The 56,941-nt window shown below is 47.1% G+C and carries 60 protein-coding genes, 1 tRNA gene and 1 pseudogene (2 of these 62 running past the window's edge); 13 read left to right on the top strand and 49 right to left on the bottom strand.

Going from position 1 to position 56,941, the window contains the following annotated elements:
• Both nusA and TPET_RS05415 read left to right on the top strand, forming a co-directional pair.
• On the top strand, nt 1-137 hold the final stretch of the coding sequence (gene nusA, locus TPET_RS05420; RefSeq protein ID WP_011943610.1) for a transcription termination factor NusA. Its footprint begins 898 nt before the window's first position; the window shows 137 of its 1,035 coding nt (coding positions 899-1,035); the start codon falls outside the window, past its left edge; it ends in the stop codon at nt 135-137.
• A 19-nt stretch (nt 138-156) separates the two neighbouring features.
• Nucleotides 157-615, top strand: a complete 459-nt coding sequence (locus tag TPET_RS05415; protein ID WP_011943609.1) for a Fur family transcriptional regulator — start codon at nt 157-159, stop codon at nt 613-615.
• Here TPET_RS05415 and TPET_RS05410 read toward each other — a convergent pair.
• From TPET_RS05410 to TPET_RS05345, 14 genes are all read right to left on the bottom strand, one after another.
• A complete protein-coding gene (locus TPET_RS05410) occupies nt 530-1,705 on the bottom strand; it encodes a ComEC/Rec2 family competence protein (RefSeq protein ID WP_011943608.1) in 1,176 nt (391 codons plus the stop codon). The two genes, TPET_RS05415 and TPET_RS05410, sit on opposite strands and share 86 nt — an antisense overlap.
• On the bottom strand, nt 1,702-2,907 hold the full coding sequence (locus TPET_RS05405; RefSeq protein WP_011943607.1) for a 2,3-bisphosphoglycerate-independent phosphoglycerate mutase: 1,206 nt from the start codon (nt 2,905-2,907) through the stop codon (nt 1,702-1,704). The genes TPET_RS05410 and TPET_RS05405 overlap by 4 nt, the downstream gene beginning before the upstream one ends.
• 2 nt (nt 2,908-2,909) lie before the next feature.
• Nucleotides 2,910-4,526, bottom strand: a complete 1,617-nt coding sequence (locus TPET_RS05400) for a tetratricopeptide repeat protein (RefSeq protein ID WP_011943606.1) — start codon at nt 4,524-4,526, stop codon at nt 2,910-2,912.
• The gene (locus TPET_RS05395; RefSeq protein WP_011943605.1) at nt 4,523-6,109 is read right to left on the bottom strand and encodes a DAK2 domain-containing protein; all 1,587 of its coding nucleotides are present in this window, start codon (nt 6,107-6,109) and stop codon (nt 4,523-4,525) included. Before TPET_RS05395 ends, TPET_RS05400 begins: the two co-directional genes overlap by 4 nt.
• A gap of 16 nt (nt 6,110-6,125) precedes the next feature.
• Nucleotides 6,126-6,455 (bottom strand): Asp23/Gls24 family envelope stress response protein, encoded by a 330-nt coding sequence (locus tag TPET_RS05390; protein ID WP_004082317.1) that lies wholly within the window; start codon nt 6,453-6,455, stop codon nt 6,126-6,128.
• Nucleotides 6,452-8,278, bottom strand: coding sequence for a 1-deoxy-D-xylulose-5-phosphate synthase (dxs, locus tag TPET_RS05385; protein WP_011943604.1), 1,827 nt, complete (start codon nt 8,276-8,278; stop codon nt 6,452-6,454). The genes TPET_RS05390 and dxs overlap by 4 nt, the downstream gene beginning before the upstream one ends.
• Nucleotides 8,241-8,468: an exodeoxyribonuclease VII small subunit gene (locus TPET_RS05380; protein WP_008194462.1), complete on the bottom strand. Its 228-nt coding sequence runs from the start codon at nt 8,466-8,468 to the stop codon at nt 8,241-8,243. The genes dxs and TPET_RS05380 overlap by 38 nt, the downstream gene beginning before the upstream one ends.
• Nucleotides 8,465-9,649, bottom strand: coding sequence for an exodeoxyribonuclease VII large subunit (gene xseA / locus TPET_RS05375; protein ID WP_011943603.1), 1,185 nt, complete (start codon nt 9,647-9,649; stop codon nt 8,465-8,467). The genes TPET_RS05380 and xseA overlap by 4 nt, the downstream gene beginning before the upstream one ends.
• Complete coding sequence (locus tag TPET_RS05370; RefSeq protein WP_011943602.1) at nt 9,646-10,461, bottom strand: bifunctional 5,10-methylenetetrahydrofolate dehydrogenase/5,10-methenyltetrahydrofolate cyclohydrolase; 816 nt, start codon at nt 10,459-10,461, stop codon at nt 9,646-9,648. The genes xseA and TPET_RS05370 overlap by 4 nt, the downstream gene beginning before the upstream one ends.
• 13 nt (nt 10,462-10,474) lie before the next feature.
• A complete protein-coding gene (locus TPET_RS05365; protein ID WP_011943601.1) occupies nt 10,475-12,103 on the bottom strand; it encodes a formate--tetrahydrofolate ligase in 1,629 nt (542 codons plus the stop codon).
• An 11-nt stretch (nt 12,104-12,114) separates the two neighbouring features.
• The gene (gene nusB / locus TPET_RS05360) at nt 12,115-12,543 is read right to left on the bottom strand and encodes a transcription antitermination factor NusB (RefSeq protein WP_011943600.1); all 429 of its coding nucleotides are present in this window, start codon (nt 12,541-12,543) and stop codon (nt 12,115-12,117) included.
• A 21-nt stretch (nt 12,544-12,564) separates the two neighbouring features.
• The gene (locus tag TPET_RS05355; protein WP_011943599.1) at nt 12,565-12,930 is read right to left on the bottom strand and encodes an Asp23/Gls24 family envelope stress response protein; all 366 of its coding nucleotides are present in this window, start codon (nt 12,928-12,930) and stop codon (nt 12,565-12,567) included.
• Between the two features lie 15 nt (nt 12,931-12,945).
• Nucleotides 12,946-13,503, bottom strand: coding sequence for an elongation factor P (gene efp / locus TPET_RS05350; RefSeq protein ID WP_011943598.1), 558 nt, complete (start codon nt 13,501-13,503; stop codon nt 12,946-12,948).
• Between the two features lie 73 nt (nt 13,504-13,576).
• Nucleotides 13,577-15,484, bottom strand: coding sequence for a transketolase (locus TPET_RS05345; protein ID WP_011943597.1), 1,908 nt, complete (start codon nt 15,482-15,484; stop codon nt 13,577-13,579).
• 111 nt (nt 15,485-15,595) lie between these two features.
• On the opposite strand from TPET_RS05345, the gene uvrB reads away from it, so the two are divergent.
• Entirely contained in the window at nt 15,596-17,590 is a 1,995-nt protein-coding gene (gene uvrB, locus TPET_RS05340) for an excinuclease ABC subunit UvrB (RefSeq protein ID WP_011943596.1), read from the top strand.
• Nucleotides 17,591-17,606: 16 nt separating this feature from the next.
• On the opposite strand, the gene TPET_RS05335 is transcribed toward uvrB, so the two are convergent.
• The 11 genes and pseudogenes from TPET_RS05335 to ltaE all read right to left on the bottom strand — a co-directional run bounded on the left by TPET_RS05335 (nt 17,607) and on the right by ltaE (nt 25,895).
• A tRNA-Asp gene (locus tag TPET_RS05335) sits at nt 17,607-17,684 on the bottom strand.
• Nucleotides 17,685-17,712: 28 nt separating this feature from the next.
• A complete protein-coding gene (locus TPET_RS05330) occupies nt 17,713-18,282 on the bottom strand; it encodes a 2-oxoacid:acceptor oxidoreductase family protein (protein WP_011943595.1) in 570 nt (189 codons plus the stop codon).
• Nucleotide 18,283: 1 nt separating this feature from the next.
• A complete protein-coding gene (locus TPET_RS05325) occupies nt 18,284-19,027 on the bottom strand; it encodes a thiamine pyrophosphate-dependent enzyme (RefSeq protein ID WP_011943594.1) in 744 nt (247 codons plus the stop codon).
• Nucleotides 19,018-20,079, bottom strand: a complete 1,062-nt coding sequence (locus TPET_RS05320; protein ID WP_011943593.1) for a 3-methyl-2-oxobutanoate dehydrogenase subunit VorB — start codon at nt 20,077-20,079, stop codon at nt 19,018-19,020. Before TPET_RS05320 ends, TPET_RS05325 begins: the two co-directional genes overlap by 10 nt.
• A 12-nt stretch (nt 20,080-20,091) precedes the next feature.
• A complete protein-coding gene (locus TPET_RS05315) occupies nt 20,092-20,325 on the bottom strand; it encodes a 4Fe-4S dicluster domain-containing protein (RefSeq protein WP_011943592.1) in 234 nt (77 codons plus the stop codon).
• A gap of 4 nt (nt 20,326-20,329) precedes the next feature.
• The gene (locus TPET_RS05310) at nt 20,330-20,977 is read right to left on the bottom strand and encodes a nucleotide-binding protein (protein ID WP_011943591.1); all 648 of its coding nucleotides are present in this window, start codon (nt 20,975-20,977) and stop codon (nt 20,330-20,332) included.
• A pseudogene (gene buk, locus TPET_RS05305) lies at nt 20,946-22,045 on the bottom strand (butyrate kinase). Before buk (TPET_RS05305) ends, TPET_RS05310 begins: the two are co-directional and overlap by 32 nt.
• Nucleotides 22,046-22,049: 4 nt before the next feature.
• Nucleotides 22,050-22,931, bottom strand: coding sequence for a phosphate acyltransferase (locus TPET_RS05300; RefSeq protein ID WP_011943590.1), 882 nt, complete (start codon nt 22,929-22,931; stop codon nt 22,050-22,052).
• Nucleotides 22,928-24,001 (bottom strand): butyrate kinase, encoded by a 1,074-nt coding sequence (gene buk / locus TPET_RS05295; RefSeq protein WP_011943589.1) that lies wholly within the window; start codon nt 23,999-24,001, stop codon nt 22,928-22,930. The genes TPET_RS05300 and buk (TPET_RS05295) overlap by 4 nt, the downstream gene beginning before the upstream one ends.
• Before the next feature lie 160 nt (nt 24,002-24,161).
• On the bottom strand, nt 24,162-24,785 hold the full coding sequence (locus TPET_RS05290; protein WP_011943588.1) for a hypothetical protein: 624 nt from the start codon (nt 24,783-24,785) through the stop codon (nt 24,162-24,164).
• A 78-nt stretch (nt 24,786-24,863) separates the two neighbouring features.
• Nucleotides 24,864-25,895, bottom strand: coding sequence for a low-specificity L-threonine aldolase (ltaE, locus tag TPET_RS05285; RefSeq protein WP_011943587.1), 1,032 nt, complete (start codon nt 25,893-25,895; stop codon nt 24,864-24,866).
• An 87-nt stretch (nt 25,896-25,982) separates the two neighbouring features.
• Here ltaE and TPET_RS05280 point away from each other — a divergent pair, with 87 nt between their 5' ends.
• Nucleotides 25,983-26,807, top strand: a complete 825-nt coding sequence (locus TPET_RS05280; RefSeq protein ID WP_011943586.1) for an aldo/keto reductase — start codon at nt 25,983-25,985, stop codon at nt 26,805-26,807.
• Here TPET_RS05280 and TPET_RS05275 read toward each other — a convergent pair.
• From TPET_RS05275 to TPET_RS05195, 17 genes are all read right to left on the bottom strand, one after another.
• A complete protein-coding gene (locus TPET_RS05275; RefSeq protein WP_011943585.1) occupies nt 26,787-27,566 on the bottom strand; it encodes an HAD-IIA family hydrolase in 780 nt (259 codons plus the stop codon). The two genes, TPET_RS05280 and TPET_RS05275, sit on opposite strands and share 21 nt — an antisense overlap.
• Nucleotides 27,556-28,284 carry a 23S rRNA (guanosine(2251)-2'-O)-methyltransferase RlmB gene (gene rlmB, locus TPET_RS05270; protein ID WP_011943584.1) on the bottom strand — a complete coding sequence of 243 codons (729 nt, stop codon included), beginning with the start codon at nt 28,282-28,284 and terminating at the stop codon, nt 27,556-27,558. Before rlmB ends, TPET_RS05275 begins: the two co-directional genes overlap by 11 nt.
• Nucleotides 28,238-28,660, bottom strand: a complete 423-nt coding sequence (locus TPET_RS05265; protein WP_011943583.1) for a Mini-ribonuclease 3 — start codon at nt 28,658-28,660, stop codon at nt 28,238-28,240. The genes rlmB and TPET_RS05265 overlap by 47 nt, the downstream gene beginning before the upstream one ends.
• Before the next feature lie 4 nt (nt 28,661-28,664).
• Nucleotides 28,665-29,576 (bottom strand): DNA double-strand break repair nuclease NurA, encoded by a 912-nt coding sequence (locus TPET_RS05260; RefSeq protein WP_012896324.1) that lies wholly within the window; start codon nt 29,574-29,576, stop codon nt 28,665-28,667.
• Complete coding sequence (locus TPET_RS05255) at nt 29,576-30,313, bottom strand: ZIP family metal transporter (RefSeq protein WP_004082259.1); 738 nt, start codon at nt 30,311-30,313, stop codon at nt 29,576-29,578. The genes TPET_RS05260 and TPET_RS05255 overlap by 1 nt, the downstream gene beginning before the upstream one ends.
• A gap of 9 nt (nt 30,314-30,322) precedes the next feature.
• Entirely contained in the window at nt 30,323-31,159 is an 837-nt protein-coding gene (locus tag TPET_RS05250; RefSeq protein ID WP_004082258.1) for a purine-nucleoside phosphorylase, read from the bottom strand.
• Nucleotides 31,160-31,196: 37 nt separating this feature from the next.
• Nucleotides 31,197-32,552 carry a replicative DNA helicase gene (gene dnaB, locus TPET_RS05245; protein WP_004082256.1) on the bottom strand — a complete coding sequence of 452 codons (1,356 nt, stop codon included), beginning with the start codon at nt 32,550-32,552 and terminating at the stop codon, nt 31,197-31,199.
• A gap of 11 nt (nt 32,553-32,563) precedes the next feature.
• Nucleotides 32,564-35,749, bottom strand: coding sequence for a YjgP/YjgQ family permease (locus TPET_RS05240; RefSeq protein ID WP_011943581.1), 3,186 nt, complete (start codon nt 35,747-35,749; stop codon nt 32,564-32,566).
• Complete coding sequence (gene phoU, locus TPET_RS05235; RefSeq protein WP_004082252.1) at nt 35,733-36,440, bottom strand: phosphate signaling complex protein PhoU; 708 nt, start codon at nt 36,438-36,440, stop codon at nt 35,733-35,735. Before phoU ends, TPET_RS05240 begins: the two co-directional genes overlap by 17 nt.
• Nucleotides 36,437-37,213 carry an NAD(+) kinase gene (locus TPET_RS05230; RefSeq protein WP_011943580.1) on the bottom strand — a complete coding sequence of 259 codons (777 nt, stop codon included), beginning with the start codon at nt 37,211-37,213 and terminating at the stop codon, nt 36,437-36,439. Before TPET_RS05230 ends, phoU begins: the two co-directional genes overlap by 4 nt.
• Nucleotides 37,210-37,506, bottom strand: coding sequence for a YggT family protein (locus TPET_RS05225; protein WP_004082248.1), 297 nt, complete (start codon nt 37,504-37,506; stop codon nt 37,210-37,212). Before TPET_RS05225 ends, TPET_RS05230 begins: the two co-directional genes overlap by 4 nt.
• Complete coding sequence (locus TPET_RS05220) at nt 37,507-38,196, bottom strand: YggS family pyridoxal phosphate-dependent enzyme (protein WP_011943579.1); 690 nt, start codon at nt 38,194-38,196, stop codon at nt 37,507-37,509. It lies immediately after the preceding gene.
• A gap of 11 nt (nt 38,197-38,207) precedes the next feature.
• A complete protein-coding gene (gene ruvB / locus TPET_RS05215; RefSeq protein WP_011943578.1) occupies nt 38,208-39,212 on the bottom strand; it encodes a Holliday junction branch migration DNA helicase RuvB in 1,005 nt (334 codons plus the stop codon).
• Nucleotides 39,213-39,308: 96 nt separating this feature from the next.
• Nucleotides 39,309-40,520, bottom strand: coding sequence for an outer membrane anchor protein OmpA2 (gene ompA2 / locus TPET_RS05210; RefSeq protein WP_004082244.1), 1,212 nt, complete (start codon nt 40,518-40,520; stop codon nt 39,309-39,311).
• Nucleotides 40,517-41,329: a 3-methyl-2-oxobutanoate hydroxymethyltransferase gene (gene panB / locus TPET_RS05205; RefSeq protein WP_012310933.1), complete on the bottom strand. Its 813-nt coding sequence runs from the start codon at nt 41,327-41,329 to the stop codon at nt 40,517-40,519. Before panB ends, ompA2 begins: the two co-directional genes overlap by 4 nt.
• Nucleotides 41,295-42,089 carry a Rossmann-like and DUF2520 domain-containing protein gene (locus tag TPET_RS05200; protein WP_011943576.1) on the bottom strand — a complete coding sequence of 265 codons (795 nt, stop codon included), beginning with the start codon at nt 42,087-42,089 and terminating at the stop codon, nt 41,295-41,297. Before TPET_RS05200 ends, panB begins: the two co-directional genes overlap by 35 nt.
• Entirely contained in the window at nt 42,080-43,201 is a 1,122-nt protein-coding gene (locus tag TPET_RS05195) for an alanyl-tRNA editing protein (protein WP_011943575.1), read from the bottom strand. Before TPET_RS05195 ends, TPET_RS05200 begins: the two co-directional genes overlap by 10 nt.
• 89 nt (nt 43,202-43,290) lie before the next feature.
• Between TPET_RS05195 and fabG the strand changes: the two genes are divergently transcribed.
• Nucleotides 43,291-44,031 (top strand): 3-oxoacyl-[acyl-carrier-protein] reductase, encoded by a 741-nt coding sequence (fabG, locus tag TPET_RS05190; RefSeq protein WP_011943574.1) that lies wholly within the window; start codon nt 43,291-43,293, stop codon nt 44,029-44,031.
• 6 nt (nt 44,032-44,037) lie between these two features.
• On the opposite strand, the gene TPET_RS05185 is transcribed toward fabG, so the two are convergent.
• The 3 genes from TPET_RS05185 to TPET_RS05175 are packed head-to-tail and all read right to left on the bottom strand — an operon-like array spanning nt 44,038 to nt 47,224.
• Nucleotides 44,038-45,198: an amidohydrolase gene (locus TPET_RS05185; protein ID WP_011943573.1), complete on the bottom strand. Its 1,161-nt coding sequence runs from the start codon at nt 45,196-45,198 to the stop codon at nt 44,038-44,040.
• Nucleotides 45,176-46,042, bottom strand: a complete 867-nt coding sequence (locus TPET_RS05180) for a DMT family transporter (RefSeq protein ID WP_011943572.1) — start codon at nt 46,040-46,042, stop codon at nt 45,176-45,178. The genes TPET_RS05185 and TPET_RS05180 overlap by 23 nt, the downstream gene beginning before the upstream one ends.
• Nucleotides 46,043-46,045: 3 nt before the next feature.
• Nucleotides 46,046-47,224, bottom strand: a complete 1,179-nt coding sequence (locus TPET_RS05175) for a hypothetical protein (RefSeq protein WP_011943571.1) — start codon at nt 47,222-47,224, stop codon at nt 46,046-46,048.
• Nucleotides 47,225-47,288: 64 nt separating this feature from the next.
• On the opposite strand from TPET_RS05175, the gene TPET_RS05170 reads away from it, so the two are divergent.
• Both TPET_RS05170 and mutS read left to right on the top strand, forming a co-directional pair.
• A complete protein-coding gene (locus TPET_RS05170; RefSeq protein ID WP_011943570.1) occupies nt 47,289-47,723 on the top strand; it encodes a GNAT family N-acetyltransferase in 435 nt (144 codons plus the stop codon).
• A complete protein-coding gene (gene mutS, locus TPET_RS05165; RefSeq protein ID WP_011943569.1) occupies nt 47,720-50,101 on the top strand; it encodes a DNA mismatch repair protein MutS in 2,382 nt (793 codons plus the stop codon). The genes TPET_RS05170 and mutS overlap by 4 nt, the downstream gene beginning before the upstream one ends.
• Here mutS and rpe read toward each other — a convergent pair.
• The 4 genes from rpe to rlmN are packed head-to-tail and all read right to left on the bottom strand — an operon-like array spanning nt 50,070 to nt 53,258.
• The gene (gene rpe / locus TPET_RS05160; protein ID WP_011943568.1) at nt 50,070-50,732 is read right to left on the bottom strand and encodes a ribulose-phosphate 3-epimerase; all 663 of its coding nucleotides are present in this window, start codon (nt 50,730-50,732) and stop codon (nt 50,070-50,072) included. The two genes, mutS and rpe, sit on opposite strands and share 32 nt — an antisense overlap.
• Nucleotides 50,732-51,619 (bottom strand): ribosome small subunit-dependent GTPase A, encoded by an 888-nt coding sequence (gene rsgA, locus TPET_RS05155; protein WP_011943567.1) that lies wholly within the window; start codon nt 51,617-51,619, stop codon nt 50,732-50,734. The genes rpe and rsgA overlap by 1 nt, the downstream gene beginning before the upstream one ends.
• Nucleotides 51,616-52,230 carry a PASTA domain-containing protein gene (locus TPET_RS05150; RefSeq protein WP_011943566.1) on the bottom strand — a complete coding sequence of 205 codons (615 nt, stop codon included), beginning with the start codon at nt 52,228-52,230 and terminating at the stop codon, nt 51,616-51,618. Before TPET_RS05150 ends, rsgA begins: the two co-directional genes overlap by 4 nt.
• Nucleotides 52,227-53,258, bottom strand: a complete 1,032-nt coding sequence (gene rlmN / locus TPET_RS05145) for a dual-specificity RNA methyltransferase RlmN (protein ID WP_011943565.1) — start codon at nt 53,256-53,258, stop codon at nt 52,227-52,229. Before rlmN ends, TPET_RS05150 begins: the two co-directional genes overlap by 4 nt.
• A 52-nt stretch (nt 53,259-53,310) precedes the next feature.
• Between rlmN and murB the strand changes: the two genes are divergently transcribed.
• The 6 genes in view from murB to TPET_RS05115 are tightly spaced (at most 20 nt apart) and all read left to right on the top strand, a layout consistent with a single transcriptional unit that may run on beyond the window.
• The gene (gene murB, locus TPET_RS05140) at nt 53,311-54,213 is read left to right on the top strand and encodes a UDP-N-acetylmuramate dehydrogenase (RefSeq protein WP_011943564.1); all 903 of its coding nucleotides are present in this window, start codon (nt 53,311-53,313) and stop codon (nt 54,211-54,213) included.
• A complete protein-coding gene (locus TPET_RS05135) occupies nt 54,192-54,767 on the top strand; it encodes an IMPACT family protein (RefSeq protein WP_011943563.1) in 576 nt (191 codons plus the stop codon). The genes murB and TPET_RS05135 overlap by 22 nt, the downstream gene beginning before the upstream one ends.
• A 20-nt stretch (nt 54,768-54,787) precedes the next feature.
• Complete coding sequence (locus TPET_RS05130) at nt 54,788-55,054, top strand: DivIVA domain-containing protein (RefSeq protein ID WP_011943562.1); 267 nt, start codon at nt 54,788-54,790, stop codon at nt 55,052-55,054.
• Nucleotides 55,032-55,298 (top strand): hypothetical protein, encoded by a 267-nt coding sequence (locus TPET_RS05125; protein ID WP_011943561.1) that lies wholly within the window; start codon nt 55,032-55,034, stop codon nt 55,296-55,298. Before TPET_RS05130 ends, TPET_RS05125 begins: the two co-directional genes overlap by 23 nt.
• On the top strand, nt 55,295-56,140 hold the full coding sequence (gene rapZ, locus TPET_RS05120) for an RNase adapter RapZ (protein ID WP_011943560.1): 846 nt from the start codon (nt 55,295-55,297) through the stop codon (nt 56,138-56,140). The genes TPET_RS05125 and rapZ overlap by 4 nt, the downstream gene beginning before the upstream one ends.
• A 3-nt stretch (nt 56,141-56,143) precedes the next feature.
• Nucleotides 56,144-56,941, top strand: the 5' portion of a protein-coding gene (locus TPET_RS05115; protein ID WP_011943559.1) for a YvcK family protein. Its footprint extends 147 nt past the window's final position; the window shows 798 of its 945 coding nt (coding positions 1-798); the start codon lies at nt 56,144-56,146; its stop codon lies beyond the right edge, outside the window.

Genomic DNA, 56,941 nt, shown 5'->3' with positions numbered 1-56,941 from the left:
AAGAGAACAAAGCAGCACGCGTTATCGTTCCTCCGACACAGCTTTCCCTTGCCATAGGAAAAGGAGGGCAGAACGCAAGACTTGCTGCAAAACTCACTGGATGGAAAATAGACATAAAACCGATCATGAACCTGTGAAGCAGGAGGAGGTGCTCGGATGTACGAAGAACTTCGAAACGAATTGAAGAAGAGGAAATACAGAATCACGGCACAGAGAGAAATGATTCTCAAGATCTTTCTGGAGTCTCGAGGGAGGCATCTGGGAGTAGAAGAGGTTTACCGAGAACTTTTGAACAGGAACGTTCGAATAAGCAAAGCCACGGTTTATAGGTCGGTGGAACTTCTTGTGGAGCTGGGGTTCCTGAGAAAGCTGAACTTCGGAGAAGGACTTTACAGGTACGAGCTGGCCGAACGATCTGATAGGGAATCGCATCAGCACGTGATTTGCCAGAAGTGTGGGAGGATTGTGGAGATAAACTCGGAACAGGTGAATAAGATAATATCAGACATCTCTAAAAAAACAGGTTACGCTATAAAATGGCACGATCTGAAATTTTACGGAATATGTCCCGAATGTCGGGAGAAAGAAAAAGAAGAGGAAAAAAGATCAAAATGAAGTAAAGATAATGTGGAAGAGGAATTTCAGGGAACAGATTTGCCAGTTTTATGAACCAGTTCAGAGGAAGCGATAAGATGTTTGTTATCTTTGCTGCAATCAAAGCGGATGTTTTGAGACCCAGGAGAAACAAAAGAAACGAAAGATGAGCGAGCCACGTTACTGGTATCATGAGAAAAGATACAGGGATGGAGAAAATCAGAACTGACAAGTTGGTTTCACCGAAAAAAAGACAGAGAAACGGTAGAGCCGACAGATAGGCTCTCATGGTCAGTTCAAAAATATTCCTTGACTCCAGTATGCAAAGGGTGACAAAGAAAGACAACAGGAAAGAGGGAGTGAAAACAAGGGTGGGATCCACGATCATCATGAAGGATCCCACCGTTGCTGTTGTATGAAGGGGGGTCGTCCTGAAGCCGGTAATTTTGAACACTACCCAGAGAAGAATGGTCAAGTAAGCCCTGATGACAGAGGGTGTACCCACTGTGATCACATAGGGAACGAGTAACAAAAGTGCGGCAAGCTCCTGATACGTTCTTCTCCATGTCAAAAAAGACAACAGCGTTGTGTAGAGTGAGAAAGCTATTCCTATGTGCAATCCGGAAACCGCGAAAAAGTGCCCCAGACCACTTCTGTAAATGTCTCGGTCTTTCTCTCCGAAAAGCACAGAAAGAACCGTTCCATTCGTCATCTTGGAGAAGGATTCTTTCAGAGTCTTGAAAGAAGGCTTTTCAACTTTTCTTATGTACGATGGATGAAAGGTGTTTCCATCGAAGTATCCGATTGCGTAGATGTATCCCTCTTCTGAAGTTTCTATTCTCACAGGGTATATCTTCTCCCACTCTCCTTGAAATACTTTCGCCTGTCTCAGTCGTCCCCTTTCAACGTATCCTACCAGCTCGTAGTTTCCGGCAGGGACGGTGCCAATCTGATAGAGAGAAGCGCTCAGCAGAGTGAAGAATATCACCACAGAAATATCCCTGTTCCTTTTCCAGAAAAGAGCCACCAGTGGGAAAAGCACATACCACGGAAAACGAAAAAGGGCGCCGATCAGCGCCCCGAGACACAGCGAGAAGAAAACGAGTATCATGCTCCGAATTTTTCCAGCTTTCCGGCGTACGCGAGAGCCAGTGTCATGACGTCGCTTGCGTGGATCGTTCCGAGTGTGCCCCTCGCGCATTCGAACTCGTTGAAAGCTTGAGAAAGACCTCTTCTTGTATACTTCGACCAGATGAGAAGAGGTACGGGATGCCAGCTGTGTGCTTTCAGCGGAACGGGAGTGGAATGATCACCCGTGATCACAAGAACGTCGGGATTCAGAGAAACTATCTCTGGAATGAGCGCATCGACCTCTTCTATCACCTTCACCTTTTCTTCGAATTTTCCATCCTCACCGTAAGAGTCGGTTTTCTTCACGTGGACGTAGAAGAAGTCGTAGTCGTTCCATCTTTCCTTCAGCGTTTTTATCTCGTCGGCTACAGTCTGGCCCGTTTCTATTATCTCCATTCCCACGAGCTTTGCAAGACCTCTGTACATCGGGTACGTTGCTATGGCTCCCGCTTTCATCTTGTAAACTTGAGGGAATTTCGGAAGATCCGGGTACTTGGAAAAACCTCTGATGAGGGCGAAGTTTATCTTCGGATTGTCTTTCAGGACTTCCGCTATCTTTTTGATCAACTCGTTGGTGATCCTTGCCGTTTTTTTCGAAGGTTCGTCCAGTCCTTCTGCCCAGACCATGGGATGTCCTTCTTTCTGGGGATCTGCATCTGTCACGTTATCTCCGAGCCCTTCTCCTGTGAATTTCACAACGAACCTGTGTTCCTTTCCAGGGTAGAAAGTGATCTCCACGTCTTCGATTTTCTTTATCTTTTCCGAGAGCAGCTGAACCACCTTGGCGGATTCTTCTGTGGCAGGCCTTCCGGCTCTTCTGTCGAGGACCACTTTTCCATCCCAGGTGGCAAAATTCGCCCTTGCAACGACGTCTTTTTCCCCTACCTCAACACCTATGCCGAGAGCTTCGAGTATTCCTCTTCCAATCTGGTACCTTATGGGATCGTATCCGAACAGTGAAAGATGTCCTGGTCCACTGCCCGGGGTGATTCCGGGAAGAACGGGTATCGTCTGCCCAAGATCACTTTCTTTTGCCAGACTGTCCAGATTTGGAGTGTTTGCAGCCTGAAGGGGTGTTTTCCCGTTCACGGGGATGTCTCCAAGGCCATCCATCACAAGTAGAACGATCTTTGCCTTCTCTTCTGTGACGAGTTTCGACACGAACTCCTGTTTATCGAACATCTCTATCCCTCCTTCTGAGAAGTCAGTTTCCCCAGTAGATATTTTAATCTTTCATCGTCCGATACTGGTGTTCCCTGTTCTATGGATTGTAGAAATGCGATTACAAGATCCGAAAGTCTGTCGAAATTGAACCTGTCTGCGTGCCTGAATCTGGCGAGTCTTAGAGAAAACTTCCAATTCACGTCCTGAGTTTCCGCGACCAGCTCTCTCAAAAGTTCCTCCATGGTAGGTTCTTCTTCAGCGAGAAAATACTGGAAAATTCTTGTCAAAACGATTGTGGAGGCGATCATCACAGAGCTACCGTAGAACGCGGAGACGAATTTCACGGCGTTTTCTTCCATTTTGAAGATATCAGGGGATTCGAACATGATACCAAGGATCACCTCAAGCATTTCTGAAGAGTCCAGTGTGGTATCGTAAAACGGGAACTCACCTTCTCTGAGTTTTTCTATTCGCTTTTTCACGTTCTTGTCTTCTGAATCGATTTCTTCCGAAAGGGCAACAACATCGATAGTGCCATCGAAAAAGTAATCTTTCAGCCATTCGAATTCCTCTTGAGAAGGAATCACCACATCCTTTTCTGCGAGTGAGATCATGAATTCGGCTCTATCTTTCAGCTCATCCGAGACTTCCGAGAGGATGGATATGGCTTTTTCCTTCTCAAAGTGGAGCAGGATTGTTCCGTAGTTGTACTTCAGAATCTCTTCTTCTCTATGCCTTCGGTAAGCGTCCTCAAAAACCTCGAGGGCTTCTTCGTACAGTCCGAGCGTCTTGAGGAGTAGCCCATATTCGTTAGCTACAAGAGGATCATCGGGATTTTTTTCATAAAGTTTCTTTAGGATTTCGAGAGCTTCAAAGAGTTTTCCGAGTTTTATGAGGGTGTAAGAGAGATTGTATTCCACATGATCCTTTCGTTCTATTTCCAGAACCTTTTTGAAGAACTTCTCTGCTTCTTTGAATCGCTGGAGTTGATTGTAGATAACTCCCAGTCTTTCGTAGACTTCGACAAAATTAGGGTCTTTCTCGAGGATTCTTTTGTATTCCTCGATCGCTTCTTCCAGTCTTCCTTCTTCCAGAAGGAGATCTCCCTTCTTGAGGAGCGGTAAGAGAAATTCTTTGTTGACTTCGTAGGCTTTTTCATAGAAGAGAAGGCTATCTTCGATCTCATTTTTTTCTTTGAGTATGTCAGCGAGTTCAAAATACGCTGGTGCGAAACGATCGTTCATTGAAATGACGAGCCTCATTTCGATTTCTGCTTCTCCGAGCTCTCCTTTGTGTTTAAGAAGAAGTCCACGGTAGAAATGGTAGCGATAGTCGTACTGAACTTCTCTGGCTCTTTCGAGAACTTTCTCAGCTTCATCGAGATTTCTTTCACGAAGAAGCTGCTTGAATTTTTCATACAGAAAGAAAACGTAGTAAGATCTGTAGTATTCATCTTTTGTGAGCTCGTATTGGGTTTCCAGACCCCTCAATATGACATCGAGGGGTATCCTGTCTTCTTCCAGTATCCTCGGAAGATCCTCTGCGAGGACAGGTAGTTTCACAGGAAGATTATTTTGCTTTGCTTTTTCTGGATTCAGCGGAAGATAAACGATTGCCCTTATATTTCCACCTCTCATTGTAGAAGCATCAAATAGGGATAGTGAGGTTGTTTTCCATCGTAGATTTCAAGATCGAGATTTGGAAATTCTTCTCCTATGAGTTTTTGAATCTTTTCGAGTTCCGGTTTTCTGTGGTTGTCTCCAAGAAAAATCGTCAGTATCTCTTTTTCATGCGCGTTTTCCTTTTCTAAGGCTTCTTTCAAAACCCTCACGAGGCTGAAACCGTGGGACACTAGTTCCTTTCTGACAAACAACAGATACTCTCCTTTTCTTATTCGTCTGTTTCCGTACCTGGAATCTCTCACCGCTCTTGTAACGGAAATTGGAACACACTGAGAGATCGCTTCTTCAAACCTCTTTAGAAGATCTTCAGGTTCTGCGTCGGGATCGTACTCTACCATGGCTGCCACACACTCCTGAACGAAGGAGGTTGGAATGACGATCACTCTTCTATCGTCGAACGCTTCCGCTATTTGTTTTGCTGTGAGAAGGACGTTTGCGTTGTTTGGAAACAGGAAGACATTCCTGGCGTGTGTCCGTTCCACAGCCGCTTTCAGATCGGCAAAGCTGGGATTCATGGTCTGACCGCCGGGTACTATCACGTCCACTCCAAGGCTCTTCAGTATATCTGAGATACCCTTTCCAGGAGAAACAGCGACAACCCCGATCTCTTTTGCGATCTGTGAGGAGATCACGTGTTCGTGTTGAAGCTTCATGTTGTCTATTTTTACCTTCACTATTTCTCCGAATTCGATGACTTTTTCCAGTACCTGACCCGGATGATTCGTGTGAACGTGCAGTTTTATCAGGTCATCCTGTTCGACGAGGACAACAGAGTCACCAATCTCGTTGAGGAAAGCTTCGAGTTCAATTTTTTCAACTACCTGGTTCCTCCTGACGGCCACTTCTGTGCAGTATCGATTCGTTATCTCTTCAAAGGCCATTCTCTGGAGTTCTTCAACGGAAGCCTGTTCCACCTTTTCCAGATTAACCTGTATGTTTCCCTTTATGGCGTCCCTCATGCCTTCGAATATGTAATAGAGGCCCTTCGCACCGGCATCTACTACGCCGGCTTCTCTGAGTTTTTGAAGCATGTGTGGAGTTCGATTCACAGTGTCTCTCGCTGTTTCGACGATCCAGTCGAAGAGTTCTTCGAAAGTTTCAAAATTCTTGTTTTTTAGCTGTTCATCCAGAACTCTCACGACCGTCAGCATCGTTCCTTCAACAGGTCTCATGACGGCGCTGTAAGCGACTTTTCTGGAATTGGAGATCATTTTTACGAAATCTGCTGGTGCGATGAACTCTTTTGGGGAAGCGTCTGCCAGTCCTCTCAGAATCTGAGACAGTATCACCCCGGAATTTCCCCGGGCTCCCATCAGTGCACCTTCTTTTATGGCTTTCCATACCTCATTGAGATCGTCACTTTTAACGTTGTCTATGTACTTGCACGCTTCCAGCATGGTGGAACACATGTTGGATCCTGTGTCTCCGTCTGGAACTGGAAACACGTTCAGGGCGTTTATTTCATCTCTGTGTTTTAGTAGATTTTCAGTTGCCTTCTTTATGATGATTTTGAGGAATCTGCCTGTGATCTTTTTCAAGGTCTCTACCCCCGTTTTACCTGATGCCTACTACATGGACTGTTATGTTCAGTTTTTCACACCCTGCGAGGGTTTTCAATTTGTGAGCTACGTTGTCTGCTATGTTTTTGGCGACTTCCCTGATGTTCACTCCGTATTCCACTTCGATGTACACATCAACGTTTAGAGAAGAATCTTCCAGTTCCTCGATTTTGATGCCTCTGTCCCCTCCGAAGATTCGTTCGAAGAAGGATCGGGAATCTCCAAGTCCTACCGTTCCATAGCTCTCCAGAGTCGCAAAGTACACGATTTTTTTCAATGCGTTGAGTGTGATTTCGAGCTCCCCGTTTTCCAACATGATCCTCATACTTTCCCCTCCCTACTTCTGGCCTTAATATATGTTAGCACAGTTTTTGTGAGTCCCTCCGAATCCAGCCCCAGCGTGCTGAGAAGCTCCTTTCTTCCCCCATGAGGAACAAAAAGATCTTCGACACCCACATTAACGATCTTTCCCTGCCATCCCATTTCTTGAAGTCTCTGAGCAACAAAGGATCCAAAACCACCGATTCTCATAGCCTCTTCAACGGTGATAATGATATCGTGATCCCTGGCGATTTCTTTCAGGACAGCTGTGTCCAGCGGTTTCACCGTGAGGGCGTTCACCACGGTCACGTCCAGTGGTATTTTCAAAACTTCGTTCAGAATGGTTCCGGTCGCTATTATTGCAGCTTCTTTCCCCCTCCTCAATATCTTCCAGCCAAGGTCTATCTTTTTCATGTTCTCCAGAATGGATTCGACTTCACCGTAGAAGGATTCCTTGGGGTATCGAATGGCAACAGGCCCATCGAGGTTCTTTAGAATGGTGTAGAGTGAACTCACGAACTCCTCAGGAGAGGACGGAGAAATGATTTTCATGTTTGGAACAGGAAGCAGATAATTTATGTCGAACAGACCATGGTGTGTGGGGCCGTCTTCTCCCACCACTCCGGATTTGTCGATTGCAAAGAGAACGGGAGCGTTCTGTAGAGCCACATCGTGAACGATTTGATCGTACGCTCTCTGCAAGAAAGTGGAGTATATGGCGACCACAGGTTTCATTCCATGAAGACCGAGAGCGGCTCCAAAAGTTACGCACGTCTGCTCCGTTATTCCGAGATCGAAGAAGCGATCGGGATGTTCTTTCTGGAAGATGGAAAGCCCCGTTCCATCAGCCATCGCAGCCGTTATGGCGACAATTTTTTTATCTTCTCTCGCTATTCTTGAAAGGGTATATCCCAGGAGTTCACTGTAAGAGAGCATTTTCGGTTTTTCAGATGGCGGAGCGCTGTGATACTTTGTGGGATCTTCTTCTGCGGCGGTGAATCCTTTCCCTTTTTTAGTCACCACGTGAATAACCGATGGATAATCGTAGTCTCTGATTCTTTTGAAAACTTTTTCCAGTAGCTCTATGTTGTGGCCGTCAAAGGGGCCGAAGTATTTCAATCCGAGGGATTCAAAGAAGTTGGTTCCCTGTATCATTCCTTTGAGACTGTCTCTCAGATACTTCATTTCTTCTTCGACTTCGAACCCGATCTCTGTTTTTTCGAGAACTTCCTTCAGGACTTTTTTTCCTTTCAGGTAGATTGGACTGGTTCTCAATTTTGAGAGGTGATAGGCGAGCCCACCTACGTTTGGCGAGATGGACATGCCGTTGTCGTTCAGTATGATCTTCATCTTCGAGTTGATATTCTTCAGCTGGTTCAGTGCCTCGAGTGCCATGCCGGAGGTGAGTGCACCATCACCGATGACGACCACAACGTGCCTTTTCTCTCCGAGCAGCTCGAATGCTTTTTCGAAACCAAGGCCCGCGGCTATGGAGGTTCCGGCGTGGCCCGTTCCAAACCAGTCGAGTGGAGATTCTCTTCTCGTCACAAAACCACTGAGACCGCCGAAGGTTCTTATCGTGTGAAACAGTTCATCGCGACCGGTGAGAATTTTGTGTGTGTAAGCCTGGTGGCCAGTGTCCCAGATAATAGCATCTTCCCTCGGGTCGAAGACCCTGTAGAGGGCGAGGGTCAATTCTATTGTTCCGAGATTCGATGCGAGGTGTCCCCCGTTCTTCAAGACAACTTCTGTGATCTTCTTTCGGATGTCTTCTGCCAGTCTTTTCAGCTCATCGTAGCTCATTCTCTTGATCTCGTCCAGAAGCATCTATCTCACCTTCCAGCTCTTTCATCACGTCTATGATCTTCAGCCTGTTTTGCTGAAGAATCTCTTTGCACTTTCTGTAGAGCTCCACTCCGCGTTCAAAGAGTTTGATGGATTCTTCGAGTGGAAGATCCTCGTTTTCCAGTCTGTTTACGATTTCCTCCAGTTCTTTCATCATTTCCTCGAAATTCACCCTATCACCTGCGCTTTCTTCGTTCCATCCTTGAAAACAAGCGACACTACATCTCCTCGTTTCAGATCGGAAGATTCTTTGACGATCTCTCCTTCTTTTTTCACCAGGACGAACCCTCTTTCGAGAGGTCTCAACGGGTTCAAACTTTCGAGCATTCTGCCGAGACTTTCGAGTTTCTCTTGATCTTGTTCAAAACAATCCATGAGTTTCTTTCTCAACTTTGCGGCCAATTCTTTGACCCTTTCTATTTTAAATTCGTTTAGCTCGAGTTTTCTTCGTCCGATCATTCTGAGGCGAAAATAAAGAGTCTCCAATCTTCTCTCTTCCATATCGAATCTGTTCGACAGGGAAGCTATCAACTTTTCGAGGAATGAATCAAGGTCTTCGTGTATTTCACTCGCATCCGGTATCACATACTCGGCGGCACCCGTTGGGGTGTGCATCGATACATCTGCCACGAAGTCCGCTATCACACGGTCTATTTCGTGTCCTATCCCCGTTACAACGGGATGTCGAAGCTTGAGGATCTCACGAATCACATCCTCTTCGTTGAAGACCCAGAGGTCCTCCTTGGAACCACCGCCTCTCACGATCATAACGAGATCGAGATCGTATTCGTTTGCTTTTCGCAGGGCTTTTATGAGCTCCTCTCTTGCAGAATCACCCTGAACGGAGGTGTGGAAGACGTAAATTTCGATTGGGGCCTTTCTTTCTCTGGCAGTTCTTATCACATCCTGCAGGGCGGCGGAGTCTCGAGAGGTGATGATGCCGATTTTCCTGGGAAATCTGGGAACGGTTTTCTTTGGTCTGGAAAGGAGACCTTCTTCGAGGAGTTTTTTCAGTGTGGTTTCGAATTTTATCTGATACATACCAACTCGATCCAGATATCTCACGTTCGAGCAGATGAATCTGTAGGTTCCATGAGGAATGTAGACACTGACACTTCCCTCGACAAGAGCCATTCTACCTTCTTGAAGACGAATTCCCATGTTGTCTCCACCAAATATTACACACTCCAGCCTGGCGTTTTCCTCGACTAAAGAGAAAAAAATATGCCCCTTCCTGGGGCGCACACCGGAAATCTCACCGTAAACGCTCACGTTGGTGAGATAAGGATCTCCTTCTATCAGGTCTTTTATGTACTCGTTTATCTCTGTGACAGAATAAGTGTAATCTTTCATTTCCTTTGTCTCTCCGCCGCTCTCACAACGTGTTCGAACAGGAGTGCGGTTGTTACCTGTCCCACACCCCCTGGAACGGGAGTCACTCTGGCGATTTCTTCAACCGATGGATCGACATCTCCCTGGAGTTTTCCGTCCACGTAATTTATCCCCACGTCTATCACGATAGCTCCTTCTTTTACCATGTTCTTCTTCAGAAAGTGTGCTCTACCGACGGCTACCACCACGATGTCACTGTTTTTTGTTATCTCTTCGAGGTTCACCGTTCTGGAGTGACAAACCGTGACGGTTGCGTCCCTTCCCTTCTTCAAGAGCATCAAAGCGAGAGGCTTTCCAACGGTGACACTCCTTCCAACAACGGTGACTCTTTTCCCAGAAAGGTTTGTCTCTCTTTCGAGTATTCTCACAGCGGCTTCGGCCGTGCATGGAGGAAAGATCTCTTCGTCGTAAAGAAGAAGTCCGAGGTTTGCAGGATTCACACCTTCAACATCTTTTTCAACGGGAACTGAGGAAAGGATTTCTTTCTCGTCAAAACTTGGAGGAAAAGGCCTTGCAACGAAAACCCCATTCACACTTTCATCCGATCCGAGTTTTTTCAGCGTGGAAACTATCTCCTCTGGAGAAACGTTCAGTATTTCAAAGGCTATTCCGAGTTTCTCAGCTTTTTTCCTCTGAGACTTTAAATAAGAAAGAGTCGATGGATCATCTGTACACGCAACGCTGACCAGTTTGGGAGTGAAACCGAGCTTTTCTACTCTCTCTTTCGTTCTTTCCTCTATACTTCGAGCTATTGTCCTACAGTCGATCCACACGGTGTGACCTCCTTCACGAAACACCTACTATGTTACCGCTGTCGTCTACGTCCATGTTCAGGGCGTTCGGCCTTTCTGGAAGACCGGGCATCAGATTTATGTCTCCTGAAAGCGCAACGACAAAGCCTGCCCCGGCGGAAACGAAGAGGTCGCTGACAACGAACGTGTATCCTTCGGGTGCACCTCTGAGAGACGGATCGTGGGAAATGGACTTTGGAGTTTTGGCAACGATCACGGGAAGCTCATCAAAACCGTGTTTTTTAATGAATTTGAGGGCATTTTTTGCAGTATCGGAAAACTCCACTCTTCCCGCTCTGTAGATCTCCTTTGCGAGAATCTCTATCTTCTTTTCCACAGGATCGTTCATTTCGTAGAGATAAACCGGTTTTACGTCCTTCACAGCTTCTGTCACGGCTTTTGCGAGTTCGACACCACCTTCGCTGCCCTTTTCAAAAACCTCACTGACTGCTACCCTCACACCGAGTTTTTCGCACTCTTTCACCACGTAGGCTATTTCCTTTTCTGTGTCCGTGATGAACCTGTTCAGCGCTACCACGACGGGTAGATTGAATTTCCTCAGGTTTTCCAAGTGTACCCTGAGATTTTTGAATCCTTCTTTGAGGGCTTCCAGGTTTTCCTCGTGTATGTTTTTGAGGTCCGCACCACCGTGGTATTTCAGTGCTCGTACTGTGGCCACAAGAACGGCCGCGTTCGGATAAAAACCACCGACACGGGAAACAAAGTCGATGAATTTTTCGGCACCGAGGTCTGCTCCAAAACCCGCTTCCGTGACCGTGTATTCGGAGAGCTTCATGGCCATCTTCGTCGCTATGATGGAATTGGTGCCGTGCGCGATGTTGGCGAAAGGTCCGCAGTGTATGAGCGCTGGAGTTCCTTCGGTTGTCTGAACAAGGTTGGGATTTATGGCATCTTTCAAAAGAACGGCCATGGCCCCCTGAATTCCAAGATCAGAGACCCTGACGATTTTCCTGTCAGTGTTGAGCGCTACGATTATTTTTCCAAGTCTTTCTTTCAGGTCCTTCATGTTCTCGGACAGAGCAAGAACGGCCATCACTTCGGAAGCGGCCGTGATGATGAAACTGTCTTCTCTTGGAAATCCGTTCGCTGAGCCTCCAAGACCGATCACTATGCTTCTCAAAGCACGGTCGTTCATGTCCATGGTTCGCTTCCAAAATACTCTTGTTATGTCTATCTTGAGCTCGTTGCCGTGTTTTATGTGCGAATCCAGAACGGCCGCCAGCAGATTGTGGGCGGAGGCCACGGCGTGCATGTCTCCGGTGAAATGAAGGTTTATCTCATCAGAAGGAAGAACCCTCGACCTGCCACCTCCTGTTGCACCGCCTTTCAATCCAAGGGTGGGGCCGAGGGAAGGCTCTCTCAGAGTAACTATCGATTTCTTACCGATTCTGTTCAGAGACATGGAAAGTCCTATGCTGGTGGTAGTTTTTCCTTCACCTGCAGGGGTAGGAGTAACTGCCGTTACGAGGATCAGTTTCCCATCTTCACGATTTTCAAGGCTTTTCAAGAATCTGTGGTCTATCTTCGCTATGTAGTGGCCGTAAGGATAGAGAACGTCGTCTTTCAATCCCAACTGATCGGCGATCTCTTTGATCGGTTTCAAAATTATCACCTTCAAAGTTCGAATTTTTCTTTTGGAGCGTGTTCTTTGGCGATTCTGTCCAGTATTCCGTTGACGAATTTTCCACTGTTCTCCGTGCCGTATCTCTTGGCTATTTCTATGGCTTCATCGATGGTCGCTTCTATGGGGATGTCCTTTTCGAAGAGCAGTTCATAAGTGGCGAGTCTCAGAACGTTTCTGTCCACAGCTGATAGTCGGTTTAAAGACCACTTTTCTAGGTATCGGGAAATGAGATTGTCTATCATGGGAAGGTTTTCTTTTATACCTCTTATGTAGCGCCTGGCATCTTCCTTTGCCTTTTTATCGTAGGTTTCATCCAGAATTTCCTCGAGAATTTGTTCAAGATCTTCGTCTCTTCTGAATTCATGCTGAAACAGGGCTTTGAAGACAGCAAGCCTCATTCTTCGCCTCGGTGTTTTCATGTCTGGATCTCCTTTCCAGATTTATTCTTTCTTTTCTTCATCCTCCTTGATTTCTTCTGGTTCTTCTTCCAGCTCCTCTTCTTTCTCAAAGACGTTCTCCACCGTGACGTTGATGGATTCCACTTTCATGGATGTCATCATTTCGACGTCGTGTTTGACTTTTTCGGTGAGTTTGGAAACGTATTCCGGAATCGACTCACCGTAGGGTACATCGATTTTGAACTCGATCACAAGGCTGTCATCGGGGTTTCTGGTAACATCGAGGCTCTTCCTGATCTTCTTGATAACCTTTGAACTCACATCCCCCAAAAACTCTTCGATGCTTCTGATTGCGATTTCTTTTATCACTCCGTCGGATATTTCGATGTTCTTGTATTCTTCCGCCATGAGGATCCCCCCTTTTTATGCTCTTCCAACGTACTCCCCTGTTCTCGTATCAACTTTTATTTTATCACCAACTTCGATAAAGTAAGGTACAGTGATCTTCAGTCCAGTTTCGAGGACTGCTGGTTTTCCTCCCCCGGAAACAGTATCACCTTTGAAGGAAGGTTCTGTCTCTACCACTGTCAGTTCAACGGTGGTTGGAAGCTCGATTCCTATGGGTGTTCCTTCGTGAAATACAAGGTCCACTTCCATGTTTTCGACCAGGTAGTATTTTGCATCGCCTATTTCCTCTTCACTGAGAGCGTACTGCTCGTAGTCATCAAGTGTCATGAAATAATAGTGATCTCCGTCTCTGTAAAGATACTGGGCTTTTCTGAAAGAGAGTTCTGCTTCCGGTACCTTATCACCGCTTGGAAAGTTCACTTCCCTTACGAGTCCTGTTTTCACGTTCTTGAGTTTTGTCCTGATGAGTCCGCTCCCTCTTCCCATGAAGTGTTTGCTCGCCTCGAGGACTCTGTATATTTCTCCATCGTAGATGATGAACATACCCTTTTTCAGGTCACCCACTTCTATCATGTGAACACCTCCTTACAACAAAATCTACGAGGGGATTTTCTCCCCTCGTAGAATTTTATCATAATCGATTTTTTCAGAGCATTTCTCTGAGTCTGGAAATTATTCCTTCCTTATCCAGACCATATAATTTGTAGAGCATTTCGTAACTGCCGGACACAGCGAACTCTGGAACACCTACTCTCACGTACTTCTTCGGGATGATGCCGTTTTCAAGAAGGGTGGTTCCGAGGTAACTTCCAAGCCCGGTGAAAACGTTGTGATCTTCCACAACGAGAACGGGTTTTCCATCGACCATCTTCAAGGTCTCTATATCGAGATCCACCGGACAGGAGACGTTCAGAACTGCTACGTTTACTCCTTCTTTCTTGAGTTCGTCTGCAGCGCTTACGGCTTCACAGAGTGTGGAACCGTAAGTTATTATCACCGCGTCGTCTCCGTTTCTAACGACATCGATCTTTCCGTATTCGAAGGTGTAACCCTCTCCGAAGAAAGGTTTCCCGTTTTCATCGAGGATGATGGGAAGCTTCGACCTTCCCATGGCGATCACAAAGTTTCCGTACTCCTTCGCGGCGTACCTCACAGCTCTGTCTGTTTGGTTGGGATCACCGGGGACGATCACTTTGAAACCGTACCAGTTCATCGGCCCGGAAACGTAGTCGATTCCGTGGTGAGTCTTTCCGTCCTCTCCCACGTTGAGTCCACAGTGTGTGACAACGACTTTGAGGTTCGTTCCATTGATGGCGTTCAACCTGTGCTGGTTGTAGGTTTCAGAAATTCCAAAAACACCAAAATCAGCGAAGAACGTGATAACACCCTCTGCGGAGAGTGCCCCAGCCATAGCGGCGGCGTTGTGTTCTTGAACACCCACTTCCAAGAGTCTCTCAGGGAACTCTTTGTCGAGCAGATCGAGTTTGACCGATCCCTTCAGGTCGCAGTCCACAGCGACGATGGGAGTGGCTTCTGGATTGTTCGCGTTCTTCTTCACCAGATCCAGAAGGGCTTTTCCGAACGCACCTCTGTTGTCGGTCGGTGAGGTGTAGGTGATGGGCTCTCCCGTGTCGATCTTGATCGGGTAAGTCTTGTAAACTTTCTTGTGCTTTTCCATTGGAAGTTGTTTTCTTTTTTCGATGTACACATCCACATCGTTTTCGATGCCGAGTTCAGCGAGGGCCTTTTCGAGTTCTTCTCTGTTCAGGGGCTTTCCATGGTATTTAACCTCGTTTTCCATGAAGGATACGCCTTTTCCCATGACCGTTTTAGCGAGTATGGCAACGGGATTCAGTTCGTCTTCTACCGCTTCTTTCAGTGCGAGATAGATCTGTTCGTAGTCGTGTCCGTCGATCTCGATGACCCTCCAGCCGTCCGCTAAGTAGTTTTCCTTTATGTTCACGGGCATGACGTCTCTGGCACGGCCGCTGATCTGGGCGTCGTTGTAGTCGATGATCACCGTGAGATTCGTGACACCGTACTTTTTCGCCACTCTTCTTGCCTCCGCCACCTGTCCTTTTGCCTGTTCTGCGTCACTCATGAGAACAAAGACGTGGTAATCTTTTCCTGTGAACCTGGATGCGAGGGCAAAACCGAGTCCGGCTGAAAGACCCTGACCGAGGTTTCCGGTTGTCCAGTCGATGATCCCAACACCTCGGGTCACGTGTCCTTCAAAAACGGAAGCGTGGTGCCTGAATCCCGTGAGGACTTCATCGAGCTCGACAAATCCTAAACGAGCCATAGCTGCGTAAACCCCCGGAGAAGTGTGACCGTGGCTGATCACGATTCTGTCTCTTGCGGGATCATCGACGGGTCTGAGTTTTGCGTACTTGAAGACGGTAAGATAAAGATCGATCGAAGACATGGAGCCTCCAGGATGGCCTGAGTCAGCTATGTAGGTCATTTTCAGTATGTCGCCACGGCAGAGCCTTCCGAGTTCTTTCAACTCTTTGAGTTCGCTTTCTGGAAGCTTTTCATAGGGAAACCTTTCCATCGTTAAACCTCACCTCCCGCAAATGGGTCATAATAGTGGCAAGAAGTATTCACATCTATTGAGATTCTACCATTATAGATATGTTAAAAAGTTTTCTAGGAGGAAAAAATTGTGTTCAAGCTGGTGAGTGAATTTGAGCCAACAGGTGACCAGCCGCAGGCTATAGAGAAACTTGTGGAAGGTTTGAACAGAGGAATGAGATTTCAAACGCTCCTCGGTGTTACGGGGAGCGGAAAGACTTTCACCATGGCCAACGTGATAGCGCGCGTGAACAGACCCGCCCTTGTGATCTCACCGAACAAGACGCTCGCCGCCCAGCTTTATCAGGAGTTCAAAGCGTTCTTCCCGGAAAATCGAGTGGAGTTCTTCATAAGTTACTACGATTACTATCAACCGGAGGCCTACATTCCAACAAAAGATCTTTACATAGAGAAGAACGCTGACATCAACGATGTGATCGTGCGAATGAGAATGTCCACGTTGAAATCTGTGAGAACTCGTCGCGATGTGGTGGTAGTTGCGAGTGTTTCGTGTATTTACGCCACGGGAGACCCGAACGATTTCGATAGGATGAACATAAATCTCGCTGTTGGAGATAGAATAGACGTTCTGGAACTCGCGGAAAGACTGGCAAGGATAGGCTATCAGAGAACGGAGGATGTGTCTCTTTCTGGATGTTTCAGGCTGAAGGGAGACACGGTGGAGATCTACCCGACGTATCAGGATGAAGGGATCAGGATCGAATTCTTCGGAGACGAAGTGGACTCGATAACGTTGATAGACAGATTCAATCGCACCACACTGGAGCACCTTGACAAGATCATCATCTATCCCGCCGTTGAATTTATCACAACGGAGGAGAAACTCAAAAGAGCCGTCGAATCAATAAGGGAGGAGCTTAACGAAAGACTCTCAGAGCTCAAAAAACAGGGAAAGATCCTCGAGTACGAACGCTTGAAGCAGAGAACTCTGAACGACATAGAGCTGCTGGAGACCATGGGATACTGTCCTGGAATAGAGAACTACTCCAGGCACTTCGATGGAAGAAAGCCGGGAGAGCCTCCGTACACTCTTCTCGATTATTTCGATAAAGATTTCATCGTTTTCATAGACGAGTCACACATCACGGTTCCTCAACTCAGGGCCATGTACAACGGAGACAGATCCAGAAAGAAAAATCTGGTTGAATACGGTTTTCGTCTACCTTCCGCTTACGACAACAGACCGCTGACTTTCGAAGAATTTTTGAAAAAAACAGGCCAGATCATCTTTGTTTCCGCTACGCCGGGAGACTTCGAACTCTCGATCTCTGAACAGGTCGTCGAGCAGATCATTAGACCCACAGGACTCGTGGATCCAGAGGTGGAGGTACGTCCCACCGCGGGGCAAGTGGATGATCTTGTGAACGAGATCGTGAAAGTGAAAGAAAGAGGGGAAAGAGCCCTTGTTACGGTGCTCACCAAAAAAACGGCAGAGCTTTTGAGTGAACATCTGACGGAACTTGGAATAAGATCGCTCTATCTTCACTCCGAACTGGACGCCATAGAGAGGGTTGAGGTTTTGAAGAAACTGAGGCGGGGAGACGTGGACGTGGTCGTTGGTGTGAACCTTCTGAGGGAGGGTCTCGATCTTCCCGAGGTGTCACTGGTAGCGATCATGGACGCGGACGTGGAAGGCTTCCTTCGATCTGAAACAACGCTCATCCAGATCATAGGGAGAACCGCAAGGAACATCAACGGGAAGGTCATCATGTACGCCGACAGGATAACAAACGCGATGAAGAGAGCTATCGAAGAAACGAACAGAAGAAGGAGAATTCAGCTCGAGTACAATAAAAAACACGGGATCACTCCACGTTCTGTGATAAAGCCTCTGGAGATAGAAGTGTTCGAACAGTTCATGGTGAAAGAAGAGCCTGAGAGGTACGGAGACACTGTGAAAAACATCTTTGAGATGAAGAAAACGCTCTCTCCGGAGGAGTACATGGCCGTTCTCGAAGAGGAAATGTATCGGGCTGCGAGTGAGCTCAGGTACGAAGACGCAGCGGCCTTGAGGGATGAGCTGTTCAGAATCAGGGAAGAGATAAAAAAGAAAAAGGGGCTTTGAGCCCCTTTTTTCTTTCTGGCGGGGACGACGGGATTTGAACCCGCGACCACCGGTGTGACAGACCGGCATGCTAACCAGGCTGCACCACGTCCCCTGAACCGAATACTATTTTCTCAGAAAAGTCACGGGTTGTCAAGAGGATTTGTGGTGCAAACTACCGATGAATTCCCTGCCCTTTTTATAGCGATCAGATCGATTTTGAGAAGATCTTCCTTGGTTTTTGAAAGTTTCTCTCTGAGTACTTCTTCTACAGCTTCAAAGCTCACTGTTCTTGTTAGTTCCAGAAAGGCTCCGAGCATCACCATGTTTGCGGCTTTCACGCTTCCTGCTTCTTCCGCTATTTCGTTCGCTGGTATTTCAATCGTTTCTATATCGTTCCTTTCTATGATCTGTTCAACAACAGAAGAATTGACCAAGAGCAAACCACCAGATCTGAGTTTTGCTCCGAATTTCATCATGGAGGGAAAGTTCATCGCTATTACTTCCGTGGGATGATCGACAACGGGGGAAGTGATTGGTTTTTCATCCACGATCACAGTGCAGTTGGCGGTGCCTCCTCTCATTTCGGGACCGTACGAAGGAAGCCAGGTGGAGTTTTTCCCTTCTATAACGGCAGCTGCGGCAATTATTTGGCCTGTGAGCATGATTCCCTGACCGCCAAAACCGGCTATTATTATCGCGTGATACGCCATATCAATCGCCCACCTTGTCAACAAAAACTTTCGGTGGAAATTCCTTTACCATGTTCTCCAGAAGCCAGTTCTGAGCTTCAACTGGACTCATCCCCCAGTTTGTGGGACAGGTGCTGAGCACTTCCACCATTCCGAATCCCAGTCCCTTTATCTGTGCGAGAAAAGCTTTCTTTATGGCTTTTTTTGTGTTCAGAATATCCTTTGTGGTACTCACCGTTGTACGTTCAAGGTAAGCAACTCCATCGATAGTACTCAAAGCTTCGGAAACGTGAAGAGGATATCCGTCATTTGCTGCGGTTCTGCCATATGGGGTCGTGGTGGTTTTCTGCCCCAAAAGGGTGGTGGGTGCCATCTGTCCACCCGTCATACCGTACACCGCGTTGTTGACAAATATCGTTGTCAACTTTTCTCCACGGTTCGCCGCGTGGATTGTCTCTGCAATTCCAATGGCCGCGAGATCTCCATCCCCCTGATAGGTGAAGACTATCCTGTCCGGGAGTGCTCTTTTTATACCGGTTGCTACTGCGAGTGCTCTACCGTGCGGAGCCACTGTCCCATCCACATCGAAAAATTCGTAAGCGAAAACAGAGCATCCAACGGGGGCAACCATTATGGTTTTTTCCTGAATGCCCAGCTCATCTATCACTTCTGCTATCAGCCTGTGTATTATTCCATGGTGGCATCCTGGACAGTAAGTGAATTCTCTATCACTCAAGGCTTTCGGTCTTTTGAATATCACTTCCATTTCCTCACCTCCTTGAAGGCAGACAGTATTTCTTCGGGTGTTGGAACAACTCCTCCCATGCGTCCGTAGAAGTGTACCGGCACTTTCCCTTCTACCGAAATCTGAACGTCTTCGACCATCTGTCCGGAACTCATTTCCACAACGAAGATGAGTTGCACTTTTTTGGCCAGTTCTTTGAGCCTTCTTTTCGGGAAAGGCCAGAGTGTCACAGGTCTGAACAGGCCAGCCGGTATTCCTTCTTCTCTCAGAGAGTCCACAACGCTCTTGAGGATTCTTCCTATCGTACCGTAGCCAACCATCAGATACTCTGCACCGTCCACCCTGTACTCTTCCCATCGCTGCTCTGACGCTTCTATCAGCCTGTACTTTTCCTGTAAGCGCTTGTTCATTTTCTCAAGACCGACAGGATCTATGTTGAAAGCGGCTATTCTGTGTGGCTCTCTGTTTCTGGCACCTCGAAGCGCCCAATCCGAATGATCCGGAAGGGTGGACAAATCTCTCATCTCCGGTAGCTCAACGGGTTCCATCATCTGGCCGATCATTCCATCCGCCAGTATGAGAACGGGATTTCTGTATCTGTCAGCGAGATCAAAAGCCAGCTGGGTCAGATCTACAGCTTCCTGAAGTGTTGATGGTGCAAGAACGATCAGTCTGTAATCCCCGTGGCCTCCTCCTTTCACCGCTTGAAAATAATCACCCTGAGAAGGCTGGATGTTTCCAAGTCCAGGACCTCCACGTACCACGTTGACAAAAACGCAGGGAAGCTCTGCGCCTGCAATGTATGAGATCCCCTCCTGCATCAGGCTGAAACCAGGAGAAGATGTAGATGTCATAACACGTTTTCCGGTGCAAGCTGCTCCATAAACCATGTTGACCGTTGCTATTTCACTTTCGGTCTGAAGGAAAACGCCTCCCACTTCAGGAAGTCTTCTCGCCATGTATTCTGCTATCTCGCTCTGGGGAGTGATTGGATAAGCAAAATACAATCTACAACCCGCTCTTATCGCAGATTCTGCTATCGCTTCGTTTCCTTTCATCATGAGTTTTTTCATAAGCACCACTCCTCAAACCTTCACGTTGACTTTCTTCTGAACCTCTCTGAAAACGGTTATACAAACATCCGGACAAGTGAGATAGCAGAATCCGCAGGCTATACATCCATTTCCTTTGTACACCGCAGGATGATAGCCTTTCGAATTGTACCTGTGGGAAAACTCGATCACCTTTGCAGGGCACACGGAGATGCACAGGCCACAACCCTTGCATCTTTCTGAATCGATCGTTATGTAGCCTCTCATATTCTCATCCCCCGATTCCCAATTTTCTTTTCACGAACCTTCTGACCCTGAAAAGGGGATATTCAGTCTCAGGAGGATCGAGCAGTTCTTCCGGGACAGCGGTGAAAAGAACCTTTATCCCTGTTTTCCTGGAAACCTCTGAAACTATCCGCTCTCCTTCGAGAACAACTTCTGCTGTGGTCATGTCTCCGAGATTGGAATTGTTTATCAGGAAATCGAACTTCATCCTGGAAAGAGCGGATATTTTCTCCAAGTTTTCGATAATGTCTTCCGGGCGTTCACAGAACGGTCTGAAGACATTTAAGACAAAATACGTCTGTGTGTCTTTTCTATTCAAAAGATGTCTTAGAACTCCTATTACTTTCGCTCCCTCTTCTCCTCCTGTGTCGATGACGGCTTCTTCACTGGACAGCCAGTCTGTGATTTTTGGTATGATCGGCAAGTCACTGTACCTGAGGTTGTCTTCCGCTGTCACAACGTGGATTCCAAGTACTTCTAATTCTTCCTTCAGGTCTCTCAATCTGAAATAGGGTGTTACCACATCCAGATCGACCAGTGATACGTCCTTCCCCGAACTCTTCAGTTTTAAGGCAAGATTGATCGATATTTCCGTTTTCCCGCTACCGTAAGATCCCATCAAGATACGAATCATACCTTTCTCTCCACCTTCGAGATTCTTCAGAATAATTTTTTGGCTTTTCTTCACCTCTCAGCACCCGCAGTGCCGAAAGAGCAAGTGCTTTCTCCTCGTTGCTTCCTGGAAAGACAAGCACCGGTGCTATGAAACTCACCCTTTCGGTGATCCATGGGACCAGAAACTCTTTTTCATGAGCCAGACCACCTGTGAGAACTATGAAATCAACCTCACCTTTCAAAACATCTGATAGGCCATCGCTCTGTAAACCCTCTTTGCCCACTCATCACCCTGTTTGATTCTTCTGACCACCTCTCTGGCATCGCTGGTTCCAAGATACGCCATGAGTCCGCCGTTTCCCACAATACGCTTCTTCATCTCTTCGTAAGTGAATTTCCCGCTGAAACAAAGGTCAACAAGCTGTGTCAGAGGTAGCGTTCCGCTTCTCTCAGGTGTGAACGGTCCGTCCCCGTCCAGAGCGTTGTTCACATCGATCACTCTTCCCTTTCTGTGCGCGGCGATTGAGATGCCTCCACCCATGTGAGCCACGACGAGGTTCATCTCTTCGTATCTTTTATTCATCATCCTGGCAACTTCTTTTGCGACGGCCTTCTGGTTCAAAGCGTGAAATATGGATTTTCTCTGATAGTTTGGATGTCCGCTGACACGTGCAAAATCTTCCATCTCATCGACAACGACGGGATCTACCACGTAAGCAGGCACACCCGTTTCAGCCGAGAATCTGTGGGCTATGATCACTCCCAGATTTGAAGCGTGCTCTCCGTTTTTTGCTGATTTCAGGGTTTCTATCATCAGGTCGTCCACCAGGTACACTCCTCCGGGTATGGGATCGAGGAGCCCTCCCCGGCTGACAAAAGCGGAAAAAGAACTCAGACTGTATCCAGTTTCTTCGACGAACTGTCTCACTATCTTTTCTCTGAATTCGAGCTGATCCAGGATTCTCTGGAATCTGCCGAGTTCATCCGGTGAATGACTGAAATTTTGCATCTTCACCATTCTTTCGTCTTCGAATATGGACAGCTTTGTGGAAGTAGAACCGGGATTTATGGTGAGGATTCTGAACACACGATCACCCCTTTTTCTGTGCGACCAGCACGCTCAAAGCGATGGAAAGAAATCTCGTTTCCTCGTCGTCTGCTCTGGAAGTGAGGACAACAGGTACTCTACCACCGACAACAACAATCGCTGCTTTTCCACGAGCCATGTATATGAGCGATTTGCTGAGGATGTTTCCTGCTTCTATGCTGGTGACTATCAGTACATCGGCGTCTCCCGCTATTGGACTGTTCCCTGCTTTCGAAGCCAACTCTTCACTGATGGCCATCTCAAGTGTTAAGGGCCCGTCGACGATGCAGTCGTTCCTTTGCTGGAGGATCTTCGATAGTGCAGCGATCTCGAGGGTTAAAGGATTTCTCAAATCGCCCGTTCCTAAGAGTGCGATCTTTGGTTTCTCTATGCCGAGGGATCGGGCGACCAGGATCGAATTTTCCACGATGTCCATTCTTTGCTGAAGATCCGGTGAGATGACGAGACCACCATCCGAGATGATCAGAATTTTGTGGTATCCAGGGACTTCATGGACGCTGACAGCGGAAAGAGTTCTACCGGTTCTGAGACCGTACTCTTTCTTGAGAAACACGGAGAACAGATCACCCGTTTTGATTTTTCCTTTCATCAGTATCTGCGTTTCATTCCTTGATGCGCTTTCGACAGCTTTCCTGACTGCTTCAAAGTGATCTTCAGCATGAACGATTTCTGCTTCCAGTTCGAGGTTCATTCGTTCCACGAGTGTCTCTATTTCTTTTCTCTTTCCAAAGAGCACCGGATCTACGATTTCTTCCTTCTTAGCTCTTACAACGGCTTTCAAAACCTCTTCATCCTCTGCGGCTACAACAGCGATCTTCATTCTTTTTCCCCGAACCAGTTCAACCATCTCCAGGAGATTTTTCATTCGATCACACTCCGATAATCCTTCGCTTTTTCCTCTCCTCTGAGAACCCTCAAAACACCGAGTGCGAGGGCTTCCATTTCCAGCTCTCCTGGAATTACCTCTACTTTTCCGAACTTTTCGATGTAATCTGTGATCATCCGGACGAATCTGTTTTCGTGGGCCATGCCACCTGTTATCACTATGGCGTCGGGTTTGTCTCCAAGGACAGCGCACATTCCACCGATTTCTTTAGCGATCTGATAGGCCATGGCTTCAACGACCAGTTTCGCTTTCCTCGAGGTTTCCATACTATCGAGAGCTTTCCTGAGGTCCTTTGTTCCAAGGTACGCTAAAAGTCCTCCTTTTTTGGTGAATTCTTCTTTCAGTTCGGCGGCTGAGTGTTTACTCGAGTAGGCCGTCTTCACAACGTCTCCAACGGGAAGCTCTCCCGTTCGCTCTATACTGAAGGGTCCTTCGTCGTTGGCGTTGTTCACGTCTATTATCTTTCCGTTTTTACAGGCACAAACAGAGATTCCGCTTCCAAGATGTGCCACTACGATCTTCACCTCTTCTGGTGTTTTGCCCATCTCTCTGGAAACTTTTCTCAATACCGCTTTGATGTTTAGAGCGTGAGAATAACTTTTTCTCTCGATTTCAGGGATTCCAGAGAAACGCGCTTCATCACACATTTCGTCCACTGAAACCGGATCTACCACAAAACAGGGTATTCCGTAGGGTTTTCCCAGTTTGTAGCTGATCACAGCTGCCAGATTGGACACATGGTCAACAGGAGAACGATTGATGAGGTAATCCACCATGTATTCATCTACAACATAAGTTCCCCCCGGAACCGGCTCGAGTACACCACCTCTAGCAGCGATCGCGCTGAAATCTTCTATCCTGTAGCCGACCTCGTCTATGAAGTCTTCCACCGCTTTTCTTCTCAAAGGTTCCTGATCAATCGACTTTTTGAACTTTTTCAGTTCTTCAGCGCTATGAGTGAGGTTCTTTTCAGCGATCTTTTTTTCATCTTCAAACACAGCTACCTTCGTGGAGGATGAACCTGGATTTATCACGAGAATTCTGTACATCCGATCACCTCTTATGTTGACAAAAGATTACATAAATTTTTATGTAGTGTTCTATAAGAATATTACCATACAGAAACATCAAGATCAAAATTTGTCAACATTTTGAGAGAGGAAGAAAGACGGGCCCATTGCGGGCCCGCCGGGGTGTGGGGAAAGAGAGTTACTCCTGAACCATTTCTTCCAGCACTTCAAAGCCTTCGTCGCTGAGGAGAACGAGGAACATTCTTTCGCTGCCTCTGAATTTTCTGTACTGATCCACGGTGATGATGTCGTCCACTTTGTCAGCGAAATCTTTGTAGATATCCTGCACTTCATCTCTGAGGTCGTCTATCTGGTCTTTCAGGTCTTCTGCTGTCTTTGTGTCTCTTTTTACGAGAGCGTTGTAGTACTCCTCATGGAGCTGAACGAACTTTTCTTTCAGGGAATCGAGCTGTTCTTTTGTTTCTTTCGCGACATTGTAGAGCTCTTTCAACTGATCGTCGTTTAGATCCAAGTTGTTCAGTGCTTCTGCGATCCTTGTCTTGAGAGCGAGTTTCAGCTGTTCTTCGTCTCTGATCTGGAGTTTGAGACCGTAGCCGAAACCTCTTTCGGCTCTCATCTGAGGCCTTTCATACATGGGAGCGTTGGGACCGTATCCGGGACCTCCTCCGCAACCCGGGAACTGCTGAGCGTAGCCCATGGGCTGTCTTTCAAAAGCTGGTCTTTCCGAGAAACCTTTGTAGCCCGCCGCGAACACACCCAGTGCCACTGTCAGTACGAGCATCACCACAAAAAACCTTTTCATACTTCCACCTCCTCTTCAGAGTCTCCAGCTTCATCTTAATGCTCCGACCGTGAAAAAAACGTGAAATTTTTTCCTGTTTCAGGAGAATGTTCTGAAGAGTTTTTCGAAGATGTTCAAAGCCTCTTCTATGTCGTTTCCCGAAACGTCTTTGTGGGTTACCAGTCTGATCTCCGTGTTGGATACGGCGTTCGCGAGTACCCCGCTGTTTCTGAGCTCTTCTATGAACTCGTGCGCGTTCACCTTCAGATTGTCGGTCCTCAGAATCACCATGTTGGTTTCCACATCTTCGGGATTCACGGAGTACCCTATTTCTTTCAGCTTCAGGGCGAGAAATCTGGCGTTTTCATGATCTTCTTTCAATCGATCTACCATCTTTGTCAAGGCGATTATCCCAACGGCAGCGAGAACACCTGCCTGTCTCATCCCTCCACCGAGCATCTTTCTTGCCTTTCTCGCTCTTTCTATGAAGTCTCTGTCTCCTACAACTATCGAACCGACGGGTGCGCAGAGACCTTTTGAAAGACAGAACATCACGGAATCGGCGTATTTGGCGTACTCCTTCACGGGAACACCTGAAGCGATTGAGGCGTTGAAGATCCTCGCACCATCTATGTGAACGTTTATGCCGTGTTCTTTGGCTATCGTGTAGATCTCTTTTATGTTTTCAAGCGGGACCACTCTTCCACCAGAACGGTTGTGTGTGTTTTCGATGGCGATGAGCGAAGTTCTGGGGAAGTGTATGTTTCTGGGTCTTATGGCTTTTTTCACATCATCGGGATCCATGGCTCCATTTTTTCCAGGTACAGGATGGGGCATGACTCCGGAGAGAACCGCCATGGCTCCGACTTCGTACCAAAAGATGTGGCTGTCTGCCTCCAGTATCACTTCATCGCCCCTCTGGGTGTGAGCCATTATGCTCACTTGATTTCCCATGGTGCCGGAGGGTACAAAGAGAGCCGCTTCCTTTCCAAAGGTCTCTGCGGCGAGCCTTTCGAGTTCGTTGATGGTTGGATCTTCTCCGTACACATCGTCTCCCACCTCAGCCTGTGCCATGGCTTTTCTCATCTCTTCTGTTGGTTTTGTAACGGTGTCGGACCTGAGATCGATCATCCTGTCACCTCCCACACGATTTGATTGAATTTTAACACCTCAGGTTATAATAATAATAATACTAGACTAATTCAGGAGGTGGTTGGAATGATATACAAAGAACTTGGAAGAACAGCAGAAGAGATTCCAGCTCTGGGTCTGGGCACCTGGGGTATCGGCGGTTTTGAAACACCCGATTACTCCAGAGACGAAGAGATGGTTGAGCTTTTGAAGACGGCGATCAAAATGGGATACACACACATAGACACGGCAGAGTACTACGGTGGAGGGCACACAGAGGAACTCATCGGCAAGGCGATAAAGGATTTCAGGCGTGAGGATCTTTTCATAGTGTCCAAGGTGTGGCCGACGCATCTGAGAAGGGACGATCTTTTGCGCTCCCTCGAGAACACCCTCAAACGACTCGACACGGACTACGTGGATCTTTACCTGATTCACTGGCCGAATCCAGAGATTCCCCTCGAAGAGACCCTTTCCGCAATGGCAGAGGGCGTCAGGCAGGGGCTCATCAGGTACATAGGAGTTTCGAATTTCGACAGAAGACTCCTCGAGGAGGCCATCAGCAAGTCTCAAGAACCCATAGTCTGCGATCAGGTCAAGTACAACATAGAAGACAGAGATCCAGAAAGAGATGGACTTCTCGAGTTCTGCCAAAAGAACGGAGTGACCCTGGTGGCCTACTCTCCACTGAGAAGAACTCTTCTTTCAGAAAAAACGAAGAGAACACTCGAAGAAATAGCGAAGAATCATGGAGCAACCATCTATCAGATTATGCTCGCGTGGCTTCTCGCAAAACCAAATGTTGTTGCCATTCCAAAGGCCGGCAGTGTAGAACATCTCAGGGAGAATCTAAAAGCAGCGGAGATCAAACTTTCCGAAGAGGAAATGAAGCTACTGGACAGCCTTGGCTAATTCTCCAAGGTTTTTGAAGACGAAATCCGGTTTTGTTTCAGCCCTTTCAAGGTCTTCCGGGGTAGTCTCACCGGTGAGAACGAGAATGGAGACTATCCCGGCGTTCTTTCCCAGTTTCACATCCGTGTACAGCCTGTCTCCTACCATTGCCATTCTTTCTTTTGGAACACCGAACTTCTCGGATATCACATCCACAACCAGTGGATTGGGTTTCCCAGCGATCAAGTCTGGCTTTCTTCCCGTCGAGGCTTCTATCGCTGCCATGATGCTTCCAGCGTCTGGAACGGGTCCTTCTTTCGAGGGACAGTTGATGTCCGGATGGGTGGCTATGTAGGATTTTCCCTTTCTGAGTAAAATACAGGCTTTTTTCAGCCTTTCATACGTCAGTGTTTTGTCGAAACCCAGGACCACAAAATCCGGATTTTCCTCATCTATGACGTGTCCGTAAGCCTCGAAGACCTTCTTCAGCTGAGGGGTTCCCAGAAGAAAGATACGGCACTTTCCGAACCGTTTCAGCATGTACTCCACAGTGATTTCTCCAGAGGTTACAACGGCATCGTTCGGCACGTTCACTCCCATGTTTCTCAGCTTCCTCACGTAGTCCTGTGCGCCGAGCGAGGAGTTGTTGGTGAAAAAGACGAATCTTTTGTTTTTCTCTTTCAAAGTCTCCAGGAATTCCAAAGATCCGGGAAGAAGCGAATCGTCCAGATAGAAAGTCCCGTCCATATCTAAAATGAAGAGTTCTATTTTATCCAGCACCTTTCATCCTCCTCTGTCTCACAGCTTCGAAGAGAACCACTCCCACACTCACCGAAACGTTCAGAGAATCTATGTCGTTCTCCATCGGAATGGTGACCACTCTGTCGCACTTCTCTCTCACGAGTCTTCTGATGCCTTCTCCCTCGTTACCAAAGACGAAGGCGGTGGGGAAGGTGAAATCTTCCTCGTAGATGGGTGTACCGTCTATGTCTGAAGCGTAAGTCCAGACACCTTTTTCCTTCAACTCTTCTATCGTTCTTGCCAGATTGGTCACAACGGCGATTCTGGCTCTGAAAACCGTTCCAACCGAAACCTTCACGACGGTTTCTGTTACCTTCACTGACTTGTCCTTTGGGATGATAATTCCGTTCGCTCCTGCTCCCACGGATGTCCTCACGATTGCACCGAGGTTGTGTGGATCCTGAATCTGATCGAGAAGAACTATCAAGGGTGGAGTCTTTGCTTCAAGAATTTCCTCTACAGAACTGTACCGGTACTCTTCTATATCGAAAACAACCCCTTGATGCTTCTTTGTTCCTGAGAGGTTCTTCAACTTTTCTTCTGATTCAAAAGAGTACTTGATACCTCTCTTTTCGACTTCTTCCACGAGGGAGAGAAAGTAACTGCCTGGGTTCTGCATTTTTTGGAAGAATACTTTCTTTATCGGAACGTTATTCCTGAGCGCTTCCTCCAGGATTTTTCTTCCGTAGACTCTCAAGATCCATCACCACCCGGAGTAGTTCTTCAATTCTGTCGAATTCTCTTTTCAAGAATAGATACCCGATCAAAGCTTCGAAACCGGTGCTCTTTCTGTATGTAGGGTCGTTCCCGTGTCTTTTTGCTGCCTTCGAATTCATCGCTCTTTTAACTATTTCTCGCTCCTTTTCGCCGAGGAGATTCCATATATTCTCCAGCATCCATGCCTGACCGTGTTTCGAAGTGTGTTCCTTGACCCTCTCGTGTATGACGGACATTCTGTAATCTCCTGTGAATCTCGATCTGAAGATGAGCTCCAGAACGGCATCTCCCAGGTACGCGAGAACGGCCGGTGGCAGTTTCTCCGGTTCTGCTTCGAATCTGAAGAGTTTTTCCACTCTTTCATCTCCCGATGTAGGCGAACAGTCTCGTGTTCATGTAGTTCTTGTCGGTGAGATAGTACGATAGGTTCTCTTCCAGAAACTGTATCGGAAGAATATTTTCCGGAAGTCTTGGGATGGGAAGGTCTGCCGTGAGATGTGGTAACGTCTTTGCCAGATCGTCGAACACTTTTCTGACGTACGGGATCTGATCATCGTCCTTCACGTAGGTTTCTAACCTGACAAGACCCCTTATACCTTCTCCATCGATCAGTTTCACGTACGCTCCTACTTTTTTCAGAGGTGTTTCCCTCGATGAAACGAACATCTTGCTTCGCTCTCCCTTTTTGAGAAAGCGCAGTTTCTTGAAGTCCTCTTTGCTCAACTCGGTGACACCGATGTTCTTCACAAGACCGATGGGTCCCACGTTTTCCTCGAACGGAAGTTCCCGGGCAGCTGGTCCATCCTTCACGATGAGAGTGTTTTTGTCCATGTGCTTTCTCACTTCTTCTATCTCCAAGGACCTCATGTACAGATCTATCGATTGCATGGCGTCTTTGCCTTCTTTTACAACTTTGAAGAGAATACCTCCGACTTCCTCGTATCCTTCTTCTTGGAAGCTCTGGGAAAATCCAAGGACTCTCTCTTTGACTGGTGGTTTGTCTGGAGAGAAGAGCGTTTTTGTACCACCTTCTCTATCCCAGATGACCGCTCCAACACAGAGTTCCGCGAATATACCGGTGATCCCTTCGTCTGTTGTTATCCGCACAAAGCTTCTTCTTTTGCCATCGACGAAGATGATCTGATCGAGAATTTTCCCTTCTCCCTGTTCGTCTTCCTCCAAAAATCTTGATTCTTCCACAAAAGTCTGATCTCCCACGTGTTCTTCCAGTTCACTTTCAATTCTTTCCACTCTTTCGATACGCACCTGCATCACCCCAGTGCCACGTCGAGGGAAGCCATCACCAGGAATCCCACCATAATCCACCACGTGGAAAGCAGTTCGTTCCCCTTCGAATGGGTTTCCGGAATCACTTCGTCGCTGACAACGTATATCATTGCACCAGCAGCGAAGGCCATCATGTAAGGAAGAAGTCGTTGGGAGATCGACACGATTCCCGCGCCGAGGAGACCACCTATCGCTTCGACGAGTCCTGTGAGGAAAGTTATCAAAAAGGCTTTGCCTTTTTTGTACTTCATGGGTATCAGAGAGGCCATCACGGCGGCTCCTTCGGGAATGTTCTGAACCCCGATTGCGATGGCGATTGCGAGGGCCTGAGGTGTGAAGGCGGAAACCCCCACCGCCATTCCTTCGGGAAAATTGTGTATTGTGATGGCGATGATGAAGAGCCACACACCTTTCAGTCTTTTGGTGTCAGGCCCTTCGTGACCTTTGAGCAGATGTTCGTGGGGAATGAGTTTGTCTGCGAGGTTGACGAAAAGACCACCCAGGACGAAGCCTATCAGGAATCTGACGATTCCTCCCATTTCGAGGGAGGGAGCGACCAAGCTGAAGGCACTCGCAGCCAGCATGACACCGGCAGCGAACCCCAAGAAAGAGTCGATCACCTTATCACTTGTGTGGTGCGGTTTTAAAAAAAGGAACGGCAACGCACCGAGCGAGGTTGCCATTCCCGCGATCGTGCTGTAGAGGATCCCCTTGAGAACCATCTTTTCACCTCAGAGCTTTCTGACGACCTCGAAGATGATCTGAGCGATCTTTCTTCCCGTCTTCTCAGCGACTTCCAGGACTTCCTCTGCGGTGAGTGGCTTGAGATCTTCAGGGACGGCCCTGTCGGTGATGGCAGAAATTCCAAGGACCCTTATCTGACCGTGTCTTGCCACTATGACTTCCGGAACGGTTGACATTCCAACTGCATCGGCCCCGAATTTTCTGAGCATTCTGAGCTCAGCGGGCGTTTCGAAGCACGGACCTGTAACGGCCACATAGACACCCTGATAGACGGGAATTCCCAGTTCTCTTGCACTGTTGTAGGCGAGTTCTATGAGTTCCTTGTCGTAGGGTTCCGACATGTCCGGAAACCTGGGACCCCACTCATCCACGTTAGGACCTATGAGAGGATTGTCACCCATGAAGTTGATGTGATCGGTTATGATCATGGGTCTTCCCACTTCGAAATCCGGATTCAACCCACCAGCGGCGTTGGTAACAATCAGAATTTCAACACCGAGAAGCTGCATCACTCTGATGGGGAATGTGACTTCCTTCATTGAATATCCTTCATAGTAGTGAAACCTTCCGTTCATCAGCATGACGTTCTTTCCAAAGAGTTTTCCGAAGATCAGCTCACCCTTGTGACCCGGAGCTGTGGAAATGGGAAATCCTGGTATCTCGCTGTAGGGTATCTTCTTGGAGGTTCCCTCCTTTTCCACCTCATCCGCTATGACGGAAAGACCAGAACCCAGTATTATCGCTATTTCGGGTGTTTCATCGATCTGACCTTTCAGATATTCAACCGCTTTTTCCACTCTTTCTTTGTAGGCCTTTATGTCCACGTCGAACACCTCCCTGGTCTTTTTCAAGAAAATTCTATCATGAATGCACCACATCGACTTCATGGAACGTAACCGTTCTGGGGTCGAAGATCAGAGTGATCGTTCCAACGGGACCGTTTCTCTGTTTACCTATTATGATTTCAGCTTCGTGAGGTTCGTGAAGCTTGCTTTCCTCTTTGGATTTTTTGCTCCTGTAATATTCCTCCCTGTAGATGAAGATGACTGTGTCTGCGTCCTGTTCTATCGCACCGGATTCCCTGAGGTCACTCAGCCTCGGTCTTTTGTCTTCTCTCTGTTCTACGGCCCTCGAAAGCTGTGAAAGCGCTATCACCACTATGTCGAGTTCCCTCGCAAGGAGCTTCAGAGATCTCGAGATCTCGGATATCTCCTGCTGTCTGCTTTCTTTTCTTCCTTTCAGGTGCATGAGCTGGAGATAGTCGACAAAAATGGCTTTTACATCGTATTCTTTTTTCATCCTTCTCGCTTTTGCCCTCAACGATCGCGGATCGAGGAGTGACTCATCGTCCACAACTATGGGTGCTTTGTAGAGTTTAGAAGCCGCTATTGTGAGTCTTTCCCACTTCTCCTGATCCAGGTATCCTGTTCTGATGCTGTAAAGATCCACACCGGACTCCATGCTGAGTAGTCTTTGAGCGAGCTGTTCCTTGGACATCTCGAGACTGAATATTCCGACGGGGATTTCGAAATTGACAGCCATGTTCCTCGCTATTGAGAGTGCGAAGGAGGTTTTTCCCATGGAGGGTCTCGCTGCTATTATCACCAGATCGGAGCTGTGGAACCCTGTGGTCTGTTTGTCCAGACTTTTGAATCCCGTTGGTAGTCCCGTTATGAGCACACCGGGTTCTATAAGGTTGGCTCTTTCCCTGAAGTTCTCCAGGTTTTCAAACACCCGGTGCATGATGCCTCTCAGATGATCGTAGGATTTTGTCGTTTTCATCTCTGAGATCTCGAAGATCATCTTTTCTGCGTTGTCGAGCAGGATCTCCACATCTTCTTCCATGTAGGCACTTTCTGAGATTTTTCTGGAGATCTCAATGAGTTTCCTCAGAATGGATTTTTCCTTGACGATCTCCGCGTAGTGAAGTGCGTGTGCAGAACTGGGCACAGCCTCAGCGAGCTGGGCCACTTCCAGATCTCCACCTACTTCCTCGAGTTTTCCCATGCTTTGAAGCTTGTCACAGACGGAAACCACGTCCACCGGTTTTCCTTCGTCGTAAAGCTCTTCCATCGCTCTGAAGATGTGTTGGTGTTTTTTCAGATAGAAATCTTCGTGGCTCAAAATTTCAAGAACGTCGTTTATTACCGACGGATCTATCAATATGCTTCCGAGCACAGCAACTTCGGCCTCTAAGTTGTGCGGGGGAACACGCATGTTCTCACCTCTCAAAAAACGTTGAGCCCTATCCCTTCTTCCGTGTCGAAACCGATACCGCTGTTCGGAAAATCTCTTATGAAGAAAAGAATGGAGAAACTCTCAAGAGTGAAATTCCTGCCGAATGAAGTTGAAATCTTCGTTCCAAGACAGTGCAAAGCCTTTTCAACAGACAGAGAAAACTTCTCCACGTTCCAGTCCTTTAATGAAAAAGATATTTCCAGCGCCGGATCACCGTTCTTTGTCTGATAAGAAAATTCCAGGTTGTCACTGGAATAACTCATTTTCAAAGAGTGGGTGGACTCTCCTTTTTTAAACGTCCCGCGTATCCAGAATTCATCCAGTTCAAAGGGATCAACGCTCAGCTTTGTGTACGTGGTTATTCGCGGGTTTTCCATGAAAAGGAAATTCTTTCCGTATATCCTCATCTGATCCTCGACGTACTTAACGTGTGGTTCTCTGTAGTAGTAGGTGAAGTAGAATCTGTTCAGGAAAGCTCCCATTCTCTGCTGGAAGTTCCAGGTGGTGTAACTTCTGCTGATCTCGTCCAGAACGAACCGGGTAGTGGAGTCCACAGTGTGAGTGATATCTCCTGTTTTGAACGAGTAAGAGGTTTTGAGATACGGATCCGAGAACTCCTTTTCGAGGAAATCGTAGGTTGTTTCTAAGGAAGATTTGAAATTTTCATAAGAGAACGATACTTTCAGATCCACCTCGTTTTTTGATTCATTCTGGGAAAACTTTCTGAGGTTTTCTCCGGAAACCGTGAAGAGTTTGTAGTAACTCTCGAAGGAAAAAGGCCCCAGAGGCACTCTGAGTGTGGTTGTGAACAGATTTCCAACACGGTAGCCGTCTTCGTTCGATCTGTACACGCCAGCGTATATTTTATCATCCAGTACGAGAAACTTCCCGAGGGAAAGGTTCTGAAAATCCCATATGGAATCTGTTTTGAGGTAGCTCGTTCGTTCGTCGAGGTTTTGGTTTTCAAACAAGTACTTTCCAGTGGTACTGACGCTCACGGACTGAAAAAGCAAGAAGGGAACAGAACGAAAAGAAAGGCTCACCGACCCGGAGTTCCTCTTTTCTTGATCTTCTATGCGGGTTTCGTGATTGAAACTGTCCACAGAAAAAGTTCCTACACCCGTCTTGACGCTCACTTTTTTCACAGTTACTTGTGGGAGTATGTAACTGTCTTCGCCGTCCGATTCTTTTTTGAGAACCACGTTCAGACTTCCGTTCAGGATCTTCTCCTTTCTTTCGAACTGATAGATTCTCTCTTCGTTTTTCTGTGAGAAAAGGAAGGTGTTTTTACTGTCGAAGATCTTCACCAAAACGCTGTGGGATGTCGATTCTTTGTAGTCTAAATTGATGGACCAGCTTCCCATCTTGTGGTTCCAGTTGAGTTCCTTAGACAGGTCTCCGCTCAATACACTTTTGGTTGAGAAATACAGTAGTCCAGAGGGGTAAGACACGTTGTAAGAGGTTTTCAGGTACGGGTTATCTCCCACACCCACTTCAACGGAGAACGGTTGCGGTTTGTCGGATAGTGAAGTGAAAAAGATGGGTTGATAAAACAGCGGTATTTCCAGAAGATAGAAAACCACATCCTTTGCCAGGAGGTAGTCGTTCTCTTTTATTTCTATGTACCTGGCCTTGAGCTTGTAATGGGGCGGAGTTTCCGAGCAGGTGGAGATGGAACCCATGTCCACGATCGTTCTCGAGCCTTCAGAGGTGAGATCTTCACCGGACAGGTAAATTTTTTTCTTTTCTTTTTCTATTTCGAGGACAGTGCTTCCCCGAATGTGAGTAAGAACGCTTTTTTCATTTTCCAGATAGAAGATCAAATGCTCACCAATCAAGATCGTGTCTGCCTTTCTGTATATCACTCCACCTGAAGCTTCGAGTTTTTTCGCTTTCCCTTCTTCGGTGAGCTGAACCGTGGCTTCGCTCGCCTGGACGGTCATATCTTTGTACGATATTTCAACGCTTCCATGAAAGACCATTTCCTCCGGAAACCTTTCCATTCGATCGGACACTATGACAACCTGTGATGAAAAAAGAGAAGAGACGGTGAAGATGAAGGCAACGAAAAACAGTCTCGAGAGAAATTCTGTGATTCTGTAGGCGAGAAAGGTGTCGAGAAGGATAAACAGGAGCGTTCCAACGATCGTGAACACGATGTTTGGAATCCACGGTGCGAGCACGGGATCGAGGAGATTTTCCTTTCCCATGGCGCTGAGCCACGCACCGCTTCCCTGATAAAGGACAACGAGTACGAAAGTGAAGATCACACCCCAGGATTTGCTTCTCAGCTGAAAGAGAAGAGAGAGAGGCACTCCAACGAGCACTATCACTATCGGCGTCAAAGAGTTCGCGTATCTGCTGTGAAGCTCTACGACCCAGGGAGAAGGTTTCACTCCCACTTTTTTGAAGAATTCTATCTTTTCCTTGAGTTCTCTTCCAGTCATCTCTCTCGGCGTCTTTCCCACACGAAGGAGTTTTTCTATGTCTTCTGTAATATCCAGTTTCATCTCAGAAAAGTGCACGTCGAGTTTTAAGAAGCCATCTTTATCGACGGTGTAGTAATTTCCATTGAAGAGGTACCAGTCGTTACCTTTTTTCTGCACCCTTTTTGCGGTGATTATCGTCTCTTCATGCCCGTATCTGAAAATAACCACGTTCCACATCGTGCTTGTTCTTTCGTCGTATTTTTCCACATAGAAATACTGGTCGTCTCCTATCTTTGAGATGACGTTTTCAACGACAAAAACCTCGGGTTTTTTCAGAACGTACTTCGACATTGCTTCTTCTGCTTTTGATTGGTACTCGGGAACGATTTGATCGCTGAGGAAGAAGACGGCTATGGAGAGAAGGGCTCCAAGAATCAGAAAGGGAACGATCAAATTTTTTTGGGAGATTCCGTGAACCTGTATGGCCATGAGCTCTCTTTCTTCGGAGAGTCGTGAGAACGTCCAGAAGATGGCGAGGAGTACTCCAACGGGAACACCCATTGCGACGAAGTAAGGAAGGTAGTAGTACAGCATGAGAAAGAGTTTTTCGATTCCCACCCTGTGCCTCACTATCAGATCGGAGAGCTGGTAGAGAATCTCAAGACTGACGAAAACGATGAAACCACCAAGACCGATCAAGAAAGGGACAACGGAGAGTTTCAGAAGATACTTAATCAGAACTTTCAAAGAGCACCCCTCCGGATTTTTTGAAGAGAAGGAGTTCATCGTGGTAGCACTTGTAGGCCTCTCCCTGAACCATGTAAACGGAGACTTCCACGATGTTGGTGGCGTAATCGGCTATGATCTCTATGTTGCCGGCTATTTCTAAGAGGAGAAGAGCCCTTTTCACATATTTGGGTGACTCCATCATGTAGAGCAAGAGTTCTTCACGCACCTTCTCGTACAGGTCATCAACCTTCGAATCCATCCTGCAAACTTCGAAAGACTTTTCTACGTTCACATCGGCGAACATCCTGAGAGCGAACTTCAACATTTCTGAAGTTTGATTCGCCATGGCTGGAATGTCTTCGAGAGGTTTCAAGGGAGGTTCTTCCATGAGTTCAAGGACGTTCTTTGCGATGTCATGGCATTTGTCGGCTATATTTTCAATGAGCTCTGCCACCCTTATACCCGCTGTTACTGTGAGAAGGGGCTTTCCTATGGGAGAAAAGAGGCCGAGCACCTCCATTGCTTTTTCCTGAATCTCCACTTCCATCTGATCGACAACCTCTTCATCTGCGATCACTTCCCTGGCGAGGGACTCGTTTCTTTCGACAAGTGAGGATATGGAGTTTCTGAACATCTTTTCTATGAACCATCCCGCTTTGAGAACGCCTTTCTTGAATTCTTCCACCTTTTCGTTTAAGAGTCTATTCACTCGATACGCCTCCCGTAACCGAGTTTGTCTCTTATCACCGTCACGTAATCGTACTCAGGAGGTCTCAGAATTCTAACGTATCTTCTGGATTTCTTTACTTCGATTCGTTTTGTTTTTCCCGTCAGGACTCCATCCACCAGCATGTTTATATCTCTCTGGGATTCAACCACCACTTTGAAATTCGAGGGTATCACAACGCTTCGGGTGAGAAAGAATTGTGGTGCAATGGGAGAGATCTCCAGCACCTCGCATTCCGGGAATATTATGGGACCTCCTATGGAAAGAGAATAAGCCGTGGAACCTGTCGGTGTGGAAATCACCACTCCGTCTGCGAAGAACCACATGGAAGAGTGGTGCTCCACCTCGACCTCTATTTCGACCATCTTTCCACTCAGGTCACGTTCGAGGGTGACATCGTTCAGGGCGAGATGGTTTCCGAGTTCACTTTCGATCTGTATGAACCATCTTGTTTCTTCCCGGAAGTTCCAGTTTCTGAGATCCTCGAGAAATCGATCTATCTCATCGAGGGTGTAGGATGTGAGGAACCCCAGTCTGCCTGCCTTGAAGCCCACCATTGGTGTTCCATCGGCCGCTTTTTTCGCTGCCTTGAGCACGGTTCCGTCTCCTCCAACCACCACTATCAAATCTGCCGTAACCCTTCCTGGAGCGTTCGCTTCACCGAACTCGATTACTTCGTGTTCTTTTGAAATCTTTTCTTTCAGGAATTTTCCCTCTTTTTCTCGCTCTTCTCTGTAAAGAATGGCGATTTTCATGAAAGTCTCACCGCCAGATCGAAGAGGGTCTGTACGAGGAAACCGTCCAGGAACATGAGAATGAAGATGGCAATCATAGGAGATATGTCAACAGAACCTATTGGAGGCACAACGCGTCGAATAGGATTCAAAACGATCGAAGATAAAGCATCAAAGAACCTTCTTACAGGGTGATAATAGTAAGGTGTGGTCCAGCTGAAGATCGCAGAGACAACGATGGACACAATCTCCACGTATATGAACGTTCTCAGAACCACCGCGATCGATCTGAGCAGATTGGCTATCACGAACATTCACTTCCCTCCTTCGAATATGGCGCTTCCAATCCTCACCATGGTTGCTCCTTCTTCTATCGCTACTTCGAAATCGTTGCTCATGCCCATGGAAAGCTCCTTGAGTTTCACGTTCCCGTTGAACCTGCTGGCGAGCTCGTCCCTTAGCTCTCTGAGAGTTCTGAAACCCCACCGAACTTCTTCGGGGTTTTCAGCGTAGGGAGCCATGGTCATAAAGCCGAGAACTTCGACGTGTGGGAATTCCTGACAGAGTTTCAAGAACTCTTCCACTTCTTCGACCAGAAGCCCGGCCTTCGTTTCTTCTTTGAAGACGTTCACCTCAAGGAGAATCTTCTGGATTTTCCCAAGTTTTTCTGCCCTTTTTTCTATTTCTTTCAGCTCCTCTTCCCTCCAGACGGAGTGGATCAGTTCACATCTCGGTACGATGTATTTCACCTTGTTCGTCTGTATTCTTCCAATGAAGTGCCAGATGATGGGTTTGCCCTTGAAATATTCGCTCTTTTTGACGAGATCCTGCGCTCTGTTTTCTCCGAACTCTCTGATACCAAGGAACACGAGTTCTTCCATCTGCTGGACGCTGGCGTATTTTGAAGCGACTACGAGCCTCACTTCGAAGGGATCCCTGTTTGCTCGAAGAGCAGCGTTTTTCATTCTGTTGAGAACCCTTTCGAGGTTTTCTTTCAATCCCATGGGAGATCACCTCAGAAGAGACGGTTTTCCGGGACTTCGTACTTCAGGTGTTTGTAAGCCTTTTCAGTGGCGACCCTTCCTCTTGGAGTTCTGGCGAGAAATCCCGCCTGGAGGAGGTAAGGTTCATAAACTTCGCTCAGAGTGTCCGCTTCCACACCGAGTGAAGCGGCGAGGGCGTTCAATCCGACGGGTCCTCCCCTGTAAATCTCTATGATCGTCTTCAGAATCTTCCTGTCGAACTCATCCAGCCCCTCGGCGTCTATGTTCAACACTTCCATGGTCTTCAAAACGATATCGGTATTGATTCTGTCTGCCTTTACCACCGTGAGCATGTCCCTCACTCTCTTCGTGAGTCTTATAGCGATCCTCGGTGTGCCTCTCGATCTTTTCGCGATCATCTCTGCTGCTGAATCTTCTATTTCAACGTCCATCAAGCTGGCCGCTCTTTTTATGATTTCCTTCAGTTCTTTCACAGTGTAGAAGTCCAGTTCGAGGATGATACCAAACCTGCTTCTGAGAGGAGAACTCAAAAGACCACTTCTCGTCGTGGCTCCAACGAGCGTAAAAGGCTGGATGTCTATCCTGATGGACTTCGCACTCGGACCCTTTCCGATCATGATGTCTATCTGGAAGTCTTCGATGGCAGAGTAAAGAAGCTCCTCCACTGCTTTGTTCAATCGGTGTATTTCGTCTATGAAGAGAACGTCTCCCCGTTCCAGACTTGTGAGGATGGCGGCCATATCTCCCTGTTTCACAAGAACCGGTCCGCTCGTAACGTGGATGTTCGTCTGGAGTTCGCTGGCGATTATGTGTGCAAGGGTAGTCTTTCCGAGTCCCGGTGGTCCTGCGAGGAGGACATGATCGAGTACTTCTCCCCTCATCTTCGCTGCTTCGAGAGCGAGGGAGAGTTTCTTTTTCACGTTTTCCTGACCAATGAATTCATCGAGGCTTTTGGGCCTTAGAAACTGTACACCAGAGTCGTAAACGGTCCTTTCAGGTGTGAGAAATTCACTCACCTTTCCACCTCTTCTGTTTTTCTTTTTCTTGAAAAAATTATACCACTCGAACAAAAAAGGGGGCTTGCGCCCCCTTTTCTTCTCTGAAAAAGGAGATCATTTGCCACTTCCCATCACAAAACCGATTATCACACCGACGATTCCGATGGCGACACCCGCAAGGGCCATGGTCTGAACATCGGAGATCTTCTTGCTGAGGGTGGCGCTCACGCTGTTTACATCTTCCATCCATGGTTTCGAAGAGACGACCTCGTCAACTTTCTGGGAGAGTTCTGCGTTACTCTGATTGAGATTCTTAACTTCTTCTTCGACTTTGGTGACTCTTGCTGTGACTGCTCCCATGCTTCTTTCGAGTGAGTTCACCTTGTCAACTGCCGACTCCACCTGAGAAACTCTCTTTTCCAGACTCTCAACACGGCTGTTCACGGTCGTGATCTGACCTTCAAGAACGCTCACACGAGCATCGAGAGCTCTTGCCGTCTTCTGCTGAGTTTCAAGGTCGCTCTGGAGTTTGGAGACGAGCACCTTGAGGTTTCCTATCTCTCCAGACAGAGCGGTGTTGTTTTTCTCGACACTGGCAGAGAGTTCGGAGAGTTTCTGATCGAGAGTATCTGTGTAGGATTTGAGAGTTTTTTCCACGTAATCTTTGAGAGAAGCCTCGGAATTTCTCACTAGTGCCTCAAGGTTCGCCGTTTTCGTCTCAACGGCGGAGAGCCTTCCTTCGAGATCGCTCAGTTTCGAGACGGTCTGGGCGATCTTGCTGTCGACGTAGTCTTTGTTCACGAAGTCCCCCGAAAGTTTGGATTCGAGAGCGGCGATTTTCGAAAGCGCTTCGTTCACTTTAGCATCCAGGCTCTGGAGTTCATCTGACTGACTCTGAACCTGACTCATGACTTCGACTCTGAGGTTTTTGAGGTCAACGAGAGTGGCTTTCAAGTTCGCCACATCGTTCTTGAGAGTTTCAAGATCGGACGTTACTCCCCCAAAATTGTCAGATAGGTTCTGAACCTTCATCAAAGCTGTGCTGACGAGATCCTCGAGAGTAGAGACCTTGTTTATCAGTCCGGAAACGTCCGCAGAAGGTTGTTTGAGTATGTTGTAGAGTCTGTAGAACGCCACCGCTGCCTGATACCTGGTGAGGTAGGAGTTACCCTGGAACGTTCCATCCGGCATTCCAGTGAGAACACCGAGTTTTGACATCTCCATTACCGCTTCGTAGGCCCAGTGGTTGACGGGAACGTCTTTGAACTGCTGTGAAATTCCGACGAATGCTCCAAGCATCAGAACGAACACCAGAAGCTTCTTCATGAAGACACACCTCCTTTGGATTTATCTGTGAATGAATGTTCTTCGGTGGGGAACAGACCCTCTTTTACCTCTCTTCTGAACTCTTGCAAAGCTTTCAATATGACTTCGTACAGGTTTGCGTATTTCTTGGAAAAGCGAGGTGCGAAGTCCGGATTCAGACCGAGAAGGTCGTGCCAGACGAGAACCTGACCATCACAGAAACGGCCTGAACCGATGCCAATGGTTGGAATGGAGACGCTTTCGGTGATCTCCTTAGCGACTTCCTCAACAACGAGCTCCAGAACGATAGCAAAAGCCCCCCTCTTTTCAAGCTCCCTGGCGCTCCTCAAGAGGTATTCTCTGTTTTTTTCCGTCTTTCCTTGGACTCTGTAACCACCGAAACGGTTCACGAACTGAGGTGTGAGGCCTATGTGGCCCATCACCGGAATACCGCTTTCGACCAGTTTTTGAACGAGCTCACCGAATTCCTCTCCACCCTCTATTTTCACGGCATTCGCACCGACCTTCAAGAACTTCCCAGCGTTCTCCACAGCTTTTTCCACGGAAGTCTGGTAGGAAAGGAAAGGCATGTCTGCTACTATGAAAGCGTCTGGGGCTCCCCTTTTCACGGCTGCCACGTGTATCAGCATTTCTTCCATAGTTACGGGAATCGTGTTTTCGTACCCGAGAACGTTGTTTCCAAGGGAGTCTCCAACGAGAATGACATCTATGCCGGCATCTCTCGCGATTCTGGCGCTGGGAGCATCGTACGCGGTGACCATCACGATCTTTTCCTTACCTTTCATCTTCTTGAGCTTCTCGACGTTCACTTTCTGCCACCTCCCTGAGCAGCTTCACAATCTCATCGTAGAGCACGGTGTTTCCGAAGATCTTTTCGTACTCCCTGCGCTCTTCCTCTACCACCTGCCAGTCTCCTCTTTTCACAGGGCCTGTCAGAGAACATTCCACTCTCATCTTCTTTATGTTGTCCGCCACACCTTTCATCAGGGTGTGAATGAGGAGTTCCGGTTCATCCAGACCAAGAAGAGTGTATATCCTCTTTGAAAGATAGGCAAGTGCCACCGGGAAATTCGAAGCGATGACAGCGGCGAGATGGTAAGCTTTCTTTTTTTCCGAAGGGATCACGAAGTACCTTCCGGAGATCTCTTCTGCGATTTTTTTCACAACCGCGAGACCTCTTTCGTCTCCTTCCAATCCAAAGACGATCTGGTCTTTCATTTCAAGGGCTTTTTCGAGGCTGGAAAAAGAAAAGTTCGGGTGGATCGATGCTCTTCCACTCTTTTTGAAAATCTCCGACGAGAGAAATCCAGAACAATGTACCAAAACAGCGTCTCCGAGATTCAAGTGGTTCGCCACCGTTTCTATGTATCTGTCCGGGACGATAACGAAGACCACACCGTTCAACTCAGGGTGCTTTTCTATCGTGGCAGCTTTTCCCCCGTAAACTTCAGCAAGGTTTCGAGCCTTATCTATACTGCGGGACAGGATGTATCCTATTTCACACCGATCTTTCAAACACTCAAGAAAAAACCTCGTGAGGGTTCCGGTGCCCACAAAGTTCAGAACCATTTCAATATCTCCCTCAATTTTTCAACGATTCTCGAAGTGGAGTTTGCTGTTATCACAGCCCTCTTCTGGCTCGATCCGCCTTCTATGTTCAACTGTTCTTTCAATTTCTCGAAGATCTTTCTGCAATCTATCCAGTTCGAAACGATCTCTACCCGGTCAGGATGCTCTAAAAGAACGATTGTGTCTTTGCGATCTGCGAGGAACTTGGGTAAGTACTTCATTTCCTCTGGAGTTCCAGAGAAGTGATACAGATAGTACTTTCCGATCTTTTCTGGTTCTGCTACTTTTGAGAGAATCTCGGCGTACTTTTCCGACAGTTTGTCGAGCTTTGCACTCTTCTCTTTGACTTCTTCGAGAAGGTTCTCTGCTCTCTTCAGGAGTTCCTTTGTGGATGTGGTCAGCACTCTGGAGAGTGACTTCAAGAGTTTATCTTTTTCTCTGTAATCTTTCAGGGCTCGATCGCCTGCAACGAAATAGATCCTTGTTAGCACCTTCTTCACCTTCTCCGTGTCCACGATCTTTATCAGACCGATTTCTCCAGTGTTTTCTACATGAAACCCTCCGCAGGCGGTGACATCGAAATCTCCTATCTTCACCACTCTGACTTTTCCTTCCACATTGGGCAGTTTTCTGAGGTTCATTTTCTCTGCTTCTTCTTTTTCTATCTCGAGAATTTCAACTCTCTCACAGCTTCTCACCACTTCGTTGGCCAGATCCTCAGCTTCTTCCAGAACATCTTCGAGAACGAACGGAGCGTTCAGATCTATGGTGGAGACCCTCTCTCCCATGAGGAAACTCACCGTTTCAAGATCGGCCACTTTCAGAAAAGCGGCTGAGAGGATGTGCTGAGCGGTGTGCTGACAGGCGATGTCTCTTCTCCTGACAAGGTCTATTTTGTACTCGTACTCACCTGGTTCGAGATGAGTATCCAGATAATGGAGGATGTAGCCATCTTTTTCCTTCACCTTCAGAACGTTTGCGGGGCCGATCTTTCCTCTATCTCCGAGTTGCCCTCCCTTTCCATCCGGATAGAAAGGGCTTGTTCTTGAAATGGCGATGATTTTATCTCTATCTCTTACAACTTCATCTACTCTTATTTTGTTTATGTTCATCCCTCCTGTGACAGTGTTCTCTCTATCTTCATTATACTGCTTGAACCGATTTCATGATACAATTAGAAAAAACACAAGGAGGTACGTTCATGAGACTTGAAGGAAAGGTGTGTCTGATCACAGGGGCTGCAAGCGGGATAGGAAAAGCCACCACTCTTCTTTTCATGCAGGAAGGCGCCACAGTGATCGCTGGCGATATCTCGAAAGAAAATCTCGACTCTCTTGTGAAAGAAGCAGAAGGACTCCCGGGAAAAGTCGATCCCTACATTTTGAATGTGACCGACAGAGATCAAATAAAGGAAGTCGTGGAAAAAGTCGTTCAAAAGTACGGCCGGATTGATGTTCTGGTGAACAACGCGGGAATAACAAGGGATGCGCTTCTTGTGAGGATGAAAGAAGAAGACTGGGATGCGGTAATAAACGTGAATCTGAAGGGTGTTTTCAACGTGACTCAGATGGTGGTGCCCTACATGATCAAACAGAGGAACGGTTCGATCGTGAACGTCTCCTCTGTCGTTGGAATATACGGGAATCCCGGTCAGACGAACTACGCGGCGTCGAAGGCAGGAGTAATAGGAATGACCAAGACGTGGGCGAAGGAACTCGCTGGAAGAAACATCAGAGTGAACGCTGTGGCACCCGGGTTCATAGAAACGCCCATGACCGAAAAACTTCCAGAAAAAGCACGTGAAGCGGCCCTTTCAAGGATACCACTTGGGAGGTTTGGAAAACCAGAAGAGGTGGCGCAGGTTATACTCTTCCTCGCTTCGGACGAGTCGAGTTACGTCACAGGACAGGTGATAGGAATAGATGGGGGCCTCGTGATCTGAGGCCCCTCATCTTCTGAAGACTTCCACTCCGTCTATGTAAACCCTTTCCACCACGGATTTCATATCGAACGGATGTCCGCTCCAGACCACAAGATCCGCGTCCTTTCCAGGTTCAATGGAACCGATTCTATCTTCGAGGCCGAGGATCTTAGCAGGATTCACCGTCAGGATCTTCAGCAGATCTTCTTCCTTTGCACCGTACCTCATGGCAGTTGCCGCCTGAACGGTTGCAAACTCGAGAGGAATCACCGGGTGATCACACATCAAGGCTATAAGAACCCCATCTTTCAGGAGTTTTGCGATAGTTTCCATCGTCAGATCTTTCAGTTCCAGCTTTGTTCTGAAGGTGAGGAGTGGTCCCACAACGACGGGTATCTTTTTCTCCGCTAGCACCTTAGAAATCTTGTACGCTTCCGTTCCGTGTTCTATGACGAGGTTGAAACCGAACTCCTCTGCTATTCTGATGGCGGTGAGGATGTCGTCCGCTCGGTGGGCGTGCATTCTGGCAGGAATCTTCTTTCTGAGGACCATCTCGCCGACTTCCATTTTCAGGTCGGTTTCGGTGAATTCTTTTCCTTCTTTCTGGGCGAGTTCCTTTTTCTTCATGTAATTCTTCACTTTAGTGAAGTAGTCTCTGATCACTCCCGCTGTTCCCATTCTCGTTGAAGGAGTTTGTTTCCTCTCACCGTAGACCCTCTTTGGATTTTCTCCGAACGCCATCTTCAAACCTGCGGGATCCTTCACAACGCACTCTTCCACAATTATGGACCTGAACTTTATCACACTTCCCTGTCCACCCACCGGGTTGGCGCTTCCAGGAACGATCATCACGGATGTGACTCCACCGGCAAGAGCCCGCTCTATGGCCGGATCCTGCGGATTGAAACCATCGAGTGCTTTCACATGCGGTGTGACGGGATCCGTAGCTTCGTTTCCATCACTGTAATAGTACCCTACTCCTTCCTCAAAGAGCCCGATGTGGGAGTGCGCGTCGATGAAACCAGGAAACAGGAATTTTCCCGTCAGATCAACGATTTCCGCGTCGGGATCTTCTATGTTTTCTCCCAACTTTTCCACTTTTCCGTTCGAGACAAGCACATCTCCTTTGAAGGGTCTGGAAGTTATGGGAAAGACCGTGGCGTTTTTAAAGAGAATCTTCACACTCATCCCTCCCCTTTTGGTTCGCTTCACGAACTATTTTAACACGTTCCAGACTGGAAAACACCATGGAGATCAAAAGGAGGATTGCCCCTAAAAGCTGTTTCCCTGCCATCGTCTCGCCCAGCATGAAATAAGAAACAACTGCTGCGAAAACAGGTTCTCCCAGGAAAACAATCGCAGACACGTTGTTTCCAAGCGCTTTTTGGTATTTTGCCTGAAGGTAGATGGCCAGAATGGTGGCCGCAAGAGCGGTGAAGACAGCACTTCCAACAGCTGGGAGTGTGAAGTTCCAGTTCTTCCAGAAAACATTCAGTATCAGGTTCAAAATCCCCACTACCAGAAACTGTGGAAAGAGGAGATCCACTTCTTTGACTCGCTTTGAGAACATCGTTATCAGGACAACGTGCAAGGCAAAGCTCACCGCACAGATCAAGGTGAGAAAGTCCCCGAAGTTGAAGCCTTTGATTCCACCTGAGATCATGTAAAGTCCCAGGCTTGCGACAAAAAAGGAAACGATCTGGAATATCGTTGGAATTTCTCTCTCCAGAAGATACGCAAAGACCGGAACGAAAACGATGTACATCGATGTGATGAAACCGCTCTTCGTGGAGGTGGTGATCGTGAGTCCCCACGTTTGTGTGGTATAGGCAATTCCCAGGAGTGTTCCAAGGATCGATCCGTACTTGACGTTCCCCTTTCCAAATAGAAAATAAGAAACCAGTGCTGCGATGAAGAATCTAACGGCGATATAAAAGGTGGGAGAGACTCCCACCAGTACGATCTTCTGTATGGGGAATGTTGATCCCCAGATGAACGAGACAAATAGTAAACTAAGAAGTGCTCTCGCCAATATTCACCACCCGCTTCTCATTGTGAATTCGAATTCCTTTTCTGAATTGGCCGGAACGATCAGTTCAAAAGCAAGCTGGTCTGAAGTTTCTTTCAACGGTTTGATGGAAAATCTGAGCAGTCTCAGCATATTTCCGTAGACGTTGATTCTCACCTTCGATTCTGTTTCGTTCAGGTTCTGAACGGTCACTCTCCAAGTCCTTTCGTATTCGTATGTGTCTTTGTAGTTTCTTTCGTCCAGAATCTCTCCTCTCACGCGAACGTCCCAGGAGTCCGTTACGGGAAGCTCCAGAAGGGAGTTTTTCGGAGTGTCGGGGATGCTTGTTTCCCCGATCATTATATCCACACCGGAAATGTTAGAGAATATGCTCACCGTGCCTCCCGGAAGATCCACAGGAGTCTTGAAACTTCTCGTGAAGGTGGTTTTCTGATAATCGAAACTCGAGTCATTCACTGCAAAAGAGTACGAGTAGTACTCGTCAGCGTCGGACAGATTCGTTTCTATGAGATTCACGACAGGAGATTTGTCCAGATCTTTCAACTTGCCGAGGTGATAAACCTTGACTTCCTCAGACTCGTGTTCTTCGGGCATTTCTCTTGAGGCCGAAACGCTGAGGTACATCCCTTTCCAAATGGAAGTTTCCCCAGCGGGCCTGGAAATTAAAAAAACATCCGCGCTTTCCACACCAGAGACCGATAGAAAGGCGTTTCCTGTGAGAGTATCTTCGAAGAGATAGTACCTGACGTTCCAGCTTCCTGAGGAACGCAGAAGCAAAGTTACCTTTCCCTGCCCGTTCATCACGAGTTTCCGACCGATCTGGGGTTCTTCGTATTCCAGAACAAGCCACTTTTTCAACGCGGAGTTGTAGATGTAGTACTTCGTGTCTTTTTTCAAAACGAGAGGAGAAGTACTTATCACTTCGAACTGTGAGGGAGGTTCGTCCACCGCTTTGACGGTTTTTCCTTTTATAATTTCTTCCCAGGAAGGTTCTTTTTCCGAAACCACGTACCAGCTTTTTGCTCCGATTACATCCATCACGTCCCATCCCTGAGGAACGGAGATGGTTTCTGTACCGCTCACGGATAAACTTTCCATGAGGATCGCACTGTCCTGAAAAAGAATGAGAACGGGTGCTGCAAAGATCGTTGTCGATGCGAATAAAAGAAACAACAAGCTTCTCATAATTTTCACCTCCTCCTGAAGATTCTATCACCCGGGGTTAAAATATCCTGAGAGGTGATTCGAGATGAAGGTGATCTTTTTTGAGAACGACGAAGAACTCCTGAGAGAAGCTTTGAACATCAGAAGGGAGGTTTTCGTCGAAGAGCAGGGAGTCCCCGAGGAAGAAGAACTCGATGGGAAAGATTCTGCGAGCGTTCACGTGCTTCTTGAAAAAGAAGGAAAATTCATAGGGACTGCAAGGATAAGAAAGATCGATGACGGAACGTTCAAGATAGAACGCGTGGCAATTCTGAAAGAAGAAAGAGGAAAGGGATACGGAAGGTTCCTCATGGAAAACATAGAAAGGGAGCTTTTTCCCAAGGGAGTTCAAAAGATCGTTTTGAACGCTCAGATCCAGGTGAGAGAGTTCTACGAGAGGCTCGGTTACAGAGCGGAAGGAGAGCCCTTCTATGAAGCGAACATTCCACACGTGAGGATGGTGAAGGTGGTGAAACGGTGAAGGTAACTCCCCTCATGGAACAGTACCTGAGAATAAAAGAACAGTACAAAGATTCCATTCTGCTGTTTCGTCTGGGAGATTTCTACGAGGCGTTTTTCGAAGACGCGAAGATCGTTTCAAAGGTTTTGAACATAGTCCTCACGAGAAGACAGGATGCCCCCATGGCAGGTATTCCATACCACGCGTTGAACTCCTACCTGAAAAAGCTCGTCGAAGCGGGATACAAGGTGGCGATCTGTGACCAGATGGAGGAACCTTCGAAGTCGAAGAAGCTGATCAGAAGGGAAGTCACACGCGTTGTCACCCCTGGGTCCATCTTAGAAGATGAGTTTCTCAGTGAAACGAACAACTACATGGCCGTTGTCTCAGAAGAGAAAGGACAGTACTGTACGATCTTCTGCGATGTCTCGACAGGTGAGGTCCTGGTTCACGAAAGTTCAGACGAACAGGAAACGATGGATCTGCTGAAGAATTACTCCATTTCCCAGATCGTTTGTCCAGATCACTTGAAACCTTCATTGAAAGAACGCTTTCCGGGTGTTTACACAGAATCCATAAGTGAGTGGTATTTCTCCGATCTGGAAGAAGTGGAGAAAGCCTACAATCTGAAAGACATTCATCATTTCGAGCTCTCATCCCTTGCATTGAAGACCCTTGCGGCGCTGATAAAGTATGTCAAGTACACGATGATCACGGAAGAACTGAATCTGAAACCTCCTCTTCTCATCTCCCAGAGAGATTACATGATACTCGATTCCGCGACGGTGGAAAATCTTTCGTTGATCCCCGGTGACAGGGGAAAGAACCTCTTCGATGTGCTGAACAACACGGAAACCCCCATGGGAGCTCGACTTCTGAAAAAATGGATTCTTCACCCCCTGGTCGATAGGAAACAGATCGAAGAAAGGCTCGAGACTGTGGAAAAACTGGTGAGTGACAGAATGAACCTGGAAGAGTTGAGGGATCTTCTTTCGAACGTGAGGGATGTGGAGCGGATCGTTTCGCGGGTGGAATACAACAGGTCCGTTCCCAGGGATCTGGTGGCACTCAGAGAGACGCTGGAGATCATCCCGAAACTGAACGAAATTCTTTCAACCTTCGGTGTGTTCAAGAACCTCGCCTTCCCGGAAAGACTGCTTGACCTGCTTCAAAGAGCCGTTGAAGATGACCCGGCGGGAAGCCCTGGTGAGGGAAAAGTTATAAAGAGAGGATTCTCACCCGAACTCGACGAGTACAGGGATCTTTTGGAACATGCCGAAGAGAGACTCAAAGAGTTCGAAGAGAAGGAGAGAAAAAGAACTGGTATCCAAAAGTTGAAGGTTGGATACAACCAGGTCTTTGGTTACTACATAGAGGTGACGAAGGCGAATCTGGACAAGATTCCCGATGATTACGAAAGAAAACAGACACTCGTCAATTCTGAAAGATTCATCACACCAGAATTGAAGGAGTTCGAGACAAAGATAATGGCCGCTAAGGAGAGAATAGAAGAACTGGAAAAGGAACTCTTCAAAAACGTATGCGAAGAGGTGAAAAAGCACAAGGAGATTCTCCTCAAAATCTCGGAGGAACTGGCAAAGATCGATGTGCTTTCGACGTTGGCTTACGATGCTATCCTGTACAGTTACACAAAACCCATCTTTTCGGAAGGAAGGCTGGAGATCAAGGGGGGAAGACACCCGATCGTTGAAAGGTTCACACAGAATTTTGTTGAAAACGATATTTACATGGACAACGAGAGAAGGTTTGTGGTAATAACGGGTCCCAACATGAGCGGGAAGTCCACTTTCATCAGACAGGTGGGTCTCATATCCCTCATGGCGCAGATAGGATCGTTTGTGCCGGCGCAGAAGGCGATTCTTCCCGTGTTCGACAGGATTTTCACGCGAATGGGTGCCAGAGACGATCTCGCTGGTGGTAGAAGTACGTTCCTTGTCGAGATGAACGAGATGGCACTCATCCTGCTGAAATCAACGGAAAAGAGCCTGGTTCTCTTGGACGAGGTGGGAAGAGGTACGAGCACCCAGGACGGCGTCAGCATAGCCTGGGCAATCTCAGAGGAACTCATAAAGAGAGGATGTAAGGTGCTGTTTGCCACTCACTTCACAGAACTCACCGAACTCGAAAAACACTTTCCGCAGGTCCAGAACAAAACCATTCTGGTAAAAGAAGAAGGCAAAAACGTGATATTCACCCACAAGGTGGTGGACGGTGTGGCAGACAGAAGTTACGGAATAGAGGTCGCAAAGATAGCGGGTATCCCCGACAGGGTCATAAACAGAGCTTATGAAATTCTGGAGAGGAATTTTAAAAACAACACGAAGAAAAACGGAAAATCGAACAGATTCAGTCAGCAGATTCCTCTCTTTCCTGTTTGATGCTCTTTATCAGTTCAACGTAATTGTCGTTTCTGAAGATACCGTATCCCATCACAAGGATCGTCGCACCGTTTTTAACCAGTATCGATGCGTTCTCTTCGTTTACACCGCCGTCGACCATGATTTCCGTTTCCAGTCCCAGTTCTTTCACCATCTTTCTCAGGTTTCTTATTTTCTCAAGACTCCTTGCTATGAACCTCTGACCAGAGAAACCGGGATTGACGCTCATCACCAGTACACCATCGACGTCGGTTATGATCTCTGAAAGAAGATTGATGGGGGTATGCGGATTTATGGCAACAAAGGCCTGTGCTCCAAGGTCTTTAACACGATGGACCAACCTGTGGAGATGAAAGGTCGATTCGTAATGGATGGCAACCATATCTGCGCCTTCTTCTATGAAGCGGTCGATGTAATCTTCGGGATTGGTGATCATCAGATGTACACTTATGGGAAGTTTTGTTTCTTTCCTGAGGGCTTTCAGAACGGGAAGTCCAAAGGAAATGTTTGGAACAAAGTGACCATCCATGACATCGAAATGGATCATATCCACGTGCTCCTCCACTCTTTTCACTTCATCGGCCAGTCTTGCAAGGTCACATGCGAGAATTGAAGCTGCTATTTTCGCCATTACTTTTTCCTCCTTCCCAGAAGCTCGTAAAACATCTTCACGTAATTCTCGTATCGACTCTCTGCGATTTCTCCGTTCTCCACGGCTTCTTTCACTCCACAATCCGGTTCATCCACGTGGTTGCAATCTGAGAAGAAACACTGTTTGTCTCCAAATTCCTTGAAGTAGTTTTTCAGTTCCTCGGGTTCTATGTCGCTGATCTCCAGATTTGCGAAGCCCGGAGTATCGACCACATAACCACCGAAATCGAATTTCAAGAGCTGGGCAGTTGTTGTGGTATGTCTTCCTCTCTGGAGTTTCTCTGAAACTTCGCTCACGCGAAGCTTCAAGCCCGGATTTATGGCGTTGAGCAAGCTACTTTTTCCAACTCCGGAGAGTCCGGCCATTGTGCTGATCTTTCCCTTCAGATATTCCTTGAGCTCCTCAATCCCCATTCCAGTTTTCGCACTGGTTTTAACGATTGGATAGAGTTCAGAATAGATCTCTTCCAGTTCTCTCACTTTCTTCAGGTCGGCCTCGTCGTAGAGGTCCATCTTGTTGAAGACCATCACCGTTTCCAGTTCGTTTTTTTCGGCGAGAACAAGAAATTTATCGATTATGTAGGTCGAAGTTTCCGGCATTTTCACTGTCACCACAAGGATCACCTGGTCCACATTTGCAACGTGAGGTTTGGTGAGCAGATTTTTTCTGTGCAGCACGTTCTCTATGACTCCGGATCCTGTTTCATCCGGTGTGTACTCCACCCTGTCTCCAACGTATATCTTGAGGTTCTGCAGACGGAATTTTCCTCTCAGTTTGCAGAGGATTCTTTCACCGGTTTCCTCGTCTTCAACCGTTACCATGTTCGAGTGAAAACTCACCACTATTCCTCTTCTTCTCAAACTCATTCCTCCCCAAGGATGAGAATAACTTCCGTTGCTATGGAGCCTTCTGGAGGATACTGCGCCACCACCGTATCACCCGTTCCAAACAGTAAAACACGGGGATCGTCCTTCAGTTCATCCGCTTTTTTACCCACAAAATTTTCCACCAGAAAATAGCTTTCTCTTTCACCTGTATCGATCAGAAGAATTAGTTTTCCGTTGTAGACCTGCCCATCTTCCGGATAGGTTGCAAGAATCCTGTCTTTTTCAATGCCAAAAGGAAAGTAAACAGTTTCGTAATTCCATCCGAGTCTCTTCAGGATCTCTTCTGCGACCGAGAGATTCAACTGTGAAAGACGAGGCACGGTTCTTTTCTGGGGATTTTCATAGTAAAGGTTTACCGTTCTTCCCTTTTTCACTCGTGAACCAACCCAGGGGTAAGTGTCCACTACTGTTTCAGTAGAAGACGCATCACAAAACAACCCAGATGTCCTCAGTCTTTCACACGCTTCTATCCCGATAAGCCCGATAACATCTGGTACCGTGCTGTACTGACTTTGATAAAGCTTCATTGCGAACAAAAAGAAAAGCCCACCAACCACGATGCCGGTTACTATTCCAAGAAACACTCTCATGATGTTGACTTTATTCTCTTCAACCTCAACTGACCGCAGGCTGCCTCAATGTCGGCACCTTTTTCTCGTCTGATTTCTGCTTCGATTCCGCTTTCCAGTAATATCCTCTTGAAGGTCAACAGTCGTTCCCGCGATGGTTTTTTCAGATCTTCCACCGTTGGATTCACAGGGATCAAATTCACGAAGACCTTCATGTTTTTCAGGATTTCAGCCAGCTTCTTTGCGTCGCTTATCTCATCGTTCATGCCCTTTATGAGTACGTACTCTATTGTTACACGGTTTCCCGTCTTTTTCTGATAGATCTTCACCGCATTCAAGATCTCTTCGATGGAGTACTTCTTGTTCAAAGGAACGAGCTGATCTCTCTTGAAATTTGTTGGGGCATGGAGTGAAAGAGCGAGTTTCACGTCGAGCCCTTCTTCGGCCAGCTGAATTATTCTATCAGGGATTCCAACTGTCGAAATCGTGATCCTCCTGATACCAATGTTTCCCATCTTTTTGTGGTTCAGTGTTCTTATGCTTTTTATCGTGTTTTCGTAGTTCAGAAGAGGTTCTCCCATTCCCATGTACACAACGTTTCCTATTTTTTTCTTCTCTTCTTTTTCCATGGAAAGGATCTGTGCTACGATTTCTCCTGTGGTGAGATTCCTCACAAATCCACTCATTCCTGTGGCACAGAAAATACACTTCACAGGACATCCAACCTGGGTTGAGATGCAGGCCGTTATTCTGTCTGGATGGAAAAGCATCACAGATTCTATCGTATTTCCATCTTCGAGTTCCCAGAGGAATTTGGTGGTACCATCTATTCTGGAAACCTTCTTGTCGAGGAGTTTCAAGAAGGGAATAGAAAAGTGCTCTTTCAAAAGAGCACGGTGCTTTTTCGAAAGGTTTGTCATCTCGTCGAAGTTGTTCACTTTTTTGTTGAATATCCAGTCCAGAATTTGATCTGCCCTGTATCGTTCGAGACCCAGGTTCGTGATCTCGGTTATCAGTTCTTCGTAAGAAAGATCGAGTAGATTTTTCAAGTCAACACCTCCCAGTTTGAAATTATACTATAGAGTTTAAGGAGGGATATCTTTGGACAAACTCTTTGAATCCCTTTACAAAACAGGCTGTGACGTGCGAATGTTCGAAAAGCTTTCCTGCCACACCAGCATAAAAATCGGAGGAAGGGTGAAATATCTTGTCCTTCCAAACGATGTTTTTTCCCTGGAGCGAGCCATCAATGTTCTGGGGGATGTCCCGTTTCAAATGATGGGACTTGGTACGAATCTTCTGGTTCAAGATGACGATCTGGACATCGCAGTGGTGAAAACAGAAAGACTGAATCAAATTGAAATAAAGGGAGAAAAGGTACTGGTGGAAAGTGGAACTCCCCTGAAAAGACTCTGTCTATTTTTGATGGAAGCGGAGCTTGGAGGACTGGAGTTCGCGTACGGGATACCGGGGAGCGTGGGCGGAGCCATCTATATGAACGCGGGAGCGTACGGAGGAGAGATCGGGGAGTTCGTCGAAGCGGTCGAGGTTCTAAGAGATGGAAAAAGGACCTGGCTTTCGAAGAACGAGATTTTTTTCGGCTACAGAGACAGTACATTTAAAAGAGAGAAATCGATCATAACACGTGTGATGATGAGTTTCAAAAGAGAAAAGAAAGAAGTCATAAAAGCGAAGATGGACGATTATATAAAGAGGCGTTTGGAGAAACAACCCCTCGATCTTCCAAGTGCGGGAAGTGTGTTCAAAAGGCCAAGAGAGGATTTCTACGTGGGAAAGGCCATAGAATCCTTAGGTTTGAAGGGCTACAGAATTGGAGGGGCTCAGATATCGGAAAAACACGCGGGATTCATTGTGAACGCAGGGAATGCCACTTTCGATGACGTGATGAAACTCATCGAGTTTGTGAGAAAAAAGGTGAAAGAGAAATACGGTGTGGAGCTGGAAACGGAGGTTGAAATCTGGTGGAATGGAAGACGGTGGTGAGACCCCACACAGAAAGGATCAACGTTAAGAGATCAGAATTCTATGCCACGATCTTTCCGATAAAGGACGAGAAAGACTTTCGTGAGAAGTTGAAAGAAGTCTCGAAAAGGGATGCCACTCACAACTGCTGGGCTTACAGAATTTTCTCTCCAAACGGTATCCTTGAACACAGTTCGGACGATGGTGAGCCGAGTGGAACGGCGGGCAGACCCATTCTCGGGGTTTTAAAAAAATACGATCTTATGAACACAGCGATCGTTGTCACAAGATATTTCGGTGGAGTGAAACTGGGTGTTCGTGGACTCATAGAAGCTTACTCTTCGGCTGCTGAGATGGCGGTCAAGGGGGCAGAGCTGAGAAGGCTGAGGCTCATGAAAGAGTTCGAAGTGGAGATAGGTTATCAGGAATTGAACAACGTGTTCAGAGTTGCGGAGATGATAGGACTGGAACTCGTTGAGATGAACTACACCGAAAGGGGAGCAAAGATCCTGCTGCGTGGTCTTGAAGTACCTGAAAACCTGGTGATAAAAACGATTCGTGATGTGTTAATATAATCACGAAGGAGGGAAAACAAATGAAAGAACTGGAGGACCTTGAAAGGATTCTCGATTCAATGATAGAGGATTACAGAAAGCTGAAAGAAGAAAATAGGGAACTGTGGTCGAAGGTGAAACAGTTGAACGAGAGGGTACTTCACTTAGAAAAGGAGAAGGAACAACTGGAAAAGACCATCGAGCAACACAAAAGGTCCCTGAACACACTCGTGGAGAAAATTCAGCGTTTTCTCTCCCTCACAACCGATCAGGGGATGATACAGGATGAAGAAGAAAATAAGCGTTAGACTTGGAAAAAAAGTGTACAATCTCGTTACGGATGAGGATCTGGAAATAGTCAATCAAACCATAGAGAAAATAGAAAAAGACTTCAAGCGGTACGAAGAATTCATCGATGAAGTGGGGATAGATAACATCCTGTTCGTCATGTTGGCCAACACCGTGCTCGAAAACGTGAAAATGAGTGAGAGAATCAAAAATCTGAAGAAAAAACTCTCTCAAATACTCAGGGAGGGTGATCGGAAACCTTGAAGAGAATAGTCGTTGTATCTGGGCTTTCGGGGGCGGGTAAAACCACTGCAATGGGTTTTCTTGAGGATCTGGGGTATTTCTGTGTTGATAACGTTCCCGGTAACATACTGGAGGAACTCTTGAAGCTCTTCATGAGTTCTGACCTCGAAAAGATGGCGATGGCTATTGATGTGCGAAGCGAACACCTCGGAGATCCCATATCAACGGTTGAGAGGATAAAGGAGAAAACGAACGCTCTGGTGATTTTTTTGGAGGCGTCCACGGAAGAACTCCTAAGAAGATACGCTCTGACGAGAAGAAGACACCCTCTTCAAAAGGACGGATTAGGGCTGGAAGACGCCATAGAGAAAGAGAAGGAAATCCTCTCTCATATAAAGGAAATAGCGGATGTTGTTATAGATACGACCAGGATGAACACGCATCAACTGCGCGAAACCCTGGCGCATTTTCTCGTGAACCAAGCCGGTGGAACCTCTGTCAGAATAATGAGTTTCGGATTTAAACACGGAATCCCGATGGACGCGGATTTCGTTTTTGATGCTCGTTTTCTTCCGAATCCACACTACGTACCGGAACTTTCTTCGAAAACGGGGTTGGACAGCGAGGTAGAAGCGTACTTCAAAAATTATCCGGTGGTGGAAGAGTTCATCGAAAAGATCTTTGAAGTACTCAAGGTAGCGATAGAAGAGTATCAGAGGACTGGAAGAAGGATAATCACTGTAGGGATAGGATGTACCGGTGGCAAACATAGATCCGTGTACATCACACATAGACTGAAAGAAATGCTGGAAAGAGAAGGTTTTACGGTCATTGAGAAGCACAGAGATATAGAGAAGGTGTGAGCTGTGAATGTGGTTGCTGTAGGTGGAGGGACGGGGCTTTCTACTCTTTTGAAGGGATTGAAAAACATCGATTCTTTTGAAATAACCGCTGTTGTCTCAGTCACGGATGAGGGAGGAAGCTCCGGAAAGTTAAGAAAAGAGTTGAACGTACCCCCTCCAGGTGATGTGAGAAACAACATCGTGGCTCTGGCAAAAGACGAAGACCTCCTTGCAAAGCTCATGAGCTATCGCTTCAATGAAGGATCTTTGAAAGGACACAGCCTGGGGAACCTGATAATAGCGGCTCTTACCAAGATCGAAGGAAGTTTCTCGGAGGCCATAAGAATTTTAGAGAGAGTGCTCGCTATAAAGGGGAGAGTCTTACCTGTGAGCGAAGACCACGCAAGACTTGTGGCGAAGTTCGAAGATGGGGAAGAGGTGATCGGTGAAACGAATATTGTTAGAAAAGGTGGAAAAATAGTCGAAGTCAGGTTGGATAGACCGATCGATGCCCTTCCTGAAGTCCTCGAGGCGATTGAAAGGGCCGATATCATCATCTTTGGTCCAGGGAGTCTCTACACGAGTATCATCACAAACGTTCTCGTAAACGGTGTGAAGGATGCGATAAAAAGATCAAGAGCGAAGAAAATATACGTGTGTAACCTCATGACCCAGCCAGGTGAAACAACAGGATACAGGGTTTCGGACCACGTCAAAGAACTCGAAAGGTACCTGGAGCAAAACGTGGATTTCGTGCTGGTGAACACCCGCAAGCCCTCTGAAGAGGTGCTCGAAAGGTATAGAAAAGAGGGAAGCGATTTC

The organism is Thermotoga petrophila RKU-1 (assembly GCF_000016785.1).
GTDB classification, from domain to species: Bacteria; Thermotogota; Thermotogae; order Thermotogales; family Thermotogaceae; genus Thermotoga; species Thermotoga petrophila.
The sequence above is the reverse complement of the archived record's forward strand: the minus strand, read 5'-3'. Positions and strand labels throughout refer to the sequence as shown.

What these genes read in the sequence shown, in the direction of transcription:
- TPET_RS05415 (WP_011943609.1), top strand. Translation starts at nt 157, where the DNA reads ATGTACGAAGAACTTCGAAACGAATTGAAGAAGAGGAAATACAGAATC.
- TPET_RS05410 (WP_011943608.1), bottom strand. Translation starts at nt 1,705, where the DNA reads ATGATACTCGTTTTCTTCTCGCTGTGTCTCGGGGCGCTGATCGGCGCC.
- TPET_RS05405 (WP_011943607.1), bottom strand. Translation starts at nt 2,907, where the DNA reads ATGTTCGATAAACAGGAGTTCGTGTCGAAACTCGTCACAGAAGAGAAG.
- TPET_RS05400 (WP_011943606.1), bottom strand. Translation starts at nt 4,526, where the DNA reads ATGAGAGGTGGAAATATAAGGGCAATCGTTTATCTTCCGCTGAATCCA.
- TPET_RS05390 (WP_004082317.1), bottom strand. Translation starts at nt 6,455, where the DNA reads ATGAGGATCATGTTGGAAAACGGGGAGCTCGAAATCACACTCAACGCA.
- dxs (WP_011943604.1), bottom strand. Translation starts at nt 8,278, where the DNA reads ATGCTTCTGGACGAGATCAAGAGAATGAGCTACGATGAGCTGAAAAGA.
- xseA (WP_011943603.1), bottom strand. Translation starts at nt 9,649, where the DNA reads ATGAAAGATTACACTTATTCTGTCACAGAGATAAACGAGTACATAAAA.
- nusB (WP_011943600.1), bottom strand. Translation starts at nt 12,543, where the DNA reads ATGAAAACACCGAGGCGAAGAATGAGGCTTGCTGTCTTCAAAGCCCTG.
- TPET_RS05355 (WP_011943599.1), bottom strand. Translation starts at nt 12,930, where the DNA reads ATGGCGGAAGAATACAAGAACATCGAAATATCCGACGGAGTGATAAAA.
- efp (WP_011943598.1), bottom strand. Translation starts at nt 13,503, where the DNA reads ATGATAGAAGTGGGTGACCTGAAAAAGGGTATGTTCATCATCTACGAT.
- TPET_RS05345 (WP_011943597.1), bottom strand. Translation starts at nt 15,484, where the DNA reads ATGGAAAGGTTTCCCTATGAAAAGCTTCCAGAAAGCGAACTCAAAGAG.
- TPET_RS05330 (WP_011943595.1), bottom strand. Translation starts at nt 18,282, where the DNA reads ATGGCGTATCACGCGATAATAATAGCCGGTTTTGGCGGTCAGGGAATC.
- TPET_RS05325 (WP_011943594.1), bottom strand. Translation starts at nt 19,027, where the DNA reads ATGGAAGTGATATTCAAAAGACCGAAAGCCTTGAGTGATAGAGAATTC.
- TPET_RS05320 (WP_011943593.1), bottom strand. Translation starts at nt 20,079, where the DNA reads ATGAAAAAACTCATGATGAAAGGAAACGAAGCGATAGCAGAATCTGCG.
- TPET_RS05315 (WP_011943592.1), bottom strand. Translation starts at nt 20,325, where the DNA reads ATGAGAGGCTACATAACGATCGATTCAGAAAGATGCAAGGGTTGTGGC.
- TPET_RS05310 (WP_011943591.1), bottom strand. Translation starts at nt 20,977, where the DNA reads ATGATTCGTATCTTGATGGGATCTTACGGTAGCGGGAAAACGGAAATA.
- TPET_RS05300 (WP_011943590.1), bottom strand. Translation starts at nt 22,931, where the DNA reads ATGAAAAATCTCCTGGAGATGGTTGAACTGGTTCGGGGAAAAAGAATG.
- buk (WP_011943589.1), bottom strand. Translation starts at nt 24,001, where the DNA reads ATGTACAGAATTCTCGTGATAAATCCAGGTTCATCCTCCACGAAGGTA.
- TPET_RS05290 (WP_011943588.1), bottom strand. Translation starts at nt 24,785, where the DNA reads ATGAAAAGGTTTTTTGTGGTGATGCTCGTACTGACAGTGGCACTGGGT.
- ltaE (WP_011943587.1), bottom strand. Translation starts at nt 25,895, where the DNA reads ATGATCGATCTCAGGTCCGACACCGTTACAAAACCAACAGAAGAGATG.
- TPET_RS05280 (WP_011943586.1), top strand. Translation starts at nt 25,983, where the DNA reads ATGATATACAAAGAACTTGGAAGAACAGCAGAAGAGATTCCAGCTCTG.
- TPET_RS05260 (WP_012896324.1), bottom strand. Translation starts at nt 29,576, where the DNA reads ATGCAGGTGCGTATCGAAAGAGTGGAAAGAATTGAAAGTGAACTGGAA.
- TPET_RS05255 (WP_004082259.1), bottom strand. Translation starts at nt 30,313, where the DNA reads ATGGTTCTCAAGGGGATCCTCTACAGCACGATCGCGGGAATGGCAACC.
- dnaB (WP_004082256.1), bottom strand. Translation starts at nt 32,552, where the DNA reads ATGCGTGTTCCCCCGCACAACTTAGAGGCCGAAGTTGCTGTGCTCGGA.
- TPET_RS05230 (WP_011943580.1), bottom strand. Translation starts at nt 37,213, where the DNA reads ATGAAAATCGCCATTCTTTACAGAGAAGAGCGAGAAAAAGAGGGAAAA.
- TPET_RS05225 (WP_004082248.1), bottom strand. Translation starts at nt 37,506, where the DNA reads ATGTTCGTGATAGCCAATCTGCTCAGATCGATCGCGGTGGTTCTGAGA.
- TPET_RS05220 (WP_011943579.1), bottom strand. Translation starts at nt 38,196, where the DNA reads ATGGGATTGAAAGAAAACCTCGAAAGGGTTCTCAACAGAATGAAAAAC.
- ompA2 (WP_004082244.1), bottom strand. Translation starts at nt 40,520, where the DNA reads ATGAAGAAGCTTCTGGTGTTCGTTCTGATGCTTGGAGCATTCGTCGGA.
- TPET_RS05200 (WP_011943576.1), bottom strand. Translation starts at nt 42,089, where the DNA reads ATGGTTCTGAACTTTGTGGGCACCGGAACCCTCACGAGGTTTTTTCTT.
- TPET_RS05195 (WP_011943575.1), bottom strand. Translation starts at nt 43,201, where the DNA reads ATGAACATAAACAAAATAAGAGTAGATGAAGTTGTAAGAGATAGAGAT.
- fabG (WP_011943574.1), top strand. Translation starts at nt 43,291, where the DNA reads ATGAGACTTGAAGGAAAGGTGTGTCTGATCACAGGGGCTGCAAGCGGG.
- TPET_RS05185 (WP_011943573.1), bottom strand. Translation starts at nt 45,198, where the DNA reads ATGAGTGTGAAGATTCTCTTTAAAAACGCCACGGTCTTTCCCATAACT.
- TPET_RS05175 (WP_011943571.1), bottom strand. Translation starts at nt 47,224, where the DNA reads ATGAGAAGCTTGTTGTTTCTTTTATTCGCATCGACAACGATCTTTGCA.
- TPET_RS05170 (WP_011943570.1), top strand. Translation starts at nt 47,289, where the DNA reads ATGAAGGTGATCTTTTTTGAGAACGACGAAGAACTCCTGAGAGAAGCT.
- rpe (WP_011943568.1), bottom strand. Translation starts at nt 50,732, where the DNA reads ATGGCGAAAATAGCAGCTTCAATTCTCGCATGTGACCTTGCAAGACTG.
- rsgA (WP_011943567.1), bottom strand. Translation starts at nt 51,619, where the DNA reads ATGAGTTTGAGAAGAAGAGGAATAGTGGTGAGTTTTCACTCGAACATG.
- TPET_RS05150 (WP_011943566.1), bottom strand. Translation starts at nt 52,230, where the DNA reads ATGAGAGTGTTTCTTGGAATAGTAACCGGCATCGTGGTTGGTGGGCTT.
- TPET_RS05130 (WP_011943562.1), top strand. Translation starts at nt 54,788, where the DNA reads ATGAAAGAACTGGAGGACCTTGAAAGGATTCTCGATTCAATGATAGAG.
- TPET_RS05125 (WP_011943561.1), top strand. Translation starts at nt 55,032, where the DNA reads ATGAAGAAGAAAATAAGCGTTAGACTTGGAAAAAAAGTGTACAATCTC.